Genomic DNA, 57,014 nt, shown 5'->3' on the forward strand with positions numbered 1-57,014 from the left:
GGAGAACACCAGCATTGCCCCGGCCAGCCAATGGGCCTGGGCGTATTCCATGGCTTCGACGTGATCGTAGATCTGCACCGAGACCACGCGGGTTTTGTCGGGAATGTTGCCACCGATCATCAGCACCACGCCAAACTCGCCGACGGTGTGGGCAAAACCGAGAATGGCCGCGGTGATGAAACCGGGACGGGCCAGCGGCACAATCACGCTGAAGAACGTGTCCCAGGGGTTGGCGCGCAAGGTGGCGGCCACTTCCAGTGGGCGAGTGCCGATGGCGGAAAAGGCATTTTGCAGCGGCTGGACCACGAACGGCATCGAGTACAGCACCGAGCCGATCACCAGCCCCGCAAAACTGAAGGTCAGGGTGCCGAGCCCCAGCGATTGGGTGAAGTGGCCGATCCACCCGTTCGGGCCAAGCGCCAACAGTAAATAAAAGCCAATCACCGTGGGTGGCAGCACCAGGGGCAGGGCGACGATCGCCCCGACCGGGCCGCGTAACCAGGATTGGGTACGCGACAGCCATAACGCAATCGGAGTGCCAATGATCAGCAGGATGACCGTGGTCAGGGACGCCAGTTTCAGGGTCAGCCAGATCGCGGAGTAATCGGCACTCGATAGCGTCATTTAGAGTTGGTAACCATAGGACTTGATGACGGCGGCGGCTTTCGGCCCCTTGAGGTAGTCAACCAATGCCTGAGCGGCCGGGTTGTCCTTGCCCTTGTTGAGGATCACCGCGTCTTGTTTGATCGGATCATGCAGGTTGGCCGGAACGATCCAGGCCGAACCGCTGGTCACTTTGCCGTCTTTGTAGATCTGCGACAAGGCCACAAAACCGAGTTCGGCGTTGCCGGTGGACACGAATTGGTAAGCCTGGGTGATGTTCTGGCCTTCAACGATCTTGCCTTTGACCTTGTCGGTCAGGCCTTGCTTGGCCAGCACCTGAGTGGCAGCCAGACCGTACGGGGCGGCTTTCGGGTTGGCGATGGAAAGATGCTGATACTGGTTGTCGCTCAGAACCTTGCCCTTGGCGTCGACATAACCTTCCTTGGCCGACCACAGCGCCAGCGTGCCGATAGCGTAGGTGAAGCGCGAACCCTTGACGGTGTCGCCTTCGGTCTCGAGTTTTTGTGGCGTGGTGTCATCCGCCGAGAGCAACACTTCGAACGGCGCGCCGTTCTTGATCTGGGTATAGAACTGGCCGGTTGCACCAAAGGAGGTGACCAGTTTGTGCCCGGTGTCTTTCTCGAAATCGGCAGCGATGGCCTGGATCGGCGCGGTGAAGTTGGCGGCAACGGCGACCTGGACTTCGTTCGCGTGGGCGGACCCGAAAGCGAACACGCTGAACAGGCACACAGGGGCAAAACGTGAGGCACGCATGGTCATGAAACGGCTCCGTGGTAGGCGAGTGATACGCTATATATCAGAATATATAGCGAAATGCCTGTAAACGGAACTTGCCGGATGCAGAGTGCAAGGTAGGCAGCGAACTGTGGCGAGGGAGCTTGCTCCCGTTGGGGTGCGAAGCGCCCCCAAAAGCTCGCGACTGCTTCGCAGCCGAACGGGAGCAAGCTCCCTCGCCACAGGTTGTGGTTAGTCGCAGCTTGATTAGCGGTGAAGCAATTTGGCCAATGCCTCATCCGCCAAACGCCGGGTAAGCTCTGCCGAAGTCAGTTCAACGCCCAGGGTGAACGCCTGCCCGGCCCAAAGGTTGCTGAAATCCGCTTCCCCTTTAGCCCGCAATGGCATCAGCGCACCGCCCGCCAAGGGGAAGGCCGGTGCCTTGGCGCTCATCGGCCCCAGCTCACGCATCACCCGATTGAGAATCCCGCGCGCCGGGCGCCCGGTGAAAATGTTGGTGACCGCTGTCTCGCTTTCCTTGGCCGTGCGCAACGCCTTGTGGTGGGACGCGCTGACCTTGGCCTCTGGCGTGAACAAATAAGCCGTACCTACCTGAACCGCCGATGCGCCCAACATAAAAGCCGCTGCGACGCCACGAGCATCGCTAATCCCGCCCGCCGCAATGACCGGCACTTTCACCGCATCAACGACCTGCGGCACCAGCGCGAAAGTACCCACCTGGCTGCTCAAATCATCACTGAGGAACATGCCCCGGTGACCGCCAGCCTCGTAACCCATCGCAATGATCGCATCGCAGCCATGCTGCTCCAGCCAGATGGCTTCTTCGACCGTAGTCGCTGAGGAGAGAACTTTCGCCCCGGTGGCTTTTACCCGATCCAGCAGCGATTTTTCCGGCAGGCCGAAGTGAAAACTCACTACTTCGGGACAAAACTCTTCGATCACTTCGCAGGCCGCGTTATCGAAAGGCGCGCGATTGGACACCGGCGTCGGTGCGTCGAAGTCGACGCCCAATTCCCGGTAGTACGGTTCCAGCAGGTTTTTCCAATCCCGGGCGCGCTGCTCATCCGGCGGCGGAGGTTGGTGGCAGAAGAAATTGACGTTGAACGGACGCTGGGTGTGTTGGCGAATCGTCTTCAGTTCTTCGCGCAACTGCTCGATGCTCAGCATTGCGGCGGGCATGGAGCCGAGGCCGCCGGCGTTGCACACAGCAATCACCATGGCCGAAGTCGTCGCGCCGGCCATAGGGCCCTGGATGATCGGCAGCTCGATCCTGAGCAGGTCAAGAATGCGGGTGTCTGGCCATTGGTTCATGTGCAGTGTTCTCCGACGTAGAAACAGGGCAGGGACGGTAGAAGCAAGTTTGTATCAGTAATGCCTGGCGCAAGGCCAGTCGAGTTTTTAATGCGTACAGGATGATCCGCAAGGCGCCAGCCGATGGGGATTGGCTTAAAGTCGGGTACGGTGATGGGGTTCCCTGTGTTATTTCAACAGCACGACAACTGAACGATTCCACCAGGAGGCAGTGATGTTCAAAGGCATTCTGATCGACAAAGATGACAGCGGTTACCGGGCCACGCTGCAAGAGATTGCTGACGATCAATTGCCCGAGGGCGATGTGACGGTGCGTGTGGCGTACAGCACGCTGAACTTCAAGGATGGCCTGGCGATCACCGGCAGCAGCCCGGTGGTGCGCAAGTTCCCGATGGTGCCGGGGATCGACCTGGCAGGCACTGTCGAAGTCAGCAGTCATCCGGACTACAAGGTCGGTGATCACGTCCTGCTCAATGGCTGGGGTGTGGGTGAAGGACACTGGGGCGGGCTGGCGCAGAAAGCTCGCCTGAATGGCGACTGGCTGATTCCGTTGCCCAAGGCATTCACCGCCGCGCAAGCGATGGCCGTCGGCACGGCCGGCTACACGGCGATGCTGAGCATCCTGGCGCTGGAGCACAATGGCGTGACTCCCGAGCAGGGCGAGGTGTTGGTGACGGGCGCCAACGGCGGTGTAGGCAGTTTCGCCATCGCGCTACTGAGCAAACTTGGCTATCGCGTGGTGGCCTCCACCGGCCGCACCTCCGAACACGACTACCTCAAGCAATTGGGCGCCAGTGAGATCATCGACCGCGCCACATTGTCGGAGCCGGGCAAGCCGTTGGCCAAGGAGCGTTGGGCAGCGGTGATCGACTCGGTCGGCAGCCACACACTGGCCAACGCTTGCGCGAGCACCAGGGCTAACGGCACCGTCGCCGCCTGCGGCCTGGCCCAGGGCATGGACTTCCCGGCGTCCGTCGCACCGTTCATATTGCGCGGCGTGACCCTGGCCGGGATCAACAGCGTGACCCAACCCAAAGCCCGGCGGATACTGGCCTGGAATCGCCTGGCCAAGGACCTGGATTTCGCCTTGCTACCGCTGATCAGCCACGAAATCGGCTTGAGCGAAGCCATCGACGCCGCGCCGCGCTTGCTTGCCGGGCAGTTGCGCGGCCGGGTGGTGGTCGACGTCAATCGTTGATCGTTTCAGCATCAATCAATCAAACAGACAAACTGTAGCGACAAGGAATATCGACCAATGGATGTAAAACTGCGCGAAGTGCAGCCCTTCAGCGTCTCGGGTTTGCAGGTGCGAACCCGCAATGCCGCAGAGCAGCAGCTGGATACCGCACGTATCGGCCCTATGTGGGAACGGTTTTTCGTCGAAGATATTTTCGACAAGATCGCCCACAAACAACCGGATTCCTTTATGTACGGCGTGTATTCCAACTACGAGTCCGACGCGTCGGGCCACTTCGATGTGACCGCGGGAGTGGCGGTCACCGCACCCTCCGAGGGCTTTGCGCAGATTCAGGTTGAGGGCGGCGATTACCTGGTGTTCAGCGCCAAAGGGGCGATGCCCGATAGCGTCATTCAGGCCTGGGGCTTTATCTGGGCCTACTTCGAGGACAACCCGCTGGTTCGCCGCAAGTTCGCCACGGACTTCGAGGTCTACACCGGGCCTGAGTCCGTGGCGGTCTATATCGGCATTCAGGACCCGGACGCGTTTTCACGTTCCAGCAACTGACGCTTGCGTTCCACGCCCCAGCGGTAGCCCGACAGGTTGCCGTCGCTGCGCACCACGCGATGGCAAGGGATCGCCACCGCCAAACTATTCGCGCCACAGGCCTGGGCCACGGCGCGCATGGCTTTCGGCGCGCCGATGCGCTTAGCGATATCGGCGTAACTGGCGGTGCTACCGGCGGGAATCTCCCGCAGGGCTTGCCATACCCGCTCTTGAAACGCTGTGCCGCGTACATCCAGCGGCAAATCCAGGCCGAGGGCCGGGGCTTCGATAAAGCCGACGACCTTGGCGATCAACTGCTCGAACTCATGATCGGCGCCAATCAGGTTGGCGCGGCGAAACTTGTCCTGCAGGTCGCAGACCAGTTGATGCGGGTCGTCGCCCAGCAGAATCGCGCAGACTCCGCGCTCACTTTGTGCCACCAGAATCGCTCCCAGAGAGCACTGGCCGACGGCAAAGCGAATGTCGTTGTTCTGTCCAGCCGCGCGGTAGTCGCCGGGTGTCATGCCGAGCAATTGATCCGCTGCCTCATAGAAACGGCTGTTGGAATTGAATCCGGCGTCATACAGCGCATCGGTAACCGTGCCGCCATCGGTCAGGCGCTCGCGAACCTTGCGTGAACGATGGGCGGTGGCGTAGCCCTTGGGCGTCAGGCCGGTGATGGCCTTGAACACGCGGTGGAAGTGGAAACTGCTCAAACCGGCTGCATCCGCCAGTTCATTCAACGCCGGTAACGTTTCGGCGGATTCGATTTGACGGCACGCGGCGGCCACGGTCGCGGCGTGTTGCGCGGCGACGTCGCTGTGATCTTTCGCGGCCCGTTTGCTGGGGCGATAACCCGCCGCCTGAGCTTGCTCGGCCGTGTCGAAGAATTCGACGTTCTGCGGTTTCGGCAGGCGTGCCAGGCTGCTGGGGCGACAGTAGATACCGGTGGTTTTCACCGCATACACAAACTGCCCGTCGGCACGTGGATCGCGCGCCACCACGGCGGCCCAGCGAGGATCGTTTTCGGTGGCGATTGTTGGCGATTGAGTTGTCATGGCTTCATGTCCGTTGCCCCGTTTCATGCAGATTAACCAGCCGGCACCGACGCCACACTCCGGGTCTTGCGGTCGAATTCGACTGCATCATCGCGCAGTACGAAAAGTGAAATTGATCCGCTGTTCGCCCAGCCGCGGATGCTGGCCTTCCTTGATCGGCAATACGCCGTGGTAACGCAAACGGTCCACACCGCCCCAAACCACGATATCACCGTGAAACAGCGGCACTCGCTGGCTTTTGGCGCTGCGTTCGAAGCCGCCAAACAGAAACGTCGCCGGCAATCCCAAAGACACCGACACGATGGGGGCAGTGTAGGCGTTTTCGTTTTTGTCCTGATGCAACGACATCCTGGCCCCGGGAACATAGCGGTTGATCAGGCAGGAGTCCGGTACGAACGCCATAAACCCTGCCTCTCGCGCCGCCGCCTGGGCCAGTTCGAAAAACACCTCGGGCATTTCAGGCCAGGGCGCGCTGGCCTGCGGATCGTTGCGGGTGTATCGGTAGCCGTTGCGGTCGGTGGTCCAGCCCCAGGTGCCGCAACTGCTCAAGGCCACCGACATGGTAAAGCCACCGGGCGTGACCATCTGCCGAAACGGCGCCGCTGTCAGAACCGCCTCCAGCGCCGGTAGTAACCGGTCAAGCCAGGGCAGGGCAAAGCCCCTGAGGACGTAGGATTGTTCGCCGATCTGCTCGCGCCTGGGCTGCTGCTCGGGTTCTGCGTCGGCAAACAGATCGAAGGTGATCGGGTTCATGGGCTCATAACGCATCGTGAAAGATGATTCCAAGGGTATGCCGTTTTCCACTGTGCAGGCGACTCACCCCATGACGCAGGGTCACTCGGTAATAGCCGCGAACGCCTTTAACCGGGCGCTGATTCACGGCAAAAATCAACGCGTCACCTTTCTTCAGTCCGATGACTTGCGGGCGCGATTGCATCCGTGGGCGTTGTTCGGTCAGCACAAATTCGCCACCGGTAAAGTCCTTTCCCGGTTCTGACAGCAGAATTGCCACTTGCAGCGGGAACACGTGTTCGCCGTACAGATCCTGATGCAAGCAGTTGTAGTCCTGCGGGCCGTATTGCAGCAATAAAGGTGTCGGGCGTTCCTGACCGGCGGCATGGCAGCGTTGCAGAAACGCTTCGTGGGATTCGGGGAAACGGGCCGGCAGATCCATGCATTCGTACCAGCGATTGGCGATGGGAACCAGTCGAGGGTAGAGCGCGCTGCGCAACCGGGCCACCGGATCCGGCAGCGGGTATCTGAAGTATTTGTACTCGCCACGGCCAAAACAGTGGCGCGCCATCACCACTTTCGAGCGAAAGGGTTCGGAGCAGTCGTACAGGGCGCTTATTTCATCGCAGGTCTTATGGCTTAAAAGCGATTTGATGATCGCGCAGCCATCCTGGTCGAGTTGCTGCGTAAGTTTGCCCCAGTCGAGGGCATCGTGGTGAATCGGATCGGTAAGCAAGGGTTCTGACTCCTTGACCAAAAGGTCGAGGCGGCCAGTTTAGAGAGCGTTGCGGGAGCGGGCACTCCGGCGCTTGCGGTCGAATTCGCGAGAGGGGAGCAGACGTCCATGTTGTCGCTCCAGATCGCATTACAGCGCTTTGCTGACGCTGATCTCGCTGATGACGTCTTCGCTCTGGCCATGCAGCTTGTCCAGCGCAGCCTTGGCTTCTTCTGCAGTGCCGTTTTCAAGCTGGGCGAATTCGAAGCGACGTTCGCCGTTGAGTTTGTATTTGATGACGTATTTGGTCGTCTGGGCCACGGTCATACCTGCCTGTTCTGGTGTGGGTTCAGCTCAGCTTCGAGCTGGAGCGGCGGATGATCTTGATCGAGTGCGTCAGGGTCGGTTTGCGGGTCACGCTGATCGGCCGGCGGTTGACCGTGTCGATGGTGATGTTCCAGAAACCGGTGCTCGGCGCGGTGATCCGGGCCGGGAAGGTGTCGAATGCGCCACCGTGATACGTGTGACGGCCGCCGTTCTTGAAGCTGCGGAAGTTGGCGTCGTTCATCAAGCGGATGTTGCACATTTGGGAGCACTGAATGACGACGATGTCGTCTTCGTTGAGGTGCTCGCGCTGGTGGATAAATTTCATGAGGCGCCTCCAGAAGGGCTTTTTCTACAAAATCAAAACGATAGCATGGGCGATTGGCGCAGTTTATCAGCCCGAACAGGTTATTATCTGGCTGTCGGGGTCCGCTTTGACAATTAAAAACAGTTATTTGGAATTCTATGAGCGATAAAAGCAGGGAGCCTTGGAGAAAAACAGCATTTGTGCTGTCGGAGGGTCTTTATCGGAGGTTTCATATGAAATGGGGTGTTCTGGTCGTGCCGTTTGTATTGGCAGTGGGTGGATGTGCGACGGTCTCGGACATCACTGCGTCGTTGCCTACCATGAACGTGATTTCAGGCAAGAAACCCCATGAGTACGCCCAGTGCCTGGTCGAGAAGTTGGCCAGTAGCCGTGGGGCCTTGCAAGTCGAGCCGCAAAAGGATGGCATGCGGGTGATTGTGCCGCAGAAGTTTTCCTCGGGGCCGGCAGCGGTGTTTGACATTGAAGACCGCTCCGGTGGCAGCAGCATCAAACTGCATGAGCGCATCTCCAATGTGCCGTTGCGCCCATGGGATGTACGCAATGCCGCCACCGCGTGCATTTCCGGCTGATAGACTACCCCCGGTCAGCATCGATGCCGTCAAAGTCGCACTTTGACGGCATTGTCATTTCTGGAGTCGAGCATGAAACGAGAGCAGGTGCGGGAGCGCCACGCAGAGGGTCATATCTCTGCCACCCATGTGATTCAGAACCCGGCGAATCCGGGGGAGTGGATCGTATTTTTCAAGAAAAGCGCCGGGCGCAGTTTTTTCCTGGTGGATGACAACGATGAAGTCGAGTCCTTCAGCCGCCTCGACGATTTGATCGAGACGGTACGCGGGCTCGGGATCAAGTTCGCCGAAATCCATATGTAGGGCAATGGGTGCCCTACTTGCAGACCACCACCACACTGCGGTTCTTGTAATTGCCGACGTCGACGCCCAGGGTTTTGTCGCTTTCCTTGGTCGAAGGTGTACCGTCGGTACCGACAATCCGATAGCCGGTGCCGGCGCAAGAGGCATCGGCTTTTTCGTAGCAACTGGCCCAGGCGTTGGCTTCCCCGGAGCAGTCGATGGTCAGGCCTTGCTCGCCATTTTTCAGGTAAGTCGTTTCTGACGTGGCGCAGCCACTCAGGGCCAGTACCGCAATCAGTGGCAAGAATCTTTTCATGTCGTGGTCGTCGTCAGTGATGGGGGCTAAACGCTATGACAGCGGCTGCAACGAAAGGTTATAGCGATTGGCCACTTCGTTGCAGGCATTCACAAAAAAGCCCTGCGCAAAGACAGGGCTGCGGTCGCGCCAGGTTCAGCTCAAGGCTTGTCCTTGCCGCGCCGCTTGGGTGCTGTGGGTTGATCCTGCAACACCGATGCCACTTCAATCGCCAACGCTTCTGTAGGGAACGGCCCGGCAATATTCTCGCCGCCGACGCTGTCTATCCACCACTGGCCGTCTTTCGCCTGATTGATCAGGTACCCGTTGACGCTTTTTGCTGCCGACATCTATCTGCCTCGTTGGCTGGTTCAGGTGCGCAATGATAGCGCCAAATGCCCTCAACGGGTGCCGATGGGTGTAGGGTGGGGCAGATTGTCGCTAGACTGATGGCCGCGCAGGTCGTCGATCTCTGCTATCTATAAGACGTTGTGCAGCTTATCTGCGGAACTATCCATCAGAATATTTCTCTATGATGGCGTCGGTTAGCCAGTGCGGGGCATTGTAAGGTGCACGCCGCCTGATTAGACTGCGCCGAAACTCGTACACACAGCCCTTTCAAGGACTTATATGATCAAGAAATGCTTGTTCCCAGCAGCCGGTTACGGTACTCGCTTCCTGCCAGCGACTAAAGCCATGCCCAAAGAAATGCTGCCGGTGGTAAACAAGCCACTGATCCAGTACGGCGTCGAAGAAGCACTGGATGCCGGGTTGACCGAAATCTCCATCGTTACCGGTCGCGGCAAACGCGCCCTGGAAGACCACTTCGACATCAGCTACGAGCTGGAAAACCAGATCAAGGGCACTGACAAGGAAAAATACCTGGTCGGCATCCGTAAACTGCTCGACGAGTGCTCGTTCTCCTACACTCGCCAGACCGAAATGAAAGGCCTGGGCCACGCAATCCTGACCGGCCGTCCACTGATTGGCGACGAACCTTTCGCCGTAGTACTGGCGGACGACTTGTGCGTCAACCTCGAAGGCGACGGCGTACTGACCCAGATGGTCAAGCTGTACAAGCAGTTCCGCTGCTCGATCGTGGCCATCCAGGAAGTCGATCCTCAGGAAACCAACAAGTACGGCGTGATCGCCGGCGAGATGATTCGCGACGACATCTATCGCGTTCACAGCATGGTCGAGAAGCCAAAACCTGAAGATGCACCGTCGAACCTGGCGATCATCGGCCGTTACATCCTGACCCCGGACATCTTCGACCTGATCGAGCAGACCGAGCCAGGCAAGGGCGGCGAAATCCAGATCACCGACGCCCTGATGAAGCAAGCGCAAAACGGCTGCGTAATGGCCTACAAGTTCAAAGGCAAGCGTTTCGACTGCGGTGGCGCCGAAGGCTACATCGACGCAACCAACTTCTGCTTCGAGAACTTCTACAAGACTGGCAAGGCTTACTGATAGCGCCTGAGCTGCTTGTATTGAAAAGCCACCTTCGGGTGGCTTTTTCATTTTTCGGCCCCAAATAGTTTGCAACGCTTGCCCAAAGGGCGCTCGCAGGTATGCTGGTGTCCTGCCGAGGAGATAGTAATGGCCTACGATTTTGACCTATATGTGATTGGTGCCGGTTCCGGCGGTGTGCGGGCTGCGCGGTTCGCGGCCGGTTTTGGTGCGAAAGTCGCCGTGGCCGAGAGCCGCTACCTGGGCGGTACGTGTGTGAACGTTGGCTGTGTGCCGAAAAAACTGCTGGTCTACGGCGCGCACTTCGCCGAAGACTTCGAGCAATCGCAAGGTTTTGGCTGGACTCCGGGTGAAGCGACGTTCGACTGGGCGACGCTGATCGCCAACAAGGATCGCGAGATCAATCGCCTGAACGGCATTTATCGCAATCTGCTGGTCAACAGTGGCGTGACCTTGCATGAAGGTCACGCGAAAATCGTCGATCCGCATCAGGTTGAGATCAATGGCGAGCGTTACACCGCCAAAAACATCCTGATTGCCACCGGTGGTTGGCCGCAGATCCCGGAGATTCCGGGGCACGAGCATGCCATCAGCTCCAACCAGGCATTCTTCCTTAAAGAGCTGCCCAAGCGCGTTCTGGTGGTCGGTGGTGGTTACATTGCGGTGGAGTTCGCCGGGATTTTCCACGGGCTGGGCGCCGAGACCACGCTGCTGTATCGCGGTGATCTGTTCCTGCGTGGCTTCGACGGCGCAGTGCGCAAGCATTTGCAGGAGGAGCTGACCAAGCGCGGCATGAACCTGCAATTCAATGCCGACATCGAACGTATCGACAAGCAGGCCGATGGCAGCCTGAAGGCGACGCTCAAGGATGGTCGTGAGCTGGAGGCGGACTGTGTGTTCTACGCCACCGGTCGGCGTCCGATGCTCGACAATCTGGGGCTGGAAAACACCGGGGTCAAACTCGACAAGAAAGGTTTTGTCGAGGTCGATGAACAGTATCAAACCGCTGAACCGTCAATCCTGGCCCTCGGTGATGTGATTGGTCGGGTACAACTCACGCCGGTTGCTCTGGCCGAAGGCATGGCCGTAGCGCGGCGTTTGTTCAAGCCTGAGCAATATCGCCCGGTGGATTACAAGATGATCCCGACCGCCGTGTTCAGCTTGCCGAACATCGGCACTGTCGGGCTGACTGAAGAAGAGGCGCGCGAGGCTGGGCACGATGTGGTCATCTTCGAAAGCCGTTTTCGGCCGATGAAGCTGACCCTGACCGAATGCCAGGAACGCACCTTGATGAAGCTGGTGGTGGACGCCAAGACCGACAAGGTCCTGGGTTGCCACATGGTCGGCCCGGATGCCGGCGAGATCGTGCAAGGGTTGGCGATTGCCCTGAAAGCGGGCGCGACCAAGCGCGACTTCGACGAAACCATCGGTGTGCATCCGACGGCCGCCGAAGAGTTTGTCACCATGCGTACGCCAGTCGCGGGTTAATCGTTCTTCTGTGGCGCTGATGCGTCTGGCGCTGTCGCAACGACAGCGGCCAGGCGCACGCTTTCATCCAGGCTTGCCTGCAACTTGATCAGTTCAACTTCCAGCGCTTTGTTGATGTGCGACTGCTCGTCAATGTTCTGCTTGAGCGACTGGCTTTCCAGCAAGGCAATGCGCAAGCGTTCCTGGAGGAGGGTGCGTTCGCTGTCGATGCGGGTGACCTGTTCCAGTAACTGATCCTGTCGGCTGTTGGTGTGCTTGAGTTGCTCCTGCAACAGGCTCAACTCCCGCAGCGTGCCACGGTTTTCGGTCAGCAGACGCTCATTGTCGCGATGCAGTTGGGTGATTTCATCCTGGCGTACCAGTGCGCTTTGCTGGGCCTGACGCAACTCCATCTGAATCTGCTGCACCTGGCCTTCGTGGCGTCGCTGTTCCTGCTCGCGCTGGTCTTTGACGGCGTTGCGGTAGTGCTCCAGTGCTTCGCGGGCGTGCAGGTGTTTTTCTTCCAGTGAGCGGATCTGCTCGTCCTTGTCCTGCAAGCGCAATTCGAAATCGGCCAGTGCCTGGTTCAGCCCGGCGTTGCGGGTTTGCTCGGTTTGCAGCATCGAGCGGGTGTCGTGCAGTTCCGCCGATTCCTGGGTCAGCGCCAGGCTTTGAATTTCGTATTGCTGTTGCAATTCGGTATTGGCCTCGCGGGCCTCGTGCAGCTGGGTTTCCAGCTCTTTTCGTTGTTGCTCGAACTGCGCGCGTGCCTGGTCGATGGGTTCTTGCGCCTGTTCTTTCAGGCGTTGCGCCAGTCGCGCCACCAGCGCTGTCAGCTCATCATCGATCGGTTCGGAAGGTGCTGGCGCGGGTTCGGTGCCGTCATCGAGCTCTTTCAGATAGCGATGGATCGTGGTTTTCGAGCCGGTATTGCCCATTTCGATCCGCACTGCGTCGATGCTCGGGTGTTCGCCCCGGGCGAGGATTGCCGAGCGTGCCGCTTGCACCAGTGCCTTGTTTACGCCGCCACGTGCCATGTGTTCTCCTACGATTTGATACTGTGGTACGTACCACTAATATGAGCAATGTACCATGCCGTGAATAAAGTTAAAAACTTGTGATAACTAATGCGGGATATACTGGTATTACCCCGTGTGACGAGCTGTAGACCGGGTTTTCAATCGCCAACGCGGTACGTTTTCGAGCACTGAGCCCATGACCGATCTGGATCGCTACCTGCAAGCCGCTACCCGCGACAACACCCGTCGCAGCTATCGCGCGGCCATCGAGCACTTCGAAGTCAGCTGGGGCGGGTTCCTGCCGGCGACCAGCGATAGCGTTGCGCGGTACCTGGTTGCACATGCGGGCGTGCTGTCGATCAATACCTTGAAGTTGCGCTTGTCCGCGTTGGCGCAGTGGCACAACAGCCAGGGGTTCGCCGATCCGACCAAGGCACCGGTGGTGCGCAAAGTGTTCAAAGGTATTCGCGCGCTGCACCCGGCCCAGGAAAAACAGGCTGAACCCTTGCAGCTTCAACATCTGGAGCAAGTGATCGCCTGGCTGGAGCAGGAAGCACAATCCGCCAGGGCGCAGGGCGATCGCGCGGGATTGCTGAGAGCCAAGCGCGACACCGCACTGATCCTGCTGGGCTTCTGGCGTGGTTTTCGTAGTGATGAGTTGTGCCGCGTGCAGATCGAGCATGTACAAGCCAGCGCCGGTTCAGGCATTACCCTCTACTTGCCACGCAGCAAGGGCGATCGCGAGAACCTCGGCCAGACCTACCAGGCACCCGCCTTGCAGCGCCTGTGCCCGGTACAGGCCTACATCGAATGGATTACTGAAGCCGCGTTGGTCCGTGGCCCCGTGTTTCGTGGCATCGATCGCTGGGGCCATTTGAGCGAGGAGGGCTTGCACGCCAACAGCGTGATCCCGTTGTTGCGCCAGGCACTGGAGCGCGCCGGCATTGCGGCCGAGCACTACACCAGTCACTCCCTGCGTCGCGGCTTCGCCACCTGGGCGCATCAGAGCGGTTGGGATTTGAAGTCGTTGATGAATTACGTGGGCTGGAAGGATGTGAAGTCAGCCATGCGCTATGTTGAAGCCAGCCCGTTTCTCGGGATGACCCGAATCGCTGAAAAGCCGTTGGCGCTGTAGATCACGTTTTCTTCTATTAATACGCTCGGCTAATAGCGAAAACAAATCAGCAGCATCAGGTTTGCCAATGAGCCAACCGGCGATCGGGTGGGTAGGATTCACCACATCAACTTCTTAACCCCTGACGGAGAGTCACCGATGCCTATCATCAACAGCCAAGTTAAACCGTTCAAAGCTACCGCCTACAAAAACGGCGACTTCGTACACGTGTCGGACGCTGACCTGAAAGGCAAGTGGTCTGTCGTTTTCTTCTACCCAGCTGACTTCACCTTTGTTTGCCCGACCGAACTGGAAGACCTGGCTGACAACTACGCCGAGTTCCAAAAACTGGGCGTCGAGATCTACAGCGTTTCCACCGATACCCACTTTGCCCACGCTGCCTGGCACAACACTTCGCCAGCCATCGGCAAAATCCGGTACACCATGATCGGCGACCCGACTCATGTCATCTCCCGCAACTTCGACGTGCTGATCGAAGAAGCTGGCCTGGCTGACCGTGGCACTTTCGTGATCAACCCTGAAGGCCAGATCAAAATCGTTGAACTCAACGATGGCGGTGTAGGCCGTGACGCTTCCGAGCTGCTGCGCAAAATCAAGGCCGCTCAATACGTCGCCGCTCACCCGGGCGAAGTGTGCCCAGCCAAGTGGAAAGAAGGTGAAGCCACTCTGGCTCCGTCCCTGGACCTGGTCGGCAAGATCTAAGTCTGTGACGCGCTTCATCAGGGCGGAGCTCCGCACCTACTAAGTAAGCTGCACCGCCCCATAAAACGCCCGGGCGAGATTCGCTCGGGCGTTTTTTTATGTCTGATTGCTCTCTATTCAAACAGCATCTAAGGAAATCGCCCGTATGTTGGACGCCAATCTTAAAGCCCAGTTGAAATCGTACCTGGAACGGGTCACTCAGCCGATCGAGATCGTTGCATCCCTCGACGACGGTGCGAAATCCCAGGAAATGCTCGCGTTACTCAAAGACGTTGCCAGTCTTTCCACCCAGATTACTTTGCTCGACAACGGTAACGATGCGCGTAAACCATCGTTCTCGATCAATCGCCCGGGAGCCGATATCAGCCTGCGTTTCGCCGGCATCCCGATGGGCCACGAATTCACATCGCTGGTGCTGGCCTTGCTGCAAGTCGGCGGCCACCCATCGAAAGCCAGTGTCGACGTTATCGAGCAGATCCGCTCGCTCAAAGGCGAGTTCAACTTCGAGACTTACTTCTCGCTGTCCTGCCAGAACTGCCCGGATGTGGTTCAGGCGCTGAACCTGATGGCCGTGCTGAACCCGAACATCCGCCACGTCGCCATCGACGGCGCGCTGTTTCAGGCCGAAGTTGACGAGCGCCAGATCATGGCCGTGCCAAGCGTTTACCTGAACGGCGTGAACTTCGGCCAGGGCCGCATGGGCCTGGAAGAAATCCTCGCCAAGATCGACACCAGCGGCATCGAGCGCCAGGCCGAGAAGATCAGCGCCAAGCAAGCCTTCGACGTACTGGTCGTCGGCGGTGGCCCGGCCGGTGCTTCAGCGGCAATTTACGCCGCTCGTAAAGGCATTCGCACCGGCGTGGCGGCTGAACGTTTTGGTGGCCAGGTGCTCGACACCATGGCCATCGAGAACTTCATCTCCGTGCAGGAAACCGAAGGGCCGAAACTGGCCGTGGCACTGGAAGAACACGTTAAGCAATACGACGTGGACATCATGAACCTGCAACGCGCCGACAAGCTGGTGCCGGGAAAAAACGGTGAATTGCACGAAATCCATTTCGCCAGCGGCGCGGCCTTGAAAGCCAAGACCGTGATCCTCGCCACCGGCGCGCGCTGGCGTGAAATGAACGTTCCGGGTGAGCAGCAATACCGCAACAAGGGCGTGGCGTACTGCCCGCACTGTGACGGTCCGCTGTTCAAAGGCAAGCGTGTGGCGGTGATCGGTGGCGGTAACTCCGGCGTCGAAGCAGCCATCGACCTGGCGGGGATCGTGTCCCACGTAACCCTGCTGGAGTTCGACGTGCAACTGCGCGCCGATGCGGTGTTGCAGCGCAAGTTGCACAGCCTGCCGAACGTTACCGTGATCACCAGTGCGCAAACCACTGAAGTGACCGGCGATGGCCAGAAGGTCAACGGCCTACGCTACAAGGATCGTCAGTCGGACGAGCTGCGCACTGTTGAGCTGGAAGGGATTTTTGTGCAGATCGGTCTGCTGCCTAATACCGATTGGCTCAAAGGCACCATCGAGCTGTCACCGCGTGGCGAGATCATTGTCGATGCCCGTGGTGAGACGTCGATCCCCGGCGTGTTCGCGGCCGGCGACGTGACCACCGTGCCGTACAAGCAGATCGTGATTGCGGTGGGCGAGGGCGCCAAGGCTTCCCTGAGCGCATTCGATCACTTGATTCGCACCTCGGCGCCGGCATAAACGCCGAAGCTGAAAACACAAAACCCCATGAGCGATCATGGGGGTTTTTTGTGGGTGGATCTTTTAATTTACAACGGTGCCGGCTGAATGATCTCGACCCAGTAACCATCCGGGTCCTTGATGAACGCCAGGCTCTTCATGCGACCGTCGTTCAGGCGTTTCTGGAAATCGCAGCCCAGCGCTTCAAAACGTTCGCACGCGGCGCGGACGTCCGGCACCGAAATGCAGATATGGCCGAAGCCGCGCGGATCGGTGTTGCCGTTGTGGTAGGCGAATTCCGTATCGTTCTCGGTGCCGTGGTTGTGGGTCAGTTCGAGAATGCCGGGGATCGATTTCATCCACTCGGTGCGGGCAGCGGCATCGGCCGGGATCTGGTTTTTATCGACCAGCGCCAGGAAGTACAGGCTGAACTCGGCTTCCGGGAAATCACGCTTTTCCACCAGCGAGAAACCCAGGACGCGGGTGTAGAAATCCAGGGACCGGGTGATGTCCTTGACCCGCAGCATGGTGTGGTTGAAGACGAACTTCTGGGTGGCGGTGTCAGGTTGGGCGGTCACACCAGGAAATGTATTGAGTTCGTGCAGGCTCATGGGCCCTCCGGAAATTCCAAGAATGCTCACAATGATACGCAAGGGGCCTGGCATCGCCAAACCAAAACCGCAGGCTTGCCTGCCGGGCGGGTGAAGCTCAGACTTCGCGGCTCAATCCGTGAGTGTTCATTACAATGATCCGACCCTGTCAATTGATGTTCGTCCTTATGTATCTGCTTTCAGGTGTTACCCGTGCTGATGCAGAAGCTCCGGTCGTGACCTGGCCCAATGGATGGACAGTCGAGACCGTGCCGCAAGACGAGGCCAAACCTCAGGTTTCCCGCCAGCGCGCGGTAAAAAACGACCAGGACGGGACACCGGTAATGGTGATGGAGTTGACCATGACTCAAGTGGAAAGCGGTCATCAGGTGAATCTGGAAGGTGTGTTACTGGAAATGCGCAAGTCCGTGCAGAAGGACTTTTTTCAGGGCGGCTATCAGAGCGTCTGCAACAAAATTCATCCGACTGCCTTGAGCCGGTTATCGGCGCTGGAAACTACCTGCACCATTACCCAGAACGGTCGACATGTGTTGTCTCAAACATTGGTCGCCGCAGTGGACGGCGATAAAGCCTATGTTCTTTCCTACGCGGGGCAGGCTGAGGTTTATAAGGCAAGTCAGGGCGACATAGAGGCAGCTCGAAACAGCTTGAAACTTTAGTTTAAGGTTTCTGTACCCACGCTTTTGAGCATGGCCCGGATTTTTAGATAGCCAAACGGATTAAGCACAAAGTTAGTCAGTCTATAGCGAGTTGATCGGCGACTATCGTCGCATTTTAGACGGCATCCATGAAAAAGCCCTGCATTGGCAGGGCTTTTTTATTACCGTGAGCGCTTAGGCACGCAGCCAGGAGTCAACGGTGGCTGCACCGTATTGTTCCTTCCAGGCTTTCAGGCCGCGGTGATTGCCGCCCTTGGTTTCAATCAGTTCACCCGTGTGCGGGTTCTGATAAACCTTGACCACGCGAGCGCGGCGGGTTTTAGGGGCGGTTGCCTGCTGCAGGCCGGATTTCGCCGGGTGCGGGTCGAGGATGGCGATGATGTCGCGCAAGCTCTTGCCGTAGGTTTTCATCAGCCCCTGGAGCTTTTCTTCGAATTCGATTTCTTTTTTGAGACCGGCATCGTTCTTCAAAGATTCCAACTGCTTGAGCTGTTCTTGAAGGGCCTTTTCAGCTGCACGGAATTCAGCGAGTCTGGACAATATCTTTACTCCAATAGTGTGTTTGGCTGAAACCAACCGCAAACAAAGCTATAAGCCAAGAGCCTTGAAGCGACTCGGTGATAATGGCACGCCTGCCGATTTTGCACAGGTATGAAAAATTGTAGTAGTTAATTGGCCAAGAGTAAATCCTGACTTTTTCTTCATGTAACAAGAGTAGTCTTTTGATTCAATTTGGCGCGCATCATCATGATTCCGGCGCTTAACGTGGTTAGTTAATGATCACTTAATGCTCTAATGAACTCTGCGCCGGGCATCGGCCGGCCGAACAGATAACCTTGCAGAAAGTTCACGCCATGGGCAGTCAGATAGTCACTTTGCTCCTCGGTTTCCACCCCTTCGGCGACGATGCCCAGATCGAGTTTGGCCGAGAGTTCGATGATGCTGTCCAGAATGTGCCGGGAGAGGGCGTCGACACCGATCATGGCGACAAAACTCTGGTCGATTTTCAGGAAGTCCACATTGAACTGACGCAAGTAACCGAGGCTTGAATGGCCGGTGCCAAAGTCGTCGATGGCGATCATCACGCCCAGCGCGCGAAGCCGTTCGAACAACAGCAGGGTGATGGCTGTCGGTTCGACCAGTTCGCGCTCGGTCAACTCCAGCACTAAATGGACACTGCCCGGTGCAAAAGCACTGAGGAATTCACGGCAGTCTTCGACCAGCGCAAGATCCCGGCAATGACTGGCGGTGATGTTGATGCCAATGTGGAATGGCCCCTCGAGCGATGCCGACAAGGGCGCCAGCAATGTGGCGGTCTGTTGCATCAGCGAGCGGGTCATCGGCACGATCAGACCGGAATGTTCGGCAAACGGGATAAACAGATCCGGACGCACCAGGCCTTCCCTGGGATGTTTCCAGTGCATCAATACTTCGGTGCCGGACCACAGCTTATTGTCGCCATGCACCACGGGCTGAAAGTAAGGAATGAATTCTGCTGCCTCCAGCGCCCGCTGCATTTCACGGCTGGGCGACATCGAGCGCTTCTGCAGCACATGCCCGATCGAACCTGACACCACGCCGAAGAACATCAACAGACTGAACAGTGGCGGGTACTCACTACGCATGTAACGCCAGGTTTCTCCTTCGGGGAAACCTGCGGCCACCGTAAAGGCATAACGCGAGGACGTCAGCGTACTTTGTGCTACCGGCAAGGCGGGCAGGGCGTCCTCGTGAACTTTTCCGTCGGCAGACAACCAGTTGGGACCGACTTGTAGCAACAGTAATGTCTTGCGGCCGATCAGGCGCAATTCATTGCTCAGGTGATAACCGTTCAGCGTGGTCAATGCCCCTTTATTTCCTTCGCTGAGCCGGTACACCAACAGCGCGGTATTGGGCGTGACCGGGTTGCCGTTCATGAGCCATAACTGGCCTTGGGTGTAGTCGCCGGGATTAACCTTTTCCTGATATTCACCGAACAACGAACTGCAATAGAGGTTGTCGTCCCACACCAGGTTGGTCGAGCGCACGAAGGGCCGGCGCGTAACTTGTTCGCGCAAGGCCAGTTTGACGTCATTGCAGTTTTTGCCAGCCAGCGGCAGGAGCTCCTGCGCCGCTTGGGCGGTGTTGTCGAGCATCAGTTCGAACTGGCGAATGGATTCTTCGCCAGTCAGTTCAGTACTTTGCTTGAGGGTACGTTCAGCCTGCAGATAGAGAATGGCGACTCCCAGCAACACCGGGAGCAATCCGCTCAAAACAGTCACAGTGATCCGGGTGCCACGCTTGCGGCGACTTTTGACGTTCAGTGGCATTCGCAAATCCATCGCGATAAAAGAGGGCTCTCAAAGGTTGGCAGGTCGACATGCCTCCCAAAAGAGTTCAGCCATGATAGTTGGCTATCGGCCCTTATGCCGCTCAACCTTTAATCAATCTTGAGGCCAGTTTAATAAAGGCCAGTGTCGCGGGGGATGACTGACGCTGATCGAGCACCGCCAGACCGACTTGGCGGCTGATGGGGGGCGACAGCGGTTTTTTCACGTAGCGGTTGTCGTTGTCGTCAGGCAGTGAGCTTTCGGCGACGACAGTCAAGGCATCGCCACGGCCTACGACGTCCAATGTGCTGAGCAACTGCGAGCAGCGATAACGGATGTTCGGCGTCAATCGCGCCGTATTAAACAGGCGCGACACCAGCTCCGAAGACCCGGCTTCGGTCAGCACAAAAGGGTCGTGGCACAAGTCGTTCAAGCGCAAGCTGCCGCGACCGGCCAGTACATGGTCGGCAGGCAGCAGCGCGACCATCTGGTCCTCGATCAAGGCCACGGTGTCGAAACGCTCTTGGGGCAACACCACGAAGCCGATGTCGATACGCCGTTCTTCCAGCCACTGAATCACCTGGCGATCCGGCCCTTCATCGATATGAACCTCGATGCCCGGATGCGAGGCGCGGTAGTGCTGCAAGATCCTGGGCAACAGCTTGATCGATGAGGTTGGGCCGAACGAGCCGATACGCAGAGTTCCGGTTTTCATCCCGCGTGAATCGGCCGCCTCCTGGCGCAAAGTGTTGGCCAGCCCGAGCATTGCCCGAGCGCGCAGTAATAGCTGCTGGCCGATATCACTGAGCTCGACCTGGGACTGATGCCGACGCAACAGTTCGACGCCCAATTCCTGTTCCAGCGACTTGAGTGCGTGGGAGACCGCAGACTGGGAAATCTCCAAACGATGGGCGGCCGCCGTGAAGCCGCGCAATTCGGCCACCAGCGAGAAAATCTCGAGTTGAGTGAGGGTCATGAGTTTTTACTCATTTTACGATGATCGATCATTAGTCGAATGATACGCCACATGCCCGATTTCTGGCGGTGGAGACTTATGACTACGTGTGAACAGACCCTTGCGAACTCTTCGGATGTGCCGGTTTATCTGAAACTGGCGGCGGTCACCATGATCTGGGGCGGGACGTTCGTCGCCGGGCGGTTTCTGGCCGACAGCCTCAGTCCGTTATTCGCTGCGAGTCTGCGGTTCCTGCTGGCGAGCGTGGCGTTGCTGGTGTTCCTGCTGCTGGCGCGGGTGCCCTTGGTGCGACCCAGCCCCAGGCAATGGTTGCAATTGGCGCTGTTGGGATTCTTCGGGATTTTCTTCTACAACCTGTGCTTCTTTTACGGGCTGCATTACATCAACGCGTCTCGGGCATCATTGATCGTAGCGTTGAATCCAGCCGTGATCGGCCTGGCGTCGTGGCTGCTGTTCAAGGAGCGGCTGAGTCGGGCGAAAGTGGTCGGTATCGCGATCTGCATTGCTGGCGCCAGCCTGGTGATCGTCAGCCGCAATCCGCAGTTACTGGATGGCAATGCCGATGCCTGGATCGGCGATCTGTTGATCTTCGGCTGCGTGCTCGGCTGGGGCATTTATTCGCTGTTCTCCAAAGGCCTGAATCAAACACTGGGGCCGGTGCAGACGGTGACGTACTCGATTTTGCTCGGCACGCTGATGCTCTGGGTGACCAGTGCCGTGCGGGGCGAGCTGAGTGTCGCGGCGCTCACCGGGCTCGGCGCACAACAATGGTTGAGCCTGATGTACCTGGGCGTGCTGGGTTCGGCATTGGCCTACATTGGTTATTACGACGGCATTCGCAAAATCGGCGCGACGCGCTCGGGCGTGTTCATCGCCTTGAACCCTTTGACTGCCGTTCTTCTCGGCGCGTTGTTGCTGGGCGAACAGTTGACACTGGCGATGTGCCTGGGCGGCGGGCTGATCCTGGCGGGGATTTTCCTGTGCAACAAACCGCTTGCGCAGGCCACGAAAAAGGGGATTGTATAAGAAGGCGGACAAACTGATTTACGCTGTGTAGAATCCGGTTACGCATATAAGAATAATCGTCTTCTGGCAGCAGAAGCCTCGCCCGCAAGAGCCTTGGGTCGACAATGAAGATATTTGGGTTCCAATTGATCTACGGTGACTTCCTCGCCCGCAGCGTGAGGGGCATCTCCTGCGCGCCACCCGCCGGTCTCAGCATTGCTAGCAACTAACGATCCGTTAATTCTAAAAGCATGATGAGGCGCCAAAATGGCAGATTTATACGAAAACCCAATGGGCCTGATGGGCTTTGAGTTCATCGAATTCGCATCGCCGACCCCGAACACCCTGGAGCCGATCTTCGAGATCATGGGCTTCACCAAGGTCGCGACCCACCGCTCCAAAGACGTGCACCTATATCGCCAGGGCTCGATCAACCTGATCCTCAACAACGAACCCCACAGCGTGGCCTCGTACTTCGCGGCCGAGCACGGCCCGTCGGTGTGCGGCATGGCGTTCCGGGTCAAGGATTCGCAAAAGGCCTACAAGCGTGCCTTGGAACTCGGCGCCCAGCCGATCCACATCGAAACCGGTCCGATGGAATTGCACCTGCCGGCGATCAAAGGCATCGGCGGCGCGCCGCTGTACCTGATCGACCGTTTCGGTGAAGGCAGCTCGATCTACGACATCGACTTCGTATTCATCGAAGGTGTGGACCGCAACCCGGTCGGCGCCGGTCTGAAAATCATCGACCACCTGACCCACAACGTGTATCGCGGTCGCATGGCCTACTGGGCCAACTTCTACGAGAAGCTGTTCAACTTCCGCGAAATCCGTTACTTCGACATCAAAGGCGAGTACACCGGCCTGACATCCAAGGCGATGACCGCGCCGGACGGCATGATCCGCATCCCGCTGAACGAAGAGTCGTCCAAAGGCGCCGGGCAGATCGAAGAGTTCCTGATGCAGTTCAACGGCGAGGGCATCCAGCACGTGGCGTTCCTCACCGATAACCTGATCGATACTTGGGACCGCCTGAAAAAAATCGGCATGCGCTTCATGACGCCGCCGCCGGACACCTACTACGAAATGCTCGAAGGCCGTTTGCCGAACCACGGCGAGCCGGTCGATCAACTGCAAGCACGGGGCATCTTGCTGGACGGTTCGTCCGAACCTGGCGACAAGCGCCTGCTGCTGCAGATTTTCTCGGAAACCCTGATGGGGCCGGTGTTCTTCGAGTTCATCCAGCGTAAAGGCGACGATGGTTTCGGCGAAGGCAACTTCAAGGCTCTGTTCGAATCCATCGAACGCGACCAGGTTCGTCGCGGTGTGCTCTCCACCGATTAAGCCGTTCCTGATGTGAAAAAGCCCGGTCAGCAGCAATGCTGGCCGGGCTTTTTTTTGAATCATGTCTCGTCCTGAATAAGGTTTACACCTTCTGACTTATCTTCAGGAGGAACCAATGGATACGGGAAAAAGGCGCAGCCAACGTGATTACACGCTGGGCTTTAAATTGGCAGTCGTCGATCAGGTCGAAAAAGGCGAGTTGAGTTATAAAGAGGCTCAACGGCGCTATGGGATTCAGGGGCGGTCGACTGTGCTGGTGTGGTTACGCAAGCATGGGCGGCAGGACTGGAGCCAAGGCGCCTCTATTCGCACCCAGAGGAGCCGACCGATGGACGAACAAAGTTTGCCTCTGACGCCTGAGCAGCGAATCAAGGAGCTGGAGGAAAAGCTAGCCCTTGCCAATCAGAAAGCCCAATTCTTCGAAGCGGTGGTTGACGTGTTGAAGAACGATTACGGGGTTTCTATCGTAAAAAAGCGATCCGGCAAGTCCTCACCCAAGGGCAAGTCCAAGGCCTGAGCATTCAGAGGGCTTGCCAGTTTCTGGGTATATCCCGGCAGGCGTACTACAAACGAAACCGGGCTCATGACGCGCAAGCCAATCATGCTCAGAAAGTGCTGGGTTTTGTCCTGGAAACACGTCTTCAGATGCCCCGGTTGGGCACTCGTAAGCTGCATGGCCTTATGCAGGCGGAGCCTGAGCTGACGCAAACGGTAGGTCGAGATCGGCTATTCGATATCTTGCGAGACAATCGGCAACTGGTTCCTCGCAAGCGCGCCTATCACAAGACCACTGACAGCCATCATCGCTTCCGCCGACATCCGAATCGGTTAAAACCTGGCCCTGATCAAGTGACTGCTACGGGCCCCGAGCAGGTCTGGGTGGCGGACATCACCTATTTGCCGACCCAACAAAGCGTTGCCTATGTGAGCTTGGTGACCGATGCCTACTCTCGCAAAATCGTCGGCCATCACGTGCATGAAACCCTGCACACCGAATCGGTCATACAGGCAATGAACAAGGCTCTAAGGAACAGAAGAACGGATCAGGCGCTGGTGCACCACTCAGATCGCGGCTCGCAATACTGCTCTGATCTCTACCAGAAGTTGCATGCCAAACATGGAGTCAGGTGCTCCATGACCGACGGGTACGACTGTTATCAGAACGCTTTGGCGGAGCGTGTAAACGGGATCTTGAAGACAGAGTTTCTGCTTCACCGACCTAGAGATCTGGCCGAGGCGATTCGAATGGTCGACGAGTCGATAAGCATCTACAACAGCAAACGTCCGCACCTATCGTTGAAATGCAAAACGCCCGATGCGGTGCATCGGGCGTTTTGAGGGTGAAACAGGTGTAAACCTATTTCAGGACTAGACATCATGCAATTACATTGGCCGGCGTCGTTGCCGGACCAGATGCTTGAACCCTTCAAACACCAACGCCGCCACCGCCAGCCAGATCGGAATGTAAGTCAGCCATTCGCCGGCCTTGATGCTTTCCCCCAACAGCAACGCAACGCCCAGCAACAGCACGGGCTCGACGTAACTCAACAACCCGAACAGGCTGAACGGCAGCAGCCGGCTGGCAATGATGTAGACCACCAGCGCCGAAGCGCTGATCACCCCGAGCAGCGGAATCAACAGCGACAGCCAGGGATGTTGATCGAACACGCCAAAACCTTGTTCACCGCCCTGCACGAACCAGAACGCCACCGGCAGCATCAACGCCATGTCCAACCAGAGCCCGCCAAGGTTGTCCGTGGCCAAGCGTTTGCGCAGGATGAAATAGACTGGATAGCCGATCACCACCAGCAACGTCGACCAGGAAAAACCGCCGACCTGATACAACTCGTTGAGCACGCCGAGGCTGGCGAAGAACACGGCTATTTTCTGCAGGTAGGAAAGGCGCTCGCCATAGACGATTCGCCCGGTCAGGACCATGGACAGCGGTAACAGGAAATACCCCAGCGACACGTCAAGGCTATAGCCGTTGAGTGGCGCCCACATGAACAACCAGAGTTGCAGGCCCAGCAGCACTGCCGAGCCGATCAGGGCGATGAGCAACTTCGGCTTGGCGGCCAGCCGCCGAAGAATCTCGACCACACGTTTCCATTCGCCGGACACCACCATGAACACGGTCATGCATGGTGCGGTCAGCAACATCCGCCAACCGAAAATCTCCACGCCACTCAAGGGGGAGAGCAGTGAGGTGTAGTAATACATGACGGCAAACAGCATCGAGGCTGTGACCGATAGAGCGATACCTTTAGACAAACTGTCCTCGCGGGTTGAAGGTCAAACGGGGCGCGCAGGATACGTGGTTTTTGTGCTGAATATTGGCCAGGTGATTGATATTTTCAACATCGCGGTGGATGTTGAATCGCTATCGCAGGCAAGCCTGCTCCCACAAGTAACTTCGTCGAAGCATAGTCAGCAGATCGACACAGAACCTGTGAGAGCGAGCTTGCCCTTGATAAATCTCAAGCCGAACGCGGTTTGCGTCCCGGCACAAAATGGCTCACATCATTGAACCCCGGTGTCGACGCATGCCCCGGTGTCACCAGCGAATCGATAAAGGCTTCATCTTCCGCCGTGATTTTCACCGCCTGGGCCTTGGTGTACCCATCCCACTGTTCTTCGGTGCGCGGGCCGACGATGGCCGAGGTGACGGCGCTGTTGTTCAGCACCCAAGCGATGGCGAACTCGACGATGCCCACGCCACGGTCCCGGGTGTATTGCTGGATCTGCTGGGCAATGCGCAAAGACTCAACCCGCCATTCGGTTTCCAGGATGCGTTTGTCCTGGCGACCGGCGCGGCTGTTGGCGTCTGGTGTCACATCCGGCGCGTACTTGCCGCTGAGCACACCGCGCGCAAGCGGACTGTAAGGCACCACGCCGAGGCCATAGTTTTGCGCGGCGGTGATCTGCTCGGTTTCCGCCTGACGGTTGACGATGTTGTACAGCGGCTGGCTGATCACCGGCCTGTCGACACCGAGTTTGTCGGCCAAACGAATCACTTCGGCGATGCGCCAGCCGCGATAGTTCGACAGGCCCCAGTAGCGGATCTTGCCCTGACGAATCAGATCGCCGATGGCCGACACCGTGACTTCCAGCGGCGTGTTGTGGTCTTCGCGGTGCAGGTAATAGATGTCCAGATAATCGGTGCCCAACCGCGTCAGGCTGGCGTCGATGCCATTGAACAGGTGCTTGCGGCTCAAACCGCTGCGGTTCGGCACACCGTCCACTGGACCGAAGCCGACCTTGGTGGCGAGCACCCATTCGTGGCGGTGGCTGGCGATCGCTTCGCCGACGATCTCTTCGGAGCGGCCATTGGTGTACACGTCCGCGGTGTCGATGAAGTTGATGCCCTGGTCCCAGGCCTTGCCGATGATCCGCAGGGAATCTTCGGTGCTGGTCTGTTCGCCGAACATCATGGTGCCCAATGTGAGGGTCGACACCTGTAAACCCGAATGACCCAGCGTTCGATAGCTCATGACGAAATCCTTTTACCGGTGAGAAAGCTTCAATCAAATACCAAGAACCGCAACGCGGAGCAATCTGAATTATCGACGCAGTGCCTCACAACGCTCCTGCAAGAACGTTTGCAACACCTTGACCCGCTCCGACACCTGCACCCGATGCGGGCAGAGCAAATTGAACGGCACGCTTTCGCCTTGCCAGTCATCGAACAGCGTCACCAGCCGCCCGGCCTGCACATCGGCGGCGACGTCGAGCCAGGCCTTGTAGGCGATGCCATTCCCGGCCAGGGCCCAGCGGCGGGCAACTTCGCCGTCGTCGCTGAGGTAGTCGCTGTGCACATCAACCTCCAGCACCTCATCGCCACGGCTGAAACGCCAATGGTTGTAGGGTCGGCCATTGCGCAGGTAGAGAAGGGCGCTGTGTTCGCCCAGTTCCTCGGGATGCTGCGGCGTGCCACGGCGGGTCAGGTACTCGGGGCTGGCACAGGCCACGCGCCGATGCTGCGGCAGAATAGGTAGCGCCACCAGCGTCGAGTCACTCGGCACACCGAAGCGCAGGGCCACATCGACCGTCTCGCGGAACAGGTCGGCATGTCGATCGTTGAGCAATAGTTGCAATTGAATGTTGGGGTGTTGGCGCTTGAAATCATCTAGCCACGGTAACAGCACATTGCGCCCGAAGTCGGACGGCGCCGCCAATTGCAGTACACCACTCAAGCCTTGGGTCTGTTGCTTTAACGCCTGCTCACCTTCGGCCAGCGCGGCCAGTGCCAGGCGCACGCTATCCAGATAGCGCCGGCCTTCTTCGGTCAGGCGCATGCTTCGTGTGGAACGGGCCAGCAAGCGGATGCCGAGGCGGGTTTCCAGGCGTTTGAGGGCGATGCTGGCCGCCGCCGGGGTAAGCTCCAGGGCGCGGGCGGCGGCGGAAATGCTGCCGGAGTCGGCGGTGCGAACGAAAATCTCCAGGTCGAGAATCGAGCTCATTGGTAAAAATCCTTTAAAGATCCTTCTGATTTACCGGGATTTTTCTTCGATTGGCAACCGGAGAAGATTGAATCTCCCTAACCCGACCGGAGATCGGCTCATGACACAACTCAACGCTTCCTTGCACAATCAGACCGTCGTGGTGATCGGTGGTAGCAGCGGAATAGGCGCAGCCATCGTCCAGGCCGCAGCCGAGCGTGAGGCCCGTGTGGTCGCGGTGAGTCGCCGCCAGCCAGCGGTCGACCATGATGCAAAGATTCGACACGAAGCGGCGGACGTCACCGATGAAGCGTCGTTGCGACAGCTGTTCGAGCGCATCGGCCCTTTCGATCATCTGGTGATCACGGCCGGTCCGAGTGTGAGTGCCAGACCGTTGGCTGACAGCGATTTGCAGCACGCCCAACAGGCCTTCGATGTCAAATTCTGGGGCACGCTGCGCGCGATCCAGGTCGCGCTGCCATACCTGAGCGCACATGGCAGCATCACGCTGACCTCGGGTCTGTTGTCGCGCAAATTCGTCGCAGGGCAGTTCATCAAAACCACCTTGAATGCGGCGCTGGAAGCCTTGGGCAAACAACTGGCCAAGGAACTGGCACCGCGCCGGGTCAACGTCATAAGTCCCGGTGTCACCGACACCGAGGCTTACGCCGGAATGGACGAAACGCAACGCGCCGCGATGTTTGCCCGTACCGCCGCCGCATTGCCGGTGGGCCGGGTCGGCACCCCGCAAGATCTGGCGGCAGCGTTTATTCTGGCGATGGAAAACGACTTTATCAGCGGCACCGTCATCGACGTCGACGGAGGAGGGTTGCTATGAGTTGGCACTTTGATCATCTGGCCTTCAACACCCCCGACGGGCAACCGTTGCAGGAGGCCTTCGGTTCGTTGTTGGGATTGGCGCCGGGACGCCGCCCGCCATTCCCGTTCCCCGGCCGCTGGTTGTATCAGGATGCGCAGGCGCTGGTGCATGTGATCGAACAGCCGGCGTTCGATGAAACGGCGTTGAGCCACATTGCCTTTCGCACCGATGAGGAGGCTGCCACGGTGTTGCGGCGGGTGCAGGCCAGCGGTTTGCCGTATCAGGTGGCGCAGGTGCCGGAGGACGGGATCTGGCAGATTTTCGTGCAGATGCCGGGTGGTTTGGTGATTGAGCTGGATGCCAAGGCGGGGAGTCTGGTGGGCGTTTAAGGACGATGTTTAAAAGACATTTCCAGATACTCACTAAGGCTACATATTCTTGCGCCGCTGCCTACGACTGCGCCAGAATCCGCCGGCTAGTGCATCTTTGGCCTGGGCTATATCGTTTCTCTGTCGCTGAAAAACAGCGATCGGGTTTGGTAGCCCGGGATTGTTGTTAGGTGCACAGCACCACCTTTTTGCAGAGTTTCTCGTCTCTGTTTTATGGTGGCCATGCGCAGGGCGTCTTCGGACGCGCCGGTTTCCTAACGCCCGGTCTACCAACCTGAGCATGGCCGCCACCCATCGTTTGGTAGCGAGGGTGATGGCTCCTTCTGTCCTGTTAGGAGTTTCATCTATGTTCAAACCAACGCCAAATCCACCTGAAGTGGACGACGTTTCCCCCTACGAAACCCCCGATTCCAAAAAACTCAACGAAGCCGCCGAGCGCGCCCTCGACCATTACCTCAAACCACCCACCCCCAAAGTCAACAAGCGCAAACCCAGCACCATTTACCATGTCGGTGAGAAAGTCGATAACGAAACCCTGCTGGTCAACGCCTGCGAATCCCTGGCGTCAGCGAGCATGATGCTCACTGAATTCGCCGGATTGATGGACATGCCCCATCGCAACATGATGCTGGGGATTCAATCGGTGGTCATGCTTGGGGAACTGGCTGTCAACCGAGTGCTGGATAACCTCGATCCGCAAGGCTGACGAAAGTCTGTAGTGAGAGCACTCCTTGTGGCGAGGGAGCTTGTCGGATCGCCGCACCGTCCCGCTCGGCTGCGCAGCAGTCGCAAAGCCTGGGCATGCGGTATGTCTGAAAAACCGCGATCACCGGGATTGGGGTCGCTTCGCAACCCAGCGGGAGCAAGCTCCCTCGCCACAGAAGCAATTGTGAATGCATGGAATGAGAAACGGCCCGGGAGGGCCGTTTTTGTTTTCACTGAACCTTAAACCCTCAACGTCCGGGTCATGCGCAACGCCAGCAAACTCCCACACACAATCACACCCGCCAGCAGGTACAACGCCGCATCGGTGGACCCGGTGCTGTCCTTGACCCAACCCACCAGATACGGGCTAAGGAAACCCGCCATCTGCCCCATGGAGTTGATCAGCGCCAAGCCACCGGCCGCCGCACCGGCGCTGAGCATCGCCGTCGGCACCGGCCAGAACATCGGCAAGCCGGTGAGGGCGCCCATGGTGGCGAGGGTCAGGCCGAGAATCGCAAGAGCTGGCGTGGTCGCGAAGTTCACCGCAATCAACAGCCCCACCGCACCCATCAGCATCGGCACCACCAGGTGCCAGCGACGTTCTTTGCGCAGGTCCGCCGAGCGACCGACCATCAACATGAACACCGCCGCCAGCAAGTACGGAATCGCGCTCAACCAGCCAATCACCAGGTTGTCGCTGAAACCCAGGTTCTTGATGATCGACGGCAGCCAGAAGTTGATCGCGTAAACACCGCTCTGGATGCAGAAGTAGATCAATCCAAAGGCCCAGATCGCCGGGTTCTTGAACACTGCCCGCAATGAGTCAGTGGTGGTTTTCGGTTTACTGGCCAGGTCTTCGGCGTGGTCGGCTTCAAGCACCGAACGCTCGTACGGGGTCAGCCACTTGGCATTGGCGTAACTGTCGCTGAGCAGGAAATAGGCGAGGGCGCCGAGGATCACGGTCGGGATGCCTTGCAGCAGGAACATCCACTGCCAGCCGGCCAAACCGGCCTGGCCTGCGCCGAAGTGGTTGAGGATCCAGCCGGAAAACGGGCTGCCCAGCAGGCCCGACACCGGGATCGCCGACATGAACAGCGCCATGATGCGGCCACGGCGGAAGGTCGGGAACCACTGCGAGAGGTAAAGCACCACGCCCGGAAAGAACCCGGCTTCGGCGGCGCCGGTGAACAGGCGCAGGGTGTAGAACTCGGTCGGGGTGGAGACGAACAGCAGGCACGTCGAGAGCGTGCCCCAAGTCATCATCATCAACGCGATCCAGCGTCGCGGGCCGAATTTGCTCAGGGCCAGGTTGCTCGGTACGCCGCAGAGTACGTAGCCGATAAAGAAAATCCCGGCACCGAGGCCGTACACGGTTTCGCTGAATTTCAGCGCGTCGAGCATCTGCAGTTTGGCAAACCCGACGTTCACCCGGTCGAGGTAGTTGAACAGGTAGCAGATGAAGATGAAGGGGATCAAACGCAAGGTAATGCGTTTGTAGACGGCGTTCTTGTCGTCAGCGTTGGCCAGGGTAGCGGTGGCGCTCTGTGACATGGCGGGCTCTCTCTTTATTATGATTTTTTGCGACGCAAGGGTAACGTTGATCGCCCGGTGAGTCTCGGCCACCCCTTGGGTGGTTGTCTTTGTGCCTGAGCACAGGGTTTGCAACCCTGGCCTGTGCGGGTGAACAACCTGTCCCATCACGCTTTCAAGGATTCCCGCTATGTTCGAACTCGATCACGACCTGGCCCAGGACATCGTCGACCGGGCGATGGCCATCCTGCCCTATAACGTCAATGTCATGGACAGTCAGGGGCTGATTCTTGGCAGCGGCGAGCCGGAGCGCATCAACACCCGTCACGAAGGCGCGCAACTGGTGCTGGCCAACGGGCGCGTGGTGGAGATCGACGCGCAAACGGCGATTCATCTCAAAGGCGTGCAGCCGGGCATTAATCTGCCGCTGTTGCTCGATCAGCGTTTGATCGGTGTGCTGGGCATCACCGGTGAACCGGAGCAATTGCGCACCTATGCCGAACTGGTGCGCATGACCGCCGAGATGCTGGTGGCTCAACGCAATCAGCAGGCCGAGCAGCAATGGCGGCGTCAGCGTTGCGACGATCTGCTGGCGCTGCTGCTGAGCGAAGCGGGGGATTCGCCGCGGTTGCTAGATGAAGCGCAGCAACTGGGGCTCAAGCCGCAGCTGACACGGGTGCCGTATCTGTTCGAGTTGGGCATCGAACACGGCCCGAGCCAGACCGTTGAGGCGCTCAGCGCCTGGTTGACGTCACGCTACCCGGACAGTTGGTGCGTGAGCTCGGCCAAATCTTCGTTGCTCTGGTGCCGCCCGGCGACGCCTGCGGTCGAGAACGAACGATTGCTGGAAAAGCTCGATGGCCTGGGCTGGAACATTTTGCGCATTGCCGTGGGCGGGCAGGCCGACGGCTTGTCGGGGTTGCGTCGCTGCTATCGACGGGTCGGCGATTTGCTGGCCTACGGGCGCGATGTGTTGCCGCATTCGCGCTTGCTGATCCTGAACCGTTATCGGCTACCGGTGATGCTCTGGCGGCACCGCGACGATGATGCGCTGGATGAACTGCTGCGGCCGCTGCGTAAAGTCATCGCCAAGGACGGTAACGGGCAATTGCTGGCCACCCTGCGCAGTTGGTGCGAACACGACGGCCAGAGCCAGGCCTGCGCCGATGCCCTGGGCATCCACCGCAACAGTTTGCGTTATCGCATGGAGCGGATCGCCGAACTCAGCGGCGTCGACCCGCTGAAGCTCGACGGAATGCTCGCACTGTACCTTGGCGTCCAGCTCCTGCCCCAAACCGAACTGCCGACCACCGCTCCGTAGCAGCTGCCGAGCCTGCGAGGCTGCGTTCGGCGACGCAGTCGTCGTAAATTCTATAAATACGGCTTACCTGACACACCGCGCCGCATGATTTCACGACGGCTTCGCCGCCGAACGCAGCCTCGCAGGCTCGTCAGCTGCTACGACGAGCGGGGTAGGCAAGGGTTTTGTGAAATTGAACAATAATCCTCACGACCGCTTGTGCAGCGGACCGGCGTTATTGTTCAGGCCTGCTGGCAGCATGGACGCATTGGAACTGGAGAATTCGCATGAAAATCGTCATTGCCCCCGATTCGTTCAAGGACAGCCTGAGTGCCCAAGGTGTGGCCGACGCCATCGCGTTGGGATTGGCGCAGGTCTGGCCAGACGCGCAATTGCTCAAGTGCCCGATGGCTGATGGTGGCGAAGGCACGGTCGAGTCGATTCTGGCCGCGTGCGACGGAGAACTGCGCCGCACCCGTGTTCGTGGGCCGTTGGGCGCCACGGTCGATGCCGCCTGGGGCTGGTTGCCGCAGAGCCACACCGCGATCATCGAAATGGCCGAGGCCAGTGGCCTGCAACTGGTACCGACGAACCTGCGCGATGCCTGCACCAGCAGCACCTTCGGCACCGGCGAATTGATCCGCGCTGCGCTCGATGCCGGGGCGCAACGAGTGATTCTGGCGATTGGTGGCAGTGCCACGAATGACGGCGGCGCCGGGGCGATGCAGGCCTTGGGGGTGAAACTGCTGGATGCCCAGGGCCAAACCCTGGCGCCGGGTGGTCTGGCGCTGGCGCAACTGGCTCGTCTTGACCTGAGTGATGTCGACCCGCGCCTGGCCGAGGTGCGTTTCGACATCGCCGCTGACGTCAATAATCCACTGTGCGGCCCTCACGGTGCGTCAGCGATTTTCGGCCCGCAGAAAGGCGCGTCGCCCGAGCAAGTCCAGCAGCTGGACCTCGCTCTCGGGCACTTTGCCGAGCTCTGCGCGCAAGCACTGGACAAGGACGTGCGCGATGAACCGGGCAGTGGCGCGGCGGGCGGTCTGGGGTTTGCCGCGAAGGCGTTTCTCGGCGCGCAATTCCAGGCCGGTGTGGAAGTGGTCGCCGAACTGGTGGGGCTGGCCGAAGCGGTCAACGGCGCCGACCTGGTGATCACCGGCGAGGGCCGTTTCGATGCCCAGACGTTGCGCGGCAAAACCCCGTTTGGCGTGGCGCGCATTGCACGGCTGCATGGCGTGCCAGTCATCGTCATTGCCGGCACCTTGGGCGAGGGGTATCAGGCGCTGTACGAGCATGGCATCGATGCGGCTTTTGCATTGGCGAGCGGGCCGATGACCCTGGAGCAGGCCTGCGCCGAGGCGCCGCGATTGCTGCGTGAGCGCGCCAGTGACATCGCGCGGGTTTGGCGAGTGGCCGCCCGCAAAATCCAGAACTGACACCATTCCCAGTAGCAGCTGCCTCGCAGGCTCGGCAGCTGCTACACGTTTGAAAAATATTTCTCCAGCCCCCCTGCAAAAATCCTAAACCCCGGCCGATACAGCCAATAGGCGTACACAAACCTATTACAACAGTGGCGCCAAACTGAAAGGTGCGCGCCATCGCCCGCCCGCCAGTGATCACCGCAAGGATGCTCGCCGCCTCAATTACCGAGATCATCCTATGTCACTGCGTAATCTGAAAATCGCGCCTCGAGCTTTCCTCGGTTTTGCCTTCATCGCCTTGCTGGTCATCGTGCTGGGTGTGTTTGCCGTGAACCGCATGTCGATCATCCGACAGGCCTCTGTGGATATGGAAAGCAATCAGCTACCCAGCGTCGGCTTCCTGGGTGTCATGACCGAAAACGTGCTGCGTCTGCGCATTCTCTCGTTCCGGGTTCTGGTGAACCGTGAGCCCGCGAGCCTGCAAGAAGCCGAAACCCGAATCGGGATACTGGTGGACAAGGTCAAGCAAGCACAGGCTGGTTATGCGGCATTGCCGGCCGGCGATGAGGAAGCGGCGTTATTCAAGACATTCTCGGCCACGCTGGACAAATACCTGCAAGCGGTGCGCGAGATGATGGAGCTTTCGCGGCAGAACAAACTGGATGAAATGCTCAACCTGATCAACACCCGGGTCAAGGACGGTACCGATCAGATGGGCGAGCAGTTGAACAAGTTGATTGCCATCAACAAGGCTGGCGCGACTGCGGCCGATGCCCAGGCCAAAGAGCAGTTTGCCTTTGCCACCAATGGCATCATCGTGGTCTCGGTGGTCGCTGCCCTGATGACCGTGCTGCTGGCCTGGCTGTTGACCCGCAGTATCGTCACGCCGCTGAACCGTGCGGTGCTCGCGGCCGAAACCATTGCCAGCGGCAACCTGAGCAAGGTCATCGAAGTCGACGGCAACGATGAACCGGCGCGTTTACTCGGCGCCTTGGCCACCATGCAGACGAACTTGCGCAAGACCATCGAACAGATCGCCGGCTCCGCGACGCAACTGGGCGCCGCCGCCGAAGAACTCAGCACCGTGACGCAGGAAGCGTCCCGTGGCCTGCAACAGCAGAACAACGAAATTGAACAGGCCGCCACCGCCGTCAACGAAATGACCGCCGCCGTGGAAGAAGTGGCGCGCAACGCGGTATCGACGTCCGAAGCCTCGAACCAGTCGACCGCGGCCGCCCGTGAAGGCCGTGACCGGGTGGTGGAAACCGTCGACGCGATCCAGACCATGACCCACGACGTGCAAAACACTGCACTGATGATCGAGGGGCTGGCGACTCAGGGCCGCGACATCGGCAAAGTGCTGGACGTGATCCGCGCCATTGCCGAGCAGACCAACCTGCTGGCCCTCAACGCTGCCATCGAAGCGGCCCGTGCCGGGGAGGCCGGACGTGGCTTTGCGGTGGTGGCGGACGAGGTCCGGGCGCTGGCCCATCGCACTGCGCAATCGACCCAGGAAATCGAGAAAATGGTGGCCGGTATTCAGAACGGCACCGGTGAAGCGGTGTCGTCGATGCAGCAAAGCAATCAGCGCACCCAAAGCACCCTGGAAATGGCCCGTGCGGCAGGTGTCGCCCTGGAACAGATCACTTCATCGATTCAGCTGATCAATGAACGCAACCTGGTGATCGCCAGCGCCTCGGAAGAACAGGCCCAGGTGTCCCGTGAAGTCGACCGCAACCTGGTGAACATCCGCGACCTGGCCACCCAGTCGGCCGCCGGTGCCAACCAGACCAGCGCCGCCACCCATGAACTGTCACGACTGGCGGTAGATTTGAATGCAATGGTGGCGCGTTTCGTGATTTGAGATAGGGTTGAAACTGGAACTCGCGCGTTAGGAGAAGTACATGCGCTATTCAGCCTTGACCCAACGAATCGACGGTGATGGAGCGGCAGCCTGGAAGATTCACGATCGAGCGCTGGAATTGCGCGAGCAGGGCGTCGACGTGCTGCTGCTGTCGGTCGGCGATCCGGATTTCGATACACCGCTGCCGATCGTCCACGCGGCGATCGACAGCCTGCTGGCCGGCGACACCCATTATTCGGATGTACGCGGCACCCGTACATTGCGCAGCAGCATCGCCAGCCGTCATCAGCAGCGCTGCGGCCAGGAGGTGGACGCCGATCATGTGATCGTACTGCCCGGTGCGCAGTGCGCGGTGTATTCGGTTGCCCAGTGCCTGCTCGACCCGGGTGACGAAGTGATCATCGCTGAACCGATGTACGTCACTTATGAAGGCGTGTTCGGTGCCTGCGGGGCGAGCGTGGTGCCTGTGGCGGTGCGTCCGGAGAACGGCTTTCGGGTCGAGCCGGCGGATGTCGCAGCGCTGATCACCGCTAAAACCCGGGTCATTCTGCTCAACAGTCCGAACAATCCCTCCGGTGCCAGCCTTTCCTTGAAAAGCTGGCAGGAACTGGCGGCGCTCTGTGTGCAACATGACCTCTGGCTGATCAGCGATGAGGTCTATAGCGACTTGTTGTATGAGGGCGAGCACATCAGCCCGGCCAGTTTGCCGGGCATGGCCGAGCGCACCGCGACCCTCAACAGTTTGTCCAAATCCCATGCCATGACTGGCTGGCGGGTAGGCTGGATGATCGGCCCGAAACCACTGGCCGATCATGTGATGCATCTGTCGTTGTGCATGCTGTTCGGCATTCCGGATTTCGTTCAGAAAGCCGCGCAAGCGGCACTCGATAAGGATTTGCCGGAAGTGGCGCTGATGCGTGAGGAGTATCGCCAGCGACGCGATCTGGTGTGCGCGAGGTTGAGCGGTTGCCCCGGTATCCGGCCGATCAAGCCTGATGGCGGGATGTTTGTGATGCTCGATGTGCGCCAGACCGGGCTCGGCGCCCAGGATTTTGCCGAGCGGCTGCTGGAAGGTTATGGCGTGTCGGTGCTGGCCGGCGAAGCCTTCGGGCCGAGTGCGGCGGGGCACATACGCATCGGGCTGGTGGTGGACCAGGTGAAGCTGGCGGAAGCGTGTCGGCGGATTGCGTCCTGTGCGGCGGATTTGCTGCAGATGCGACGGGCCTGATCGTTCCCACGCGGAGCGTGAGAACGATCAGTTCCTTAACCCTTCCACGCTCCGGTATTCACCAGATTCACCGGCCGCTCACCCGCCAACGCCGCCAACAAATTTTCGACCGCACAAGTCGCCATCGCCTCCCGCGTCTCATGGGTCGCCGAACCGATATGCGGCGTCGCCACCACATTGTTCAACTGCAACAACGGCGAGTCATGGCGCAGCGGTTCGCGCTCGAACACATCCAGCCCGGCAGCGCGAATCCGGTTCTGCTGCAACGCCTCGATCAACGCCGCTTCGTCCACCACCTTACCCCGTGAAATGTTGATGAAGATGCTCTGCGGGCGCATCAAGGCGAACTCCCTGGCGCCGATCAGCTTTTCGGTTTCAGCGGTCAGTGGCAAGGTCAGGCAAATGAAATCGGCCTGCTGCAACAACTCGGTCAGGCTGCGGTATTGCGCATTGAAGCGCTGCTCCACCGCCGGTTTCGGTGAATGGCTGTGATACACAACCGGCATGCCAAAACCGAAATGCCCACGCTGCGCCAACGCCTCGCCAATCCGCCCCATGCCGATGATGCCCAGCGTCTTGCCATGCACATCGCTGCCGAAATGCGCCGGGCCAATGTTGCGGTTCCACTGGCCGGCGCGAACCATGTTCGCCAGTTCCACCACGCGTCGGGCGGTGGCCAGGATCAGCGCGAAACCGGTGTCGGCGGTGGTCTCGGTCAACACATCGGGGGTGTTGCTGAGCAGTATCCGCCGTTCGGTCAGGTAGTCGATGTCGTAGTTGTCGACGCCGACGGACACACTGGCAATCGCTTCCAGGTTCGGTGCAAGGTCGAGCAACCCGGCATCGAGTTTCAGACTGGCGCCAAGCAACCCTTGGGCGCGGGGCAGGGCCTGGCGCAGCTTGGCTAGGCCTTCGGCGTCGAGGCTGTCGATCAGCGTCACCTCGGTCTGCTCATGCAAGCGAGCCATCAGCAGCGGCGAGAGTTTCTTGTACAGCACAACCTGCTTTTTCATATCAACATCCATTCAGGAATGAGCCGCCACCGGCCGGGGCGCGGCGGCTTTGGCCACGACCCGGTCACTGGCGCCGGGCTTGAGGAAAATCGTCAGCACCACCGACACCAGCAACGCGCCGCTCATCAGCAGATAAGACGCACCAGGCGATCCGGTGGAGCTGTTCAGGTAACCGACCAGATAAGAGCCGCCAAACGAACCGAGCGCGCCCATGCTGTTGATCAACGCCATGGCGCCACCGGCCACGTTGGCCGGGAGGATTTCTGGAACGATGGCGAAGAACGGCCCGTACGGGGCGTACATGCAGGCACCGGCAATCACCAGCAGGGTGTAGGACCACCAGAAATGCTCCGCGCCCAGCGCGTAGGAGCCGTAGAACGCAATCGAGGCGATCAGCAGCGGAGGCCAGACGAAGCGTTTGCGCTTCTGCAGTTTGTCCGAGCCCCAGGACACCAGCAGCATGCCGATCACTGCCGCCAGGTAGGGTAACGCCGACAGCCAGCCGGCTTCGATCATGTCCATTTGCGCGCCGGCCTTGAGGATTGATGGCAGCCACAGCACGAAACCGTAGACGCCGATGCTCCAGCAGAAGAACTGCAAGGCGAGGATGATGACTTTTGGCGAACGGAAGGCTTCGGCGTAGTTTTTCACTGCCTTGATGCCGACCTGTTCGGCGGTCAGGGCACTTTCCAGGTCCTGCTTTTCCTGGTCGTTGAGCCACTTGGCCTGGGCCGGACGGTCATCGGCCAGACGCCACCAGATAAACGCCCACAACACCGCCGGCAAGCCTTCGATGATGAACATCCAGCGCCAGCTGAAATGCTGGATCAGGTAGCCCGAGACCACCGACATCCAGAGCATGGTTACCGGGTTGCCGAGGATCAGGAAGGTGTTGGCGCGCGAGCGTTCGGCACGGGTGAACCAGTGGCACAGGTACACCAGCATCGCCGGCATCACCGCAGCTTCGACCACTCCGAGCATGAAACGAATGACGATCAGCCAGTAGGCGTTGGAGACGATCCCGGTCAAGGTCGCCAGGGCACCCCAGAGAATCAGGCTGACGAAAATCAGTTTCTTCACGCTGTGCTTCTGGGCGTAGATCGCGCCCGGGATCTGGAAGAAGAAATAGCCGAGGAAGAACAGTGCGCCGAGCAGGGAAGACAACCCCGGGGTGATCATCAGGTCCTTGGCCATCCCGGAGGCGGCGGCGAACCCGTAGTTGGCGCGGTCCAGATACGCCAGGCTGTAGGTGATGAACACGATGGGCATGATGTACCACCAGCGGCGGGTGGCCAGTGTTGCGGTTTTCATAGTGATGCTCCTGAGCTTGTTGTTTTTGTCGCAGCAGGTAACGGAGTCTGATTCAAATTTTTACGTTAATGGTGAGGGCCCCTTCGCGGGCAAGCCTCGCTCCTACGGGCGTACACCCCGAACCCTGTAGGAGCGAGGCTTGCCCGCGAACGGCGTCCTCAAATTCAGCATCCATCTCGGCTCGGGTAGGCAACCCCTCCATATCCCCACGGCTCTGCACCGCGCGGCTGCCGATCCAGTTGGCACGTTGTACGGCTTGGGCAACGCCGTGGTTTTCCAGCAGGGCGCTGATCAGGCCGACGGCAAACCCGTCACCGGCACCAACCGTATCGACCACTGTTGCCACGGGTACGCCTGCAACGAAACCTTCATCCTGATGCGTGCGGTAATACGCACCGTGCGGGCCAAGCTTGATCGCCACGGCTTCGGCGCCCTGGTCGAGGTAAAACGCCGCGATATCGGCGGGGTCTTCGAAACCGGTCAGCAACCGTCCTTCGCTCAACCCCGGCAGCACCCAATGGGCGAGGGCGGCGAGGCGGTTGATCTCGCTGATCATCTGCTGTTCGCTGGCCCACAGGCTCGGGCGCAGGTTGGGGTCGAACGACACGCTGCGCCCGGCATCGCGCATGCGGGTCATCAGTTCGAAGGACATTGCCCGGGCCGACGCGGATAGCGCCGGAGGAATGCCGGTGGCATGCAAGTGCCGGGCGTTGAGCAGCGACGGGGAAATCGACTGCACCGACAAGTGACTGGCCGCCGAACCGCGACGGAAATACTCGACCACCGGATCGCTGCCGTCATCTGCGCGGGATTTGAGTTGAAACCCGGTGGGGTGGGCCGGGTCAATGTCGACGTGGCTGCAATCCAGGCCTTCTTTCTTCAGCGTATCGATGACGAAACGGCCGAGAGAATCGGCGCCCACCCGGCTCAGCCAGGCGACGTTAAAGCCCAATCGCGACAGGCCAATGGCGACGTTGCTGTCGGCCCCGGCAATGCGCTTGTGGAAGTGGCCGACGTCGGCCAGTTCACCGTTCTGCTCGGCAACGAACATCGCCATGGTTTCGCCGAACGACAGAATCTCGATCTCAGACATGCGCAGGCTCCAGGCGGGATTGGCCGAGGCAGGCGAGGGTAGCGACGTGTTCGGTGGTCAACTGCACCAGGTCATCGCCTTGCAGCGGATATTCCGCCGCGCGCATTACGTTATGGGGCATGTGCCGCAGCAATTGTTGCCACAGGTGCAAGTCACTGGCCGCCGGTGGTACCGCCACCAGTTTGCCGTCGACCCGACGCGCCACTGCTTTGCAGTGCACGTAGCCGACATGTCGACCGAGCATTCGCGCGGCGCTGGCGGCGGACTGGTCCTGCCATTGCCAGTTGCCGATATCGAAGGTCATTTTTATTGGCAACTGATGCTGCTCGACGTCGGCGAAGAAACGCTGGAACGGCTCGATGCGGCCGCCGTGCAAGGTCTGGTCGTTTTCCACCAGCAATTGCACCGGGCTCTGCTGCAACACATGCGCCAGTGTTTGCAGGTCATTGTTGTCGGTGAAATAACCCAGGGAGACTTTCAGCCATTGTGAGCCGAATGCCTCGGCGCGTTGCAGGGTCGAGAGCAATTCAGGGTTGGGTGCCGATTGCCCGGCCAGCCACAACTCCAGCGGCGAGGAATACACGCTTTCCAGGCCCCGGGATTGCGTGGCGTCGGCCAATTGCGCGGGGTCTTCGAGGGTCAGCAGCTCTTCGCGCCATTCGATGTGCGTGGCGCCGGCAGCGGCCAGCACCTCGACAAAACTGCCTTGGCCGCGTTGGCGCACAAGCTCGGCGCCATAGCTGGACAGGCTGATGGAAACGGGTGGTTTGTTCATTGTTATCACCTCTGAAACCGGTTTCATTTTTGTTCAAAAAAAATATCAGTGAGTGATGTGTTGTTCTTTCGGGCCTCTTCGCGGGCAAGCCTCGCTCCTACAGGGGCGTGGGTGTAAATCCGTAGGAGCGAGGCTTGCCCGCGAAGAGGCCTTCAAATTGGAACACCCCCCGTGGTCGACCCCCGCACAATCAACCGTGCCGGAAAATCCAAAGTCCGCACCGGCCCGTCATCCCCACGCAAACGCTTGAGCAAACACTCAAACGCACTCGCGCCAATGTCCTCGGTCGGCTGGGCGAGGGCGGTAATCCCGCTGCCCACCAGCGGATACCAATCCAGATCATCCAGGGCGATCAACCCGACATCCTCAAACAGGTTGCACTGCAATTCACGCAACGCATGGGTACTGGCCAACGCCGCAATACCGTTGGCGCAGAACAGCGCTTTCGGCCTGGGACCAGGGGTATCAAGAAAGGATTTCAAGCGACCGGCCAGATCACCGCCAGTTTCAACCACCGCGCCCGAGAGCGCCGGACGCTGCTCGATCTGCGCCTTGAAGCTGCTGACCCGCTCGATCCGCGAACTGGTGCCGTCAAACGGCTCCGTCACCATCAGCACATCGCGATAACCGCGTTGTTCAAGATGGGCCACGGCGATCTCGACGGCGGCGGGATTGTCCAGCCCCACCAGATCGCTATCGAACTGCTCGACCTTGCGATCCACCAGCACCATGGGCATTTCCCGCTGCAATTCACGCAACTCATCCACGTGATGGCCGAGGGTGTTCACGATCAAGCCTTCGATGTTGTACGAGCGCAGCAACGCCAGGTGCTGACGCTCCTGCTCGTCATCGCGATCGGTGTTGCACACCACCAGGCTGTAGCCGTGCCGACGGCAGGCGGTTTCCACGCCATGCATCACGGCAATCGAATAAGGGTTACGGATATCGGCCACCAACATGCCGATCAGCCGGGTGCGCCCGCGTTTGAGTCCGCGGGCCATCTGGTTAGGGCGGTAACCGAGTTCGGCAATCGCCTGCTCGATGCGCAGGGCCGTGGCATCGGAGAGCAGGGCGCGGTCGTCGCCGATGAAGCGCGAGACGCTGGCCTTGGAGACGCCGGCGTGTTCGGCGACGTCGAGCATGGTGACGCGGCTGCGCTGGGCGGCGGAGAAGTCGTTCATGGATTGAGTCTTCTTGTTATCTGAAACCGGTTTCAGGAAACACCAGATTCTTTGGTTGCGTCAAGTGATAACGCTTTCAGTCAAGGTGCTCGAAAAGATCGAATCCGACAAACGGTATCAATACCTGTCAGATCTGACAGTAGGAAAATTTTCTGTTGAAGCGCCTAATTTTCCCGACAGAACAGCAAAAGAAAGTGCCTTGATTTCTCGAACATCTCGTATCAATCGGTGATGGAAAAATGATTTCGACACCCACTAATCAAACCACTAAGACGCCTATAGGTGTACTGGCACAACCGCTTTCAGTTGAAGGGATCGAGGACAGTGATCTGGCCGGTCATGTTCCTCGCGAGATTTTGAAAACCGGGACTCGAATTGTAATTCCGTATTGGCTGGATCCACTGCCTAATGATCGACTGTGGGTGATCAAGCGTCAGAATGATGTGGAGGATACTCTTTATAACGTTAAATACCCGACCCCCCTGACGGATAAGGAATTGTATTTCGATCTGACGCCAACTCATTTGGCAGTCGACGGCAGTATGTTTCTCTATTACGTACTCTGGAAAGGGGATGGCGGTAACGACGATCGCTCGCCAGATCGAAAACTAACCATCGATCACACGCCTCTTTTAACCTTTCTGGAACCCTTGGCGGTTCATGCAACACTCTGGGGGTATCTGAATAACAATACGAATCCTCCATTGACAAGTGGCGCCACTCTCCGCGTTCGCCCCCTGATTGACATTGCTCTGCCCGGATATGTCGCAGTGATTATCTGGAGGGGATACCGGAGCCTCAATGGAAGTGGTCCTGAAGTGACAGAAGTTTATGGCCGTTGGGAGAAAATACTTTCCGGGACAGACATAGCAAATGGCTTCAATCATGTAGTGCCGTTTCAAAAGCATATAAGTTCGTTGTTTGATAATGATTCCGCTGTTTTCATCTGCCAGTTGTTTGACGGCGGCAGGATCATTGCTGAGTCAGAACAAGGACTGGTGAAAATCGATCAAAAAATACCTGGAAAACCTGGCCCTTCCGGCCTGAACGCGCAAGGAGATACACTGATGACAATGCAATTCGTACCAAAAGTGCAGCGCCCCACTTCTACTCTTTCCTCAGGTGGTGGGGTTCTTTCGACTTTTGCAATAAATGGTCTGACAAATGGTTTTATCCCAAAAGCAATGTTTGATACTAAGGCCCTCATTGTGGATGTTAATCGTCCGCCAGATGAGCTGGAACAAGATAGTATGGATTTTATGTACCGCGAAAAAGGATCCCTGACTTGGATAGACTATCCAGAGACCCTCTTTCTTGGCCCAGTCGCCAGCCGGCCTCCGACCCCTATTCCGGTGACCTTGAATGCAGACCTGTTTAAGGAATTAGCTACGTCACTTGGCCCGACTGTTTGGGAAATCATGTTTAAATTTTTCAAAGACAATGGCGGTAATGGAGACCCCTCCAACATCGTGGAGGCTATATCTGACGAAACTGCACCGGTCAATACAAAAAATCCACCCAGAAAAATAAAGCCGACACCCGTTCCAAATTTTGCCAATGGCACCCCGCTTCCGCAGCGGATTATTGACAAGACCTGGATAGATGCAAATACGGATATGAATTTTACGGTGAGTGTCGGTTACTTCGGGCGTCGTCTCGACGACATGCTGACCGTCTGGCTCATCTCTGGTATGCAAAAAGTCCAGGTCTATAACGCCACCGTCAATGCTACCGGTGCATTTAGCATTCCTAGCAGCGCGTTGCTTCAATTCCTGAATGGACGCGTCAATATGAGTTATCGGTGGGACGATTGGCTCGCTAATCAAGGCGAAGAATCTGTTTCCACGCCGATTCTGACATTGGCATTACCGCAAGCGCCATTGGCCAAAAAAGCACCTTTGGTGCCAAAGACCGATCCAAACTACACCACGCCGCTCTATTGGGAAGACTTTGCAAACGCGATTACGGCTATCGTCGAAAACGCATTTATCGAACACGCGGAGCCGGGAGATCAAGTTTTTGCGGTGATTACGGATCCCCTCGATGTCACCAATTTTTTCGAGACTGCCAAACAACCTTGGGCTAACGCTAATCTGTCTTTTGATCTTGACTTCGCAGATCTTTATCCGAAATTTGCCAATACTGATGACCCCATGGACCTCACGATCCATTACGAAATAGAGCGCGCCGGTCTTACGCCTAATGCAGTTTCACCGACTGCAACCTTTACGTTCGATTCGCGTGTCGCTGGTGTAATACCTCCAAACCCGCCTGATCTGGAGAACCCGGATCTCCAACTACCGGTTGTAACGGGAGTTTCCAATGTTCCAGACGTTATTGCGGCTACTGATCGCGACAAGCCAGGTACATTCACAGTGACGAACGGTCTTACAGATCCGGACATTTTACCGGAGCATGAGGTCAAGTGTTACTTGGGTAACGCTACAATACCTTTTCAAACATATAGCCCGCTCGTAGCTGTACAGGGTTTTTCTGTTCCGATCCCGGCCAATGTAATGGCCACGTTGACACCTCCCAGCGATACAGCTCGCTACACTATCGAGATAACCGGATTAGGTAAAAACGTAAACAAATCCTTGCCGAAGACAGTGGTCGTCAATCAGATTCCGGTCGTGCTGCCGGATCCTACAATCAGAATCCGTAATCCTGCGGTGCGCGACTATATCGAGTGCTACGCGATGACCAGTCCCACCAGCCGTTATTTACTGGGACTGCAGATCGCGAAGACCGCACTACTGCCGCTGGGCACGGTTATCACGGCGCATTTTGAAGCGCACTCAAATGCGGCGGGTACTGCGTTGATTCCCGGTACGGCTAACTCAGCAACTTACACCATCCAGGCTGCCAACATACCTGACGTTGCTGGCGTAGGTACTGCTGCAAACTTCAAGGCTGCCCAGCCGAAGCGAGGTGCACTTGCATGGGGTAAATACTGGATTACAGCCCAGAATGGCCTGCAATCATCAACTCCGGTCATCAAACCTTTGGATACTATCAATAACAGCTTCCAATATTGCGACCTGGCACTAGCTCCAGTCTAGCGCTGTCTCCGTAGTATTGGTATTGCCGGTATCGCGAGGGAGATTCGATTGCCTCTCTCGCGATTTTTACCACTATCAAAGAGGAGGAAATCGAGGTTGCCTTCACTCTGGAAGGATAAGTCGTCGTGCATGTAAGGACTATTCCTACATTAAACATTCGGTTTTCTAATTAGGCTGTCGGACGTTTTTTAGGTGGGAGTTTTCAACACTGCCAAAAAACAGCTTCTGTATTCGTGCAGGTTTGAGGAACGACCCATGTCCACTTTTTTTCTTTCTAAACACCCGAATACCATCAGACTGATGATGGTGGCGACAATGATCGCCGCGCCTGAGGCCTATAGCCGAACCCTGTTGCCAGGCGAAAGTGAAGTGGTCACCAATCCACCTGCGCCGGAAGCCTGGGTGGTGTCCCAGGGGGGAACGCTGACCGTCAACAACGCGACAGCGCTGACCATCAGCTCACAAAATGCCAATGTCGTTTTCAACGGTGGTCAGAGCCAGCGAATCGATGCCAACACCTCCTCGTTGAATATGTCCGGCGCTACGGTCAACAGCGCGGCGGGCCGAGGTGCCATTCAACTGATCGACAGCAACGCAACGATCGACAACTCGACCATCACCAGCACCAACAGTTTCGGGCTTTTGCTGGGACGTAACATCAGCACCCCTGCATCCTCTTCTGCCACCGTGACTGGTAACAGTGTCATCACCGGCGCGATTGGCGGCGTACAAGCGGTAGGTTTTGCCGTACTTAACCTTACAGACTCCACTGTCGTCGGCACGGGGGCCACCAGTTATGGTGTGCAGTTGGGCGGCGCAACACTTTCAGCGACGGGCAGCACGATTACCGGCGCACAAGACGGCCTGCAAATCGTGACCGACACGGTAGGTGTCAACGCCAGCACTGTGATGCTCAACCATACCCGCGTTACAGGCGGAACCGGGTCAGCCATCGTACTGGGCTCTTCCGGCAGCGCCGGCACGGTTGCCAACATCAATGTCCTTGCGGGTTCCGAGCTGATCGGCGGCAACGGCACACTGCTGCAGGCGACCAATCGCTCCACTGCCAACGTTACCGTCGACGCCAGTGCCTTGAGCGGCAATGTCATCGCCGATACCGGCAGCACCGTCGCGCTGGCGATGCAAAACGCGGCATCCATCGATGGCAATCTGCAAAACGTTACACGGGTCAGCCTCGATTCTCGCAGCACCTTGAACGGCAATGTGCAGGCGGTTGCGGGCACGGCGGCTACGGTGAGTCTGAACAACGGTTCTGCCATCAATGGCGATGTCGACAATGTCGTCAGCCTTTCACTGGACAATGGCAGCAGCCTGACCGGTGATGTGCTCACTGACGCCAATGGCAGCGTGCAGCTGGACAACCGTTCGGCAATCAAGGGCAACGTTGAAAACGTTTCCAGCCTCTCGCTGAACAATGGCAGCCGTCTCACCGGTGACGTGCTCACTGCTTCCAATGGCAACGTGCTCCTGGACAATAGTTCGGTATTAACTGGCCGGATCAACAATTCAGGCAATCTGAGCATCAACAACGCGGCGCAGTGGGTGATGACCGGGAATAGCGCCATACAGAACCTGACGTCCAACGGCGGCATCGTGCGTATGGGCACTAACGAGCAGTTCCTTCGACTGGATGTCGCTAATTTTTCCGGTAAGGGCACTGTTGTCATGGGGACAGACCTGAGAACCGGCGATACTGATTTTTTCAACGCCGGGCACGCGGAAGGTCAACTTAAATTTGATGTCACCCCTACCGGCCACAAGCCGCTGACTGCCGAGGACATACACATCGGCAATATCATTTCGGGCAACGCTGACGTTAGCTTGAACAATCGGGAAACAGTGGACGCCGGCACCTTTGTCTACCGGCTGGCGAGGGAAGGCGAGGGCTTGTACCTTCGGCCGGACAAGGAAACGGTCAGTACGTCGACCAATACGGCATTGGCATTGGCAGGCAGCGCGCGCAGTTTGTTGAATGCCGAAATGAACATGCTCAATGATCAGATCGGTGATCGCGGGCTCAGTGCCCGGCCCGAGGCTTCGATGCGGGCGGCCAGCGATAGCGACACCACAAAGCTGAGCAACAGTGTGTGGGTTCGCACTTACGGCAATCAATACAGCGTCGATAACGCCTATGGCGATGGCTACACGCAAAACCAGACCGGCATCACCGGCGGCGCCGATACATTGGTGGATCTTGGCGGTCGCTCGTGGGTATTGGGCGGGTTCGTCGGGTCTAGCCATACCAAAATGGATCTCAAATACGGTTCCAGCGCGACTGTCGAGAGTGTGAACGCCGGTGTTTACGGCAGCACGTTCGATGTTGAAAGCGGCGTGTTCGTCAATGTCATGGCCAAGATCAACCAGTTCGACAACAAGGCCAAAGTCACCATGAGTGATGGCACTCGGGCCAAGGGTGATTACACGGCCTTGGGCGCCAGCGGTTCGGTGGCGGTGGGCAAACATATTCGCCTCAAGAACAACTATTTCGTCGAACCCCAGGTGCGGGTTTCGACCGGCGTGACTCAAAGTGACAGTTATCGTTTGGACAATGGCCTTGAAGTTAAAGCCGACACCATGCGTTCTTTGCAGGGCAATGTGGGCGTCAGAGGCGGACGTGTGATCAGCCTCGAAAATGGCAGTCTGCTGGAGCCAAGTCTGTCGGCGGGGGTTAACCACGAGTTTGTGAAAACCAACGAGGTTAAAATCAACGACGACCGTTTCGATGATGACCGCGCCAGTAGCTCAATTGAGTACGGCGCAGGTGTGAAGTGGACACCGGCTCAACGCAACTGGCAGGTTTCCGGCCAGGTCGGTGGCAGTAAAGGCAACACTGTCAGTCAGGATTGGAGCGGTAGTTTGAGAGTGAGCTATTTCTTCTGATGAACGTTGCTTCAATGACATGACCTATAAAGATGCCCCGACACTGTCGGGGCATCTTTTTTTTTACGGCCATCAGCCAAACAGACCCGCTGCGATATTGATTGAAAACCCGAGAATCGCCGTGTTGAACACAAACCCGATCAACGATTGCGCCAGCACGATCTTACGCAATTCCCGCGTGGCCACGCCGACATCCGCCGTCTGCACCGCCACACCGATGGTGAACGAGAAGTACAGGAAGTCCCAGTAATTGGGGGTTGTCAGCCCTTCGGCAAATCGCAACGCAGGTTCCTTGCCTTCCCAGGTGTAATACAACCGGGCGTAATGCACGCTGAAGATCACCCCGATCAACAGCCACGAGCCGATCACGGTCAACCCGGTGAAGCCGTAGTGCAACAGCCGGTGATAGGTGCCCAGATCCTTGCTGCCCGCCAGTTCCAGAGTAATAGCGGCGAGGCTGGCCAATGCGGCCATGGACACCGTGAACAGCACCAGCCCGGCGTTTTCGTCCTCGACCTCGGCAATGCGTTTCACGTCGTCGGCTTTGGAACGCATGGTCAGCCAGAGGATCAGGGCCAGATAGGTCCAGACCCCGGCATTCCAGCCGACGAGGATTTTGCCGAGGATCGAATCGGCTGGCGCCAGAATGCCCACCGCGAGGCCGAATGCGGTCGCGGCGGACAGGCGAGGGTGGGTGCGGGCGAGGAGGGGCATGGAGGCTCGATGTGTCTGGGTTTTGCAAACACCATAGCCCAGCGCAGTCCGTTGTGACCACAACGACACATCCCCCGTAGGAGCGAGGCTTGCCCGCGAAATGGCCGTAACATTCAACGTTGATGTTGACTGATACACCGCCTTCGTGGGCAAGCCTCGCTCCTACAGGGGTGTGTCGTTATTTAGATGTTCTTATGGCGCTTGCGCACCAACCTCATCACCACCACAAAAAACACCGGCACAAACACCACCGCCAGCGTCGCGGTGATCATCCCGCCGATCACCCCGGTGCCGATCGCTTGCTGGCTCGCCGAGCTGGCCCCGGTGGCAATCGCCAACGGCACCACGCCGAGGATGAACGCCAGCGACGTCATGACAATCGGCCGCAACCGCAGGCGCGCGGCTTGCAAGGTTGCGTCGACCAGATCGTGGCCTTCGTCATAAAGGCTCTTGGCGAACTCGATGATCAGGATCGCGTTCTTCGCCGACAGGCCGATGATGGTGATCAGCCCGACCTTGAAGAACACGTCGTTGGGCATTCCGCGTAGCGTCACGGCCAGTACCGCACCGAGAACGCCCAGCGGCACTACCAGCAACACCGACGTTGGAATCGACCAGCTCTCGTACAGCGCCGCCAGGCACAGGAACACGATCAGCAGCGACAGCCCGAGCAGAATCGGTGCCTGGCTGCCGGACAAACGTTCCTGCAACGACAACCCGGTCCATTCCTGACCCAACCCCGCCGGGCCTTGCGCCACCAGCCGTTCGATTTCCGCCATGGCTTCGCCAGTACTGTAACCGGGCGCCGGTTCACCGGAAATGCTGATGGCCGGGTAGCCGTTGTATCGGGTCAATTGCGCCGGGCCCTGGGTCCAGTTGGCCCGGACGAAGGCCGACAGTGGCACCATTTTTTCAGCGTTGTTGCGCACGTGAATCTTCAGCAGATCGGCGACCTGGCTGCGTTGATCGCCTTCAGCCTGGACCACCACTCGCTGCATTCGCCCCTGGTTGGGAAAGTCGTTGATGTAGGCCGAACCGACCGCCGTGGTCAGCACATTGCCAATGTCGGCAAAGGATATGCCCAGGGCGTTGGCCTGTTTGCGGTCGACTTCCAGCTGAACCTGTGGCGCTTCGGCCAGGGCGCTTTCGCGCACATTCATCAGGATTGGGCTTTTCTCGGCGGCGGCGAGCAATTCGCTGCGCGCTTTCATCAGCGTGGCATGGCCGAGGCCGCCACGGTCCTGCAAGCGGAACTCGAAACCGCTGGAGGTGCCGAGACCGTCAACCGGCGGCGGCAGCACCGAGAAAGCCATGGCATCCTTGATCTGGCTCAGCGCGATGTTGGCGCGATCGGCGATGGAACTCGCCGAGTCGTCGCTGCCCCGATCCGACCAGTCCTTGAGCGTGGTGAACGCCAGCGCGGCGTTCTGCCCGCTACCGGAAAAACTGAAGCCGAGAATCACTGTGCTGTCGCCGACGCCCGGTTCGGTGGCGTTGTGTGCTTCGATCTGCTCCACCACATTTATTGTGCGATTCTTGCTCGCGCCCGGTGGCAGTTGGATGTCGGTGATGGTGTAGCCCTGGTCTTCCACCGGCAGGAACGAGGAGGGCAGACGACTGAAACACAGTCCCAGGCCGACTAGCAGCACGCCATAAATCAACAGGTAACGACCGGTGCGTTTCAACGCATAGGCGACCCAGCCCTGATAACGCTCGGTCAATTGTTCGAAGCGCCGGTTGAACCAGCCAAAGAATCCGGCTTTTTCGTGATGCTCGCCTTTGGCGATCGGCTTCAACAGCGTCGCACACAACGCCGGGGTCAACGTCAGGGCGAGGAACGCCGAGAACAGGATCGACGTGGCCATGGACAGCGAGAACTGTTGGTAAATCACCCCGACCGAGCCCTGCATGAACGCCATCGGAATGAATACCGCCACCAGCACCAGGGTGATGCCGATGATCGCGCCGGTGATCTGCTTCATCGCCTTGCGCGTCGCTTCCTTGGGCGACAGGCCTTCGGTGGCCATGATTCGTTCGACGTTCTCCACCACCACAATCGCGTCGTCCACCAGGATGCCGATCGCCAGCACCATGCCGAACATGGTCAGCACGTTGATCGAGAAGCCCAGCGCGAGCATGGTCGCAAACGTGCCCATCAACGCCACCGGCACCACCAGCGTCGGGATCAGCGTGTAGCGGATGTTCTGCAGGAACAGGAACATCACCGCAAACACCAGCACCATCGCCTCGCCGAGGGTGTAAACCACTTTGGTGATCGAGACTTTGACGAAGGGTGAGGTGTCGTACGGGATCTTGTATTCGACACCGGCCGGGAAATAGCGCGCCAGCTCGTCCATCTTTGCTCGCACCAGCGTTGCGGTGCTCAGGGCATTGGCGCCCGGCGACAGTTGCACACTGACGGCGGTAGACGGTTTGCCGTTCAGGCGTGTGGAGAACTGATATTCCTGGCTGCCGATCTCGACCCGCGCCACATCACGGATGCGTACGGTGGAGCCGTCAGGATTGGCCTTGAGCACGATGTCGGCGAATTCTTCAGGCGTCGACAGCTGGCCTTTGACCAGAACGGTCGCGGTGATTTCCTGAGTGGTGCGGGTCGGCAAGTCACCGATGCTGCCCGCGGAAACCTGAGCGTTCTGCGCAACGATGGCGGCATTGACGTCAGCTGGGGTCAGGTTGAAGCCGATCAGCTTCTGCGGGTCGATCCAGATCCGCATCGCCCGTTCGGCGCCGTACAACTGGGCCTTGCCGACGCCATCCAGACGCTTGATCTCGTTCATCACGTTGCGCGCCAGGTAATCGCTGAGCGCCACGTCATCGAGCTTGCCGTCGCTGGAGGTGAGGGTGATCAGCAACAGGAAACCGGCGGAGACTTTCTCCACCTGCAAACCTTGCTGGGTGACCGCCTGAGGCAGGCGCGACTCAACCGCTTTGAGGCGGTTTTGCACATCGACCTGGGCCATTTCCGGATTGGTGCCCGGCTGGAACGTCGCGGTGATGGTGGCGCTGCCGAGGCTGCTCTGGGATTCGAAGTACAGCAGATGGTCGGCGCCGTTGAGTTCTCCCTCGATCAGGCTGACCACGCTTTCGTCCACGGTCTGCGCCGAAGCGCCGGGGTAGGTGGCGTAGATTTCGACTTTCGGCGGCGCAACGTTCGGGTATTGCGCCACGGGTAACTGCCCAATGGCCAACGCACCGGCCAGCAGGATGAACAAGGCAACCACCCAGGCGAACACCGGGCGATCGATAAAGAACTGCGGCATAAAAAGCGTCCTGCTTACTGACCAGAAACCTGGGCAAGTGGAAGAGGGGTGTTGTCGATCTGGACTTTCTCACCGGGGCGCGCGTGTTGCAGGCCTTCAGTGACGATGCGGTCACCGGGCTTGAGGCCGCGGGTGACGATCCAGCGATCGTTCTGCACCGGGCCCAGCTCTACCGGTTGCTGGCCGACCCGCTGTTCGGCGTCGAGCAATAGCACTTGGGCGACACCGGCGCTGTCACGCTGAATGGCCCGTTGCGGCACGCTGATGCCTTGCTGATTGAACGCTTGCTCCAGACGTACGCGAACGAAGCTGCCCGGCAGCAAGTCGAGGTCCGGGTTGGGGAACTCGCTGCGCAGAATGATCTGACCGGTGCCCGGGTCGACGGTGATGTCGGTGAACAACAACTTGCCGGGCAATGGATAAAGGCTGCCGTCGTCCTGGATCAGTGTGGCTTTGGCCTGGCCTTGGCCCACTTCCTTCAGTTGGCCGGAACGGAAGGCCCGGCGCAGGTCGTTGAGTTCACGGGTCGATTGGGTCAGGTCGGCGTGGATCGGGTTCAACTGCTGAATCAGCGCCAGCGGCGTGGTTTCGTTCTGCCCCACCAGCGCGCCTTCAGTCACCAGCGCGCGGCCGATGCGCCCGGAAATCGGCGCGGTGACGGTGGCATAACCGAGGTTCAGTTTCGCCCGCTCTACCGCGGCTTTGTTGGCGGCGACATCGGCGGCGGTCTGCCGGGCATTGGCTCGGGCATTGTCGTAATCCTGAGCGCTGATGGCGTTGCCTTCGATCAACTGGGCGTAACGCTGCTCCTGCAATCTGGCCTGGAACGCGTTGGCTTCGGCCTTGCGCAGCGCGGCTTCGGCGCTGTCCAGGTCGGCCTTGAAGGGGGCCGGGTCGATACGGAACAGAACGTCGCCTTTATTCACGTCGCTGCCTTCGCGGAAGACCCGCTGCAACACCACTCCTGCAACCCGGGCACGCACTTCGGCAATCCGTGGTGCGGCAATCCGCCCGCTCAAGTCGCTGCTGATTGACAGAGGACGAGCTTCGACGGTTTCGATGCGTACCGTGGCCAGCGGTGCCGATTCTTCGGCGGTCGAAGACTGGTCACAAGCGCTCAACGTCAACGCCAGGGCAATCAGGCTGAGCGTGGCAAGCAGATTCTTTGACATGGAAATACCCCAATAATGACTACCCGCATCCTACGGGGAGTCGATGAGGGTAGCGGTGAAGCTTTGTTGGTGCTGTGTGAAATTGTGTAAGGGTTTTGCTCGCGTGTGCGTGAGGGCGTATATCCTTCGCAGCTTGAAACTTTTTGCGACGGTTATGCCGCCATCGTGGGCAAGCCTGCGATGAGGCCCCGCCAGTCGCCACAGCACTTTCTGGAAACACCCATGCCCAACATCCTCCTGGTCGAAGACGACACCGCACTCTCGGAACTGATTGCCAGCTACCTGGAACGCAACGGCTATTCCGTCAGCGTGATCAGCCGCGGCGATCATGTACGCGAACGCGCGCGGGTCAGTCCGCCGGACCTGGTGATTCTCGATCTGATGCTGCCGGGGCTCGACGGCTTGCAGGTCTGCCGTTTGCTGCGGGCCGATTCGGCGACGTTGCCGATCCTGATGCTCACCGCCCGTGACGACAGCCACGATCAGGTGCTGGGCCTGGAAATGGGCGCAGACGACTACGTCACCAAACCTTGCGAGCCCCGTGTGTTACTGGCTCGCGTACGCACGCTGTTGCGTCGCAGCAGCCTCAGCGAACCGCAGACCGCTAATGACCGCATTCTCATGGGCAACCTGTGCATCGACCTGTCCGAGCGCACTGTGACCTGGCGTGGGCAACTGGTCGAGCTGTCCAGCGGCGAATACAACTTGCTGGTGGTGCTGGCCCGGCATGCCGGCGAGGTGCTGAGCCGTGACCAGATTCTGCAACGCCTGCGCGGTATCGAATTCAACGGTACCGACCGCTCGGTGGATGTGGCCATCTCCAAACTGCGGCGCAAGTTCGACGACCACGCCGGCGAGGCGCGCAAGATCAAGACCGTGTGGGGCAAGGGCTACCTGTTCAGCCGCTCCGAGTGGGAATGCTGAACCATGTTCAGAATCCTGTTTCGTCTGTACCTGGTGACCATCGTTTCGTTCAGCGCGGCGATCTATCTGGTGCCGGACCTGGTGATCAAGGTCTTCCATGAGCGTTTTGTGACCTACAACCTCGATTACTCCCGAGGTTTGCAAACGCTGATCGTCAAACAGTTTCGTACGGTGCCTGTCGAGCAGTGGCCGGCGCTGGCGGCGGAGATGGACAAGGAGTTCCAGCCGCTGCACATCATTTTGACCCGCAACGACGATACCGAATTTACCCTGGATGAGCGCGAACGCTTGCAGCGCGGGGAGAACGTGGTACGCATCGGCGACTGGGGCTGGCGCACCCTGGCGGTGACACCGTTGAACGAGCAGATGGTGGTGGAGATGGTCGTGCCACCGGATCCCACGGATGTCAGTTGGTTGTACTGGAGCATCAACGTGCTGATCGGTGCGACGATGCTGGCCTGCCTGTTGTTGTGGCTGCGCCCGCACTGGCGCGACCTGGAACGTCTCAAAAGCACCGCCGAACGCTTCGGCAAGGGCCATTTGAGCGAGCGCACGCAGATTTCCCCCAGCTCCAACATCGGCAGCCTGGCCAACGTGTTCGACACCATGGCCGGCGACATCGAAAACCTGCTCAACCAGCAGCGCGACTTGCTCAACGCCGTGTCCCACGAATTGCGCACGCCGTTGACGCGGCTGGATTTCGGCCTGGCCCTGGCGCTGTCCGACGACTTGCCGGCCACCAGCCGGGAACGCCTGCAAGGCCTGGTCGCGCACATTCGCGAACTGGATGAGCTGGTGCTGGAGCTGCTGTCCTACAGCCGATTGCAAAACCCGGCTCGGCTGCCGGAACAGGTCGAGGTGTCGCTGGATGAATTCATCGACAGTATTTTGGGCAGCGTCGATGAAGAGCTTGAGTCACCGGAAATCGTCATTGATGTGCTGCTGCACGGTCAGCTCGAACGCTTCTCGCTGGATCCGAGATTGACCGCCCGGGCGATCCAGAACCTGCTGCGCAACGCCATGCGCTATTGCGAGAAACGGATTCAGATTGGTGTGCAGGTGTGCGCCAAAGGCTGTGAGATCTGGGTGGATGACGATGGCATTGGCATTCCCGATGAAGAGCGGGAGCGGATCTTTGAGCCGTTCTATCGGCTGGATCGCAGTCGGGATCGCGCCACAGGCGGGTTTGGCCTGGGGCTGGCAATCAGCCGCCGAGCACTGGAAGCGCAGGGTGGCACGCTGACCGCGCAGGCATCACCATTGGGCGGCGCACGGTTCCGTTTGTGGCTGCCCACCTCGGCCTGACGCATTCGTTGTAGCAGCTGCCGAGCCCGCGAGGCTGCGTTCGAGTGCGCAGCACTCGTAAAACCAGGCAACCGGTTCTTCCAGGAAAACCGCATTCGCAGGACCTGCGAGGACTGCATCCTCGGACGCAGCCTCACGGGCTCGGCAGCTGCTACGAGCCAGGTGAGGGAACGATCTGCAGTTCAGTCGAGCAGTTCGGCTGACTCAATCAACCCGACCCCCGCCACCTGCATCCGCTCAATCGCCGCCGCCAGCGACCCTTCCAGATCAATCGCGCGGCAAGCATCCATCACCACAAACGCATTGAACCCCGCCGCCCGCGCATCCAGCGCAGAAAACATCACGCAGAAATCCAGTGCCAGCCCAACCATGTAAACCGTGTCGATGCCGCGTTCTTTCAGGTACCCGGCCAAACCGGTGGTCGTGGTTCGATCCGCCTCCAGAAACGCCGAATAACTGTCGATGTCCGGGTTGCAGCCCTTGCGGATGATCAATTGGGCGTGGGGCAGGTCCAGCTCCGGGTGGAACTCGGCGCCGGGCGTGGCGCGAACACAATGCTCCGGCCACAGGGTCTGTTCACCGTAAGGCAACTGAATCACGTCGTAAGGCTTGTGCCCAGGGTGGCTGGAAGCGAACGAGGCGTGGCCGGGCGGGTGCCAGTCCTGGGCAATGATGACCTGTTTGAACTGGCGACCCAGACAATTAATCAGGGGCACAATCAGGTCACCCTCCGGCACCGGCAATTGACCGCCGGGAATGAAGTCGTTTTGTACGTCGATGACCAGTAAGGCAGCGCGTGAAGAAATTGGCATGGGGTAGGTTCCTCCTTGGAAAGTCGGGTGCAAGCATAGTGACAAGTTCGCTGGAGTGCTAAGCCGGCTTCTCAATAACTTCGCCGGGCCCTCCAGTGCTGCCGCCGGGTTATGCCCGATCAGCATCAAGGCGTGTTCCATGCTCGCCCAATAGACAACGGTCATGGACCTCATGGGCGATGGACGGTGAACACCGCAGTGTGAACAATTATTCATTTTTTTCTGACAATCATTGCAAGGAAAGCGCAAATCGAGGCGCTATCCTCGACAGCGTTCGTTGTCCATTTGGAGAACTGCCATGAAAGATCAGGTCCATCCCTCTGCGGCCGCAGGGTATAAAACCGGTGCCGACACCTATGTCCGTGGTCGTCCGGATTATCCACCCCAAGTGGCTGACTGGCTTACGGTTACCCTTGAGTTGAACGCCGATAGAACCGTGCTCGACCTAGGCGCCGGCACCGGCAAGTTCACCGGGCCGTTGGTGGCGACCGGGGCGCAGGTGATTGCGGTGGAACCTGTGCCGCAGATGCTGGAGAAACTGTGCGAAGCCTTTCCTGAGGTACTGGCAGCGAGCGGCACCGCCACCGACCTCCCGCTGCCGGATGCGTCGGTGGACGTGGTGGTCTGTGCTCAGGCCTTTCACTGGTTTGCCAGCACCGAGGCGTTGACCGAGATTGCCCGGGTGCTCAAGCCC

Annotated in this window: 53 protein-coding genes (2 of these 53 running past the window's edge); 25 read left to right on the forward strand and 28 right to left on the reverse strand. The window is 58.8% G+C overall.

Going from position 1 to position 57,014, the window contains the following annotated elements; all coding sequences use genetic code 11:
* The 3 genes from modB to LOY28_RS13605 form a co-directional block, all read right to left on the reverse strand.
* On the reverse strand, positions 1-624 hold the 5' portion of the coding sequence (gene modB / locus LOY28_RS13595) for a molybdate ABC transporter permease subunit (protein ID WP_018929058.1). 57 nt of this gene lie to the left of the window's left edge; the window shows 624 of its 681 coding nt (coding positions 1-624); it begins with the start codon at positions 622-624; its stop codon lies beyond the left edge, outside the window.
* Positions 625-1,377, reverse strand: coding sequence for a molybdate ABC transporter substrate-binding protein (gene modA / locus LOY28_RS13600; RefSeq protein WP_408981048.1), 753 nt, complete (start codon positions 1,375-1,377; stop codon positions 625-627). It lies immediately after the preceding gene.
* 228 nt (positions 1,378-1,605) lie between these two features.
* Positions 1,606-2,670 (reverse strand): nitronate monooxygenase family protein, encoded by a 1,065-nt coding sequence (locus LOY28_RS13605; RefSeq protein WP_258614259.1) that lies wholly within the window; start codon positions 2,668-2,670, stop codon positions 1,606-1,608.
* A 214-nt stretch (positions 2,671-2,884) separates the two neighbouring features.
* Here LOY28_RS13605 and LOY28_RS13610 point away from each other — a divergent pair, with 214 nt between their 5' ends.
* Both LOY28_RS13610 and LOY28_RS13615 read left to right on the forward strand, forming a co-directional pair.
* On the forward strand, positions 2,885-3,868 hold the full coding sequence (locus tag LOY28_RS13610) for an MDR family oxidoreductase (RefSeq protein WP_258614261.1): 984 nt from the start codon (positions 2,885-2,887) through the stop codon (positions 3,866-3,868).
* Between the two features lie 57 nt (positions 3,869-3,925).
* Positions 3,926-4,414: a GyrI-like domain-containing protein gene (locus LOY28_RS13615; protein ID WP_258614263.1), complete on the forward strand. Its 489-nt coding sequence runs from the start codon at positions 3,926-3,928 to the stop codon at positions 4,412-4,414.
* On the opposite strand, the gene ada is transcribed toward LOY28_RS13615, so the two are convergent.
* The 5 genes from ada to LOY28_RS13640 form a co-directional block, all read right to left on the reverse strand.
* Positions 4,378-5,451, reverse strand: a complete 1,074-nt coding sequence (gene ada, locus LOY28_RS13620) for a bifunctional DNA-binding transcriptional regulator/O6-methylguanine-DNA methyltransferase Ada (protein WP_258614265.1) — start codon at positions 5,449-5,451, stop codon at positions 4,378-4,380. The two genes, LOY28_RS13615 and ada, sit on opposite strands and share 37 nt — an antisense overlap.
* An 87-nt stretch (positions 5,452-5,538) precedes the next feature.
* Positions 5,539-6,219 carry a DNA oxidative demethylase AlkB gene (gene alkB, locus LOY28_RS13625; RefSeq protein ID WP_258614267.1) on the reverse strand — a complete coding sequence of 227 codons (681 nt, stop codon included), beginning with the start codon at positions 6,217-6,219 and terminating at the stop codon, positions 5,539-5,541.
* The gene (locus LOY28_RS13630; RefSeq protein WP_258614269.1) at positions 6,209-6,919 is read right to left on the reverse strand and encodes a 2OG-Fe(II) oxygenase; all 711 of its coding nucleotides are present in this window, start codon (positions 6,917-6,919) and stop codon (positions 6,209-6,211) included. The genes alkB and LOY28_RS13630 overlap by 11 nt, the downstream gene beginning before the upstream one ends.
* 129 nt (positions 6,920-7,048) lie before the next feature.
* Positions 7,049-7,219 carry a hypothetical protein gene (locus LOY28_RS13635; protein ID WP_086945763.1) on the reverse strand — a complete coding sequence of 57 codons (171 nt, stop codon included), beginning with the start codon at positions 7,217-7,219 and terminating at the stop codon, positions 7,049-7,051.
* Between the two features lie 28 nt (positions 7,220-7,247).
* Positions 7,248-7,550 (reverse strand): DUF1883 domain-containing protein, encoded by a 303-nt coding sequence (locus LOY28_RS13640; RefSeq protein WP_007900033.1) that lies wholly within the window; start codon positions 7,548-7,550, stop codon positions 7,248-7,250.
* Between the two features lie 212 nt (positions 7,551-7,762).
* Between LOY28_RS13640 and LOY28_RS13645 the strand changes: the two genes are divergently transcribed.
* Positions 7,763-8,119: a hypothetical protein gene (locus tag LOY28_RS13645; protein WP_018929068.1), complete on the forward strand. Its 357-nt coding sequence runs from the start codon at positions 7,763-7,765 to the stop codon at positions 8,117-8,119.
* A gap of 72 nt (positions 8,120-8,191) precedes the next feature.
* On the forward strand, positions 8,192-8,422 hold the full coding sequence (locus LOY28_RS13650; protein WP_007935641.1) for a hypothetical protein: 231 nt from the start codon (positions 8,192-8,194) through the stop codon (positions 8,420-8,422).
* A 13-nt stretch (positions 8,423-8,435) separates the two neighbouring features.
* Here the strand turns inward: LOY28_RS13650 and LOY28_RS13655 are convergent, their stop codons facing one another.
* Both LOY28_RS13655 and LOY28_RS13660 read right to left on the reverse strand, forming a co-directional pair.
* Positions 8,436-8,717: a hypothetical protein gene (locus LOY28_RS13655; protein ID WP_018929069.1), complete on the reverse strand. Its 282-nt coding sequence runs from the start codon at positions 8,715-8,717 to the stop codon at positions 8,436-8,438.
* Positions 8,718-8,857: 140 nt separating this feature from the next.
* The gene (locus LOY28_RS13660; protein ID WP_258614270.1) at positions 8,858-9,046 is read right to left on the reverse strand and encodes a hypothetical protein; all 189 of its coding nucleotides are present in this window, start codon (positions 9,044-9,046) and stop codon (positions 8,858-8,860) included.
* Between the two features lie 280 nt (positions 9,047-9,326).
* Here LOY28_RS13660 and galU point away from each other — a divergent pair, with 280 nt between their 5' ends.
* Positions 9,327-10,166: a UTP--glucose-1-phosphate uridylyltransferase GalU gene (gene galU, locus LOY28_RS13665; protein ID WP_003182953.1), complete on the forward strand. Its 840-nt coding sequence runs from the start codon at positions 9,327-9,329 to the stop codon at positions 10,164-10,166.
* Positions 10,167-10,295: 129 nt separating this feature from the next.
* Positions 10,296-11,654 carry a glutathione-disulfide reductase gene (gene gorA, locus LOY28_RS13670; protein ID WP_258614271.1) on the forward strand — a complete coding sequence of 453 codons (1,359 nt, stop codon included), beginning with the start codon at positions 10,296-10,298 and terminating at the stop codon, positions 11,652-11,654.
* Here the strand turns inward: gorA and LOY28_RS13675 are convergent.
* Positions 11,651-12,670 (reverse strand): DNA-binding protein, encoded by a 1,020-nt coding sequence (locus LOY28_RS13675; RefSeq protein WP_111453269.1) that lies wholly within the window; start codon positions 12,668-12,670, stop codon positions 11,651-11,653. The two genes, gorA and LOY28_RS13675, sit on opposite strands and share 4 nt — an antisense overlap.
* A 178-nt stretch (positions 12,671-12,848) precedes the next feature.
* On the opposite strand from LOY28_RS13675, the gene LOY28_RS13680 reads away from it, so the two are divergent.
* The 3 genes from LOY28_RS13680 to ahpF all read left to right on the forward strand — a co-directional run bounded on the left by LOY28_RS13680 (position 12,849) and on the right by ahpF (position 16,197).
* Positions 12,849-13,787 carry a site-specific integrase gene (locus LOY28_RS13680; protein WP_111453270.1) on the forward strand — a complete coding sequence of 313 codons (939 nt, stop codon included), beginning with the start codon at positions 12,849-12,851 and terminating at the stop codon, positions 13,785-13,787.
* Positions 13,788-13,925: 138 nt separating this feature from the next.
* Positions 13,926-14,489, forward strand: a complete 564-nt coding sequence (ahpC, locus tag LOY28_RS13685) for an alkyl hydroperoxide reductase subunit C (protein WP_018929073.1) — start codon at positions 13,926-13,928, stop codon at positions 14,487-14,489.
* 145 nt (positions 14,490-14,634) lie between these two features.
* Positions 14,635-16,197: an alkyl hydroperoxide reductase subunit F gene (gene ahpF, locus LOY28_RS13690; RefSeq protein WP_258614272.1), complete on the forward strand. Its 1,563-nt coding sequence runs from the start codon at positions 14,635-14,637 to the stop codon at positions 16,195-16,197.
* A 68-nt stretch (positions 16,198-16,265) separates the two neighbouring features.
* Here ahpF and gloA read toward each other — a convergent pair whose 3' ends face one another.
* Positions 16,266-16,787 (reverse strand): lactoylglutathione lyase, encoded by a 522-nt coding sequence (gloA, locus tag LOY28_RS13695; protein ID WP_258614273.1) that lies wholly within the window; start codon positions 16,785-16,787, stop codon positions 16,266-16,268.
* A gap of 134 nt (positions 16,788-16,921) precedes the next feature.
* On the opposite strand from gloA, the gene LOY28_RS13700 reads away from it, so the two are divergent.
* Positions 16,922-17,446 carry a DUF4946 domain-containing protein gene (locus LOY28_RS13700; protein WP_258614274.1) on the forward strand — a complete coding sequence of 175 codons (525 nt, stop codon included), beginning with the start codon at positions 16,922-16,924 and terminating at the stop codon, positions 17,444-17,446.
* A 174-nt stretch (positions 17,447-17,620) separates the two neighbouring features.
* Here LOY28_RS13700 and LOY28_RS13705 read toward each other — a convergent pair whose 3' ends face one another.
* The 3 genes from LOY28_RS13705 to LOY28_RS13715 form a co-directional block, all read right to left on the reverse strand.
* Complete coding sequence (locus LOY28_RS13705) at positions 17,621-17,986, reverse strand: histone-like nucleoid-structuring protein, MvaT/MvaU family (protein ID WP_007935661.1); 366 nt, start codon at positions 17,984-17,986, stop codon at positions 17,621-17,623.
* Between the two features lie 233 nt (positions 17,987-18,219).
* Entirely contained in the window at positions 18,220-19,755 is a 1,536-nt protein-coding gene (locus tag LOY28_RS13710; protein WP_258614275.1) for an EAL domain-containing protein, read from the reverse strand.
* A 103-nt stretch (positions 19,756-19,858) separates the two neighbouring features.
* Entirely contained in the window at positions 19,859-20,731 is an 873-nt protein-coding gene (locus LOY28_RS13715) for a LysR family transcriptional regulator (RefSeq protein WP_111453272.1), read from the reverse strand.
* 78 nt (positions 20,732-20,809) lie between these two features.
* Here LOY28_RS13715 and LOY28_RS13720 point away from each other — a divergent pair, with 78 nt between their 5' ends.
* The 3 genes from LOY28_RS13720 to LOY28_RS13730 all read left to right on the forward strand — a co-directional run bounded on the left by LOY28_RS13720 (position 20,810) and on the right by LOY28_RS13730 (position 24,418).
* A complete protein-coding gene (locus LOY28_RS13720) occupies positions 20,810-21,757 on the forward strand; it encodes a DMT family transporter (RefSeq protein WP_111453273.1) in 948 nt (315 codons plus the stop codon).
* Positions 21,758-22,003: 246 nt separating this feature from the next.
* A complete protein-coding gene (gene hppD, locus LOY28_RS13725; RefSeq protein WP_007935668.1) occupies positions 22,004-23,080 on the forward strand; it encodes a 4-hydroxyphenylpyruvate dioxygenase in 1,077 nt (358 codons plus the stop codon).
* 115 nt (positions 23,081-23,195) lie between these two features.
* Positions 23,196-24,418, forward strand: a protein-coding gene (locus LOY28_RS13730; RefSeq protein ID WP_258612894.1) for an IS3 family transposase whose coding sequence is annotated in 2 segments (ribosomal slippage) — positions 23,196-23,547 and positions 23,547-24,418 — 1,224 coding nt in all. Because the reading frame shifts where the segments join, the coding sequence is not laid out codon by codon here.
* A gap of 45 nt (positions 24,419-24,463) precedes the next feature.
* Here the strand turns inward: LOY28_RS13730 and rarD are convergent.
* The 3 genes from rarD to LOY28_RS13745 form a co-directional block, all read right to left on the reverse strand.
* On the reverse strand, positions 24,464-25,351 hold the full coding sequence (rarD, locus tag LOY28_RS13735) for an EamA family transporter RarD (RefSeq protein WP_258614277.1): 888 nt from the start codon (positions 25,349-25,351) through the stop codon (positions 24,464-24,466).
* 206 nt (positions 25,352-25,557) lie between these two features.
* On the reverse strand, positions 25,558-26,571 hold the full coding sequence (locus tag LOY28_RS13740; RefSeq protein ID WP_018929082.1) for an aldo/keto reductase: 1,014 nt from the start codon (positions 26,569-26,571) through the stop codon (positions 25,558-25,560).
* A 69-nt stretch (positions 26,572-26,640) separates the two neighbouring features.
* Positions 26,641-27,540, reverse strand: coding sequence for a LysR family transcriptional regulator (locus LOY28_RS13745; protein WP_258614278.1), 900 nt, complete (start codon positions 27,538-27,540; stop codon positions 26,641-26,643).
* Positions 27,541-27,640: 100 nt separating this feature from the next.
* On the opposite strand from LOY28_RS13745, the gene LOY28_RS13750 reads away from it, so the two are divergent.
* The 3 genes from LOY28_RS13750 to LOY28_RS13760 all read left to right on the forward strand — a co-directional run bounded on the left by LOY28_RS13750 (position 27,641) and on the right by LOY28_RS13760 (position 29,434).
* Positions 27,641-28,357, forward strand: a complete 717-nt coding sequence (locus LOY28_RS13750) for an SDR family oxidoreductase (RefSeq protein WP_258614279.1) — start codon at positions 27,641-27,643, stop codon at positions 28,355-28,357.
* Complete coding sequence (locus tag LOY28_RS13755; protein ID WP_258614280.1) at positions 28,354-28,728, forward strand: hypothetical protein; 375 nt, start codon at positions 28,354-28,356, stop codon at positions 28,726-28,728. Before LOY28_RS13750 ends, LOY28_RS13755 begins: the two co-directional genes overlap by 4 nt.
* A gap of 346 nt (positions 28,729-29,074) precedes the next feature.
* The gene (locus LOY28_RS13760; protein ID WP_258614281.1) at positions 29,075-29,434 is read left to right on the forward strand and encodes a DUF6124 family protein; all 360 of its coding nucleotides are present in this window, start codon (positions 29,075-29,077) and stop codon (positions 29,432-29,434) included.
* Between the two features lie 239 nt (positions 29,435-29,673).
* Here the strand turns inward: LOY28_RS13760 and LOY28_RS13765 are convergent, their stop codons facing one another.
* Complete coding sequence (locus tag LOY28_RS13765) at positions 29,674-30,984, reverse strand: MFS transporter (protein WP_258614282.1); 1,311 nt, start codon at positions 30,982-30,984, stop codon at positions 29,674-29,676.
* Between the two features lie 169 nt (positions 30,985-31,153).
* Here LOY28_RS13765 and LOY28_RS13770 point away from each other — a divergent pair, with 169 nt between their 5' ends.
* From LOY28_RS13770 to LOY28_RS13785, 4 genes are all read left to right on the forward strand, one after another.
* Positions 31,154-32,284, forward strand: coding sequence for a sugar diacid recognition domain-containing protein (locus LOY28_RS13770; protein WP_258614283.1), 1,131 nt, complete (start codon positions 31,154-31,156; stop codon positions 32,282-32,284).
* A gap of 266 nt (positions 32,285-32,550) precedes the next feature.
* Positions 32,551-33,699, forward strand: coding sequence for a glycerate kinase (locus LOY28_RS13775; RefSeq protein WP_258614284.1), 1,149 nt, complete (start codon positions 32,551-32,553; stop codon positions 33,697-33,699).
* A gap of 223 nt (positions 33,700-33,922) precedes the next feature.
* Positions 33,923-35,548, forward strand: a complete 1,626-nt coding sequence (locus tag LOY28_RS13780; protein WP_258614285.1) for a methyl-accepting chemotaxis protein — start codon at positions 33,923-33,925, stop codon at positions 35,546-35,548.
* A 40-nt stretch (positions 35,549-35,588) separates the two neighbouring features.
* A complete protein-coding gene (locus tag LOY28_RS13785; protein WP_028940652.1) occupies positions 35,589-36,776 on the forward strand; it encodes a pyridoxal phosphate-dependent aminotransferase in 1,188 nt (395 codons plus the stop codon).
* A gap of 35 nt (positions 36,777-36,811) precedes the next feature.
* Here LOY28_RS13785 and LOY28_RS13790 read toward each other — a convergent pair whose 3' ends face one another.
* The 5 genes from LOY28_RS13790 to LOY28_RS13810 form a co-directional block, all read right to left on the reverse strand.
* The gene (locus tag LOY28_RS13790; protein ID WP_086944338.1) at positions 36,812-37,789 is read right to left on the reverse strand and encodes a D-glycerate dehydrogenase; all 978 of its coding nucleotides are present in this window, start codon (positions 37,787-37,789) and stop codon (positions 36,812-36,814) included.
* 12 nt (positions 37,790-37,801) lie between these two features.
* On the reverse strand, positions 37,802-39,100 hold the full coding sequence (locus tag LOY28_RS13795) for an MFS transporter (RefSeq protein ID WP_258614287.1): 1,299 nt from the start codon (positions 39,098-39,100) through the stop codon (positions 37,802-37,804).
* A gap of 52 nt (positions 39,101-39,152) precedes the next feature.
* A complete protein-coding gene (locus LOY28_RS13800; RefSeq protein ID WP_258614289.1) occupies positions 39,153-40,193 on the reverse strand; it encodes a sugar kinase in 1,041 nt (346 codons plus the stop codon).
* On the reverse strand, positions 40,186-40,968 hold the full coding sequence (locus LOY28_RS13805; protein WP_258614290.1) for a sugar phosphate isomerase/epimerase: 783 nt from the start codon (positions 40,966-40,968) through the stop codon (positions 40,186-40,188). Before LOY28_RS13805 ends, LOY28_RS13800 begins: the two co-directional genes overlap by 8 nt.
* Positions 40,969-41,120: 152 nt before the next feature.
* Positions 41,121-42,149: a LacI family DNA-binding transcriptional regulator gene (locus LOY28_RS13810; protein ID WP_018929106.1), complete on the reverse strand. Its 1,029-nt coding sequence runs from the start codon at positions 42,147-42,149 to the stop codon at positions 41,121-41,123.
* 239 nt (positions 42,150-42,388) lie between these two features.
* On the opposite strand from LOY28_RS13810, the gene LOY28_RS13815 reads away from it, so the two are divergent.
* Positions 42,389-45,211, forward strand: a complete 2,823-nt coding sequence (locus LOY28_RS13815) for a hypothetical protein (RefSeq protein WP_258614291.1) — start codon at positions 42,389-42,391, stop codon at positions 45,209-45,211.
* A gap of 315 nt (positions 45,212-45,526) precedes the next feature.
* Positions 45,527-48,112 carry an autotransporter outer membrane beta-barrel domain-containing protein gene (locus LOY28_RS13820; protein ID WP_258614452.1) on the forward strand — a complete coding sequence of 862 codons (2,586 nt, stop codon included), beginning with the start codon at positions 45,527-45,529 and terminating at the stop codon, positions 48,110-48,112.
* A 72-nt stretch (positions 48,113-48,184) separates the two neighbouring features.
* On the opposite strand, the gene LOY28_RS13825 is transcribed toward LOY28_RS13820, so the two are convergent.
* The 3 genes from LOY28_RS13825 to LOY28_RS13835 all read right to left on the reverse strand — a co-directional run bounded on the left by LOY28_RS13825 (position 48,185) and on the right by LOY28_RS13835 (position 53,279).
* Complete coding sequence (locus LOY28_RS13825; RefSeq protein ID WP_018929110.1) at positions 48,185-48,826, reverse strand: DUF1345 domain-containing protein; 642 nt, start codon at positions 48,824-48,826, stop codon at positions 48,185-48,187.
* Positions 48,827-49,008: 182 nt separating this feature from the next.
* A complete protein-coding gene (locus LOY28_RS13830; protein ID WP_258614292.1) occupies positions 49,009-52,107 on the reverse strand; it encodes an efflux RND transporter permease subunit in 3,099 nt (1,032 codons plus the stop codon).
* A gap of 14 nt (positions 52,108-52,121) precedes the next feature.
* Entirely contained in the window at positions 52,122-53,279 is a 1,158-nt protein-coding gene (locus tag LOY28_RS13835) for an efflux RND transporter periplasmic adaptor subunit (RefSeq protein WP_018929112.1), read from the reverse strand.
* A gap of 222 nt (positions 53,280-53,501) precedes the next feature.
* Between LOY28_RS13835 and LOY28_RS13840 the strand changes: the two genes are divergently transcribed.
* Positions 53,502-54,203 carry a response regulator transcription factor gene (locus tag LOY28_RS13840; RefSeq protein ID WP_018929113.1) on the forward strand — a complete coding sequence of 234 codons (702 nt, stop codon included), beginning with the start codon at positions 53,502-53,504 and terminating at the stop codon, positions 54,201-54,203.
* Positions 54,204-54,206: 3 nt separating this feature from the next.
* On the forward strand, positions 54,207-55,508 hold the full coding sequence (locus LOY28_RS13845) for an ATP-binding protein (RefSeq protein ID WP_258614293.1): 1,302 nt from the start codon (positions 54,207-54,209) through the stop codon (positions 55,506-55,508).
* 182 nt (positions 55,509-55,690) lie between these two features.
* Here LOY28_RS13845 and pncA read toward each other — a convergent pair whose 3' ends face one another.
* Complete coding sequence (gene pncA, locus LOY28_RS13850; RefSeq protein ID WP_028940638.1) at positions 55,691-56,320, reverse strand: bifunctional nicotinamidase/pyrazinamidase; 630 nt, start codon at positions 56,318-56,320, stop codon at positions 55,691-55,693.
* A 298-nt stretch (positions 56,321-56,618) separates the two neighbouring features.
* Between pncA and LOY28_RS13855 the strand changes: the two genes are divergently transcribed.
* Positions 56,619-57,014, forward strand: the 5' portion of a protein-coding gene (locus tag LOY28_RS13855) for a class I SAM-dependent methyltransferase (protein WP_018929116.1). 378 nt of this gene lie beyond the right edge of the window; only the first 396 of its 774 coding nucleotides appear in the window; the start codon lies at positions 56,619-56,621; the stop codon falls past the right edge of the window.

The sequence above is a fragment of the Pseudomonas sp. B21-017 genome (assembly GCF_024749245.1).
Classification (GTDB): domain Bacteria; phylum Pseudomonadota; class Gammaproteobacteria; order Pseudomonadales; family Pseudomonadaceae; genus Aquipseudomonas.

Coding starts and splice junctions, on each gene's coding strand:
- modA (WP_408981048.1), bottom strand. CDS start 1,377: ATGCGTGCCTCACGTTTTGCCCCTGTGTGCCTGTTCAGCGTGTTCGCT.
- LOY28_RS13605 (WP_258614259.1), bottom strand. CDS start 2,670: ATGAACCAATGGCCAGACACCCGCATTCTTGACCTGCTCAGGATCGAG.
- LOY28_RS13610 (WP_258614261.1), top strand. CDS start 2,885: ATGTTCAAAGGCATTCTGATCGACAAAGATGACAGCGGTTACCGGGCC.
- LOY28_RS13615 (WP_258614263.1), top strand. CDS start 3,926: ATGGATGTAAAACTGCGCGAAGTGCAGCCCTTCAGCGTCTCGGGTTTG.
- ada (WP_258614265.1), bottom strand. CDS start 5,451: ATGACAACTCAATCGCCAACAATCGCCACCGAAAACGATCCTCGCTGG.
- alkB (WP_258614267.1), bottom strand. CDS start 6,219: ATGCGTTATGAGCCCATGAACCCGATCACCTTCGATCTGTTTGCCGAC.
- LOY28_RS13640 (WP_007900033.1), bottom strand. CDS start 7,550: ATGAAATTTATCCACCAGCGCGAGCACCTCAACGAAGACGACATCGTC.
- LOY28_RS13645 (WP_018929068.1), top strand. CDS start 7,763: ATGAAATGGGGTGTTCTGGTCGTGCCGTTTGTATTGGCAGTGGGTGGA.
- LOY28_RS13650 (WP_007935641.1), top strand. CDS start 8,192: ATGAAACGAGAGCAGGTGCGGGAGCGCCACGCAGAGGGTCATATCTCT.
- LOY28_RS13655 (WP_018929069.1), bottom strand. CDS start 8,717: ATGAAAAGATTCTTGCCACTGATTGCGGTACTGGCCCTGAGTGGCTGC.
- LOY28_RS13660 (WP_258614270.1), bottom strand. CDS start 9,046: ATGTCGGCAGCAAAAAGCGTCAACGGGTACCTGATCAATCAGGCGAAA.
- galU (WP_003182953.1), top strand. CDS start 9,327: ATGATCAAGAAATGCTTGTTCCCAGCAGCCGGTTACGGTACTCGCTTC.
- gorA (WP_258614271.1), top strand. CDS start 10,296: ATGGCCTACGATTTTGACCTATATGTGATTGGTGCCGGTTCCGGCGGT.
- LOY28_RS13675 (WP_111453269.1), bottom strand. CDS start 12,670: ATGGCACGTGGCGGCGTAAACAAGGCACTGGTGCAAGCGGCACGCTCG.
- LOY28_RS13680 (WP_111453270.1), top strand. CDS start 12,849: ATGACCGATCTGGATCGCTACCTGCAAGCCGCTACCCGCGACAACACC.
- ahpC (WP_018929073.1), top strand. CDS start 13,926: ATGCCTATCATCAACAGCCAAGTTAAACCGTTCAAAGCTACCGCCTAC.
- ahpF (WP_258614272.1), top strand. CDS start 14,635: ATGTTGGACGCCAATCTTAAAGCCCAGTTGAAATCGTACCTGGAACGG.
- gloA (WP_258614273.1), bottom strand. CDS start 16,787: ATGAGCCTGCACGAACTCAATACATTTCCTGGTGTGACCGCCCAACCT.
- LOY28_RS13700 (WP_258614274.1), top strand. CDS start 16,922: ATGATCCGACCCTGTCAATTGATGTTCGTCCTTATGTATCTGCTTTCA.
- LOY28_RS13710 (WP_258614275.1), bottom strand. CDS start 19,755: ATGCCACTGAACGTCAAAAGTCGCCGCAAGCGTGGCACCCGGATCACT.
- LOY28_RS13715 (WP_111453272.1), bottom strand. CDS start 20,731: ATGACCCTCACTCAACTCGAGATTTTCTCGCTGGTGGCCGAATTGCGC.
- LOY28_RS13720 (WP_111453273.1), top strand. CDS start 20,810: ATGACTACGTGTGAACAGACCCTTGCGAACTCTTCGGATGTGCCGGTT.
- hppD (WP_007935668.1), top strand. CDS start 22,004: ATGGCAGATTTATACGAAAACCCAATGGGCCTGATGGGCTTTGAGTTC.
- LOY28_RS13740 (WP_018929082.1), bottom strand. CDS start 26,571: ATGAGCTATCGAACGCTGGGTCATTCGGGTTTACAGGTGTCGACCCTC.
- LOY28_RS13745 (WP_258614278.1), bottom strand. CDS start 27,540: ATGAGCTCGATTCTCGACCTGGAGATTTTCGTTCGCACCGCCGACTCC.
- LOY28_RS13750 (WP_258614279.1), top strand. CDS start 27,641: ATGACACAACTCAACGCTTCCTTGCACAATCAGACCGTCGTGGTGATC.
- LOY28_RS13755 (WP_258614280.1), top strand. CDS start 28,354: ATGAGTTGGCACTTTGATCATCTGGCCTTCAACACCCCCGACGGGCAA.
- LOY28_RS13760 (WP_258614281.1), top strand. CDS start 29,075: ATGTTCAAACCAACGCCAAATCCACCTGAAGTGGACGACGTTTCCCCC.
- LOY28_RS13765 (WP_258614282.1), bottom strand. CDS start 30,984: ATGTCACAGAGCGCCACCGCTACCCTGGCCAACGCTGACGACAAGAAC.
- LOY28_RS13770 (WP_258614283.1), top strand. CDS start 31,154: ATGTTCGAACTCGATCACGACCTGGCCCAGGACATCGTCGACCGGGCG.
- LOY28_RS13775 (WP_258614284.1), top strand. CDS start 32,551: ATGAAAATCGTCATTGCCCCCGATTCGTTCAAGGACAGCCTGAGTGCC.
- LOY28_RS13780 (WP_258614285.1), top strand. CDS start 33,923: ATGTCACTGCGTAATCTGAAAATCGCGCCTCGAGCTTTCCTCGGTTTT.
- LOY28_RS13785 (WP_028940652.1), top strand. CDS start 35,589: ATGCGCTATTCAGCCTTGACCCAACGAATCGACGGTGATGGAGCGGCA.
- LOY28_RS13790 (WP_086944338.1), bottom strand. CDS start 37,789: ATGAAAAAGCAGGTTGTGCTGTACAAGAAACTCTCGCCGCTGCTGATG.
- LOY28_RS13795 (WP_258614287.1), bottom strand. CDS start 39,100: ATGAAAACCGCAACACTGGCCACCCGCCGCTGGTGGTACATCATGCCC.
- LOY28_RS13800 (WP_258614289.1), bottom strand. CDS start 40,193: ATGTCTGAGATCGAGATTCTGTCGTTCGGCGAAACCATGGCGATGTTC.
- LOY28_RS13805 (WP_258614290.1), bottom strand. CDS start 40,968: ATGAACAAACCACCCGTTTCCATCAGCCTGTCCAGCTATGGCGCCGAG.
- LOY28_RS13810 (WP_018929106.1), bottom strand. CDS start 42,149: ATGAACGACTTCTCCGCCGCCCAGCGCAGCCGCGTCACCATGCTCGAC.
- LOY28_RS13815 (WP_258614291.1), top strand. CDS start 42,389: ATGATTTCGACACCCACTAATCAAACCACTAAGACGCCTATAGGTGTA.
- LOY28_RS13820 (WP_258614452.1), top strand. CDS start 45,527: ATGATCGCCGCGCCTGAGGCCTATAGCCGAACCCTGTTGCCAGGCGAA.
- LOY28_RS13825 (WP_018929110.1), bottom strand. CDS start 48,826: ATGCCCCTCCTCGCCCGCACCCACCCTCGCCTGTCCGCCGCGACCGCA.
- LOY28_RS13830 (WP_258614292.1), bottom strand. CDS start 52,107: ATGCCGCAGTTCTTTATCGATCGCCCGGTGTTCGCCTGGGTGGTTGCC.
- LOY28_RS13835 (WP_018929112.1), bottom strand. CDS start 53,279: ATGTCAAAGAATCTGCTTGCCACGCTCAGCCTGATTGCCCTGGCGTTG.
- LOY28_RS13840 (WP_018929113.1), top strand. CDS start 53,502: ATGCCCAACATCCTCCTGGTCGAAGACGACACCGCACTCTCGGAACTG.
- LOY28_RS13845 (WP_258614293.1), top strand. CDS start 54,207: ATGTTCAGAATCCTGTTTCGTCTGTACCTGGTGACCATCGTTTCGTTC.
- pncA (WP_028940638.1), bottom strand. CDS start 56,320: ATGCCAATTTCTTCACGCGCTGCCTTACTGGTCATCGACGTACAAAAC.